The sequence below is a fragment of the Acinetobacter sp. SwsAc2 genome (assembly GCF_013391465.1).
In the GTDB taxonomy this organism is placed as follows: Bacteria; Pseudomonadota; Gammaproteobacteria; order Pseudomonadales; family Moraxellaceae; genus Acinetobacter; species Acinetobacter johnsonii.
This window is the reverse complement of sequence record NZ_JACBEZ010000029.1, coordinates 1-42,302: the sequence shown is the minus strand read 5'-3', so window position 1 is coordinate 42,302 and position 42,302 is coordinate 1. Positions and strand designations below refer to the sequence as shown.

The 42,302-nt window shown below is 38.6% G+C and carries 49 protein-coding genes; 25 read left to right on the top strand and 24 right to left on the bottom strand.

Annotated features, from left to right (window positions below; all coding sequences use genetic code 11):
- The 4 genes from HYI04_RS12755 to HYI04_RS12740 all read left to right on the top strand — a co-directional run.
- On the top strand, positions 1-215 hold a 215-nt coding region (locus HYI04_RS12755; protein ID WP_005139060.1), incomplete at its 5' end, for a hypothetical protein.
- Between the two features lie 100 nt (positions 216-315).
- Positions 316-1,128, top strand: a complete 813-nt coding sequence (blaNDM, locus tag HYI04_RS12750) for an NDM family subclass B1 metallo-beta-lactamase (protein ID WP_178896225.1) — start codon at positions 316-318, stop codon at positions 1,126-1,128.
- 3 nt (positions 1,129-1,131) lie between these two features.
- The gene (gene ble, locus HYI04_RS12745) at positions 1,132-1,497 is read left to right on the top strand and encodes a bleomycin binding protein Ble-MBL (RefSeq protein WP_004201167.1); all 366 of its coding nucleotides are present in this window, start codon (positions 1,132-1,134) and stop codon (positions 1,495-1,497) included.
- 4 nt (positions 1,498-1,501) lie between these two features.
- Entirely contained in the window at positions 1,502-2,140 is a 639-nt protein-coding gene (locus HYI04_RS12740) for a phosphoribosylanthranilate isomerase (RefSeq protein ID WP_004201168.1), read from the top strand.
- A gap of 10 nt (positions 2,141-2,150) precedes the next feature.
- Here the strand turns inward: HYI04_RS12740 and HYI04_RS12735 are convergent, their stop codons facing one another.
- The 3 genes from HYI04_RS12735 to HYI04_RS12730 form a co-directional block, all read right to left on the bottom strand.
- Entirely contained in the window at positions 2,151-3,182 is a 1,032-nt protein-coding gene (locus tag HYI04_RS12735; protein ID WP_004201169.1) for a protein-disulfide reductase DsbD domain-containing protein, read from the bottom strand.
- Positions 3,183-3,186: 4 nt separating this feature from the next.
- Positions 3,187-3,264, bottom strand: coding sequence for a hypothetical protein (locus HYI04_RS17035; protein ID WP_233148753.1), 78 nt, complete (start codon positions 3,262-3,264; stop codon positions 3,187-3,189).
- A 390-nt stretch (positions 3,265-3,654) separates the two neighbouring features.
- Positions 3,655-4,302: a recombinase family protein gene (locus HYI04_RS12730; protein ID WP_004993315.1), complete on the bottom strand. Its 648-nt coding sequence runs from the start codon at positions 4,300-4,302 to the stop codon at positions 3,655-3,657.
- A 151-nt stretch (positions 4,303-4,453) separates the two neighbouring features.
- Here HYI04_RS12730 and HYI04_RS12725 point away from each other — a divergent pair, with 151 nt between their 5' ends.
- The 5 genes from HYI04_RS12725 (at position 4,454) to HYI04_RS12705 (ending at position 8,533) form a co-directional block, all read left to right on the top strand.
- A complete protein-coding gene (locus HYI04_RS12725; RefSeq protein ID WP_015056389.1) occupies positions 4,454-4,678 on the top strand; it encodes a hypothetical protein in 225 nt (74 codons plus the stop codon).
- Positions 4,679-4,861: 183 nt separating this feature from the next.
- The gene (locus tag HYI04_RS12720; protein WP_178896224.1) at positions 4,862-5,047 is read left to right on the top strand and encodes a hypothetical protein; all 186 of its coding nucleotides are present in this window, start codon (positions 4,862-4,864) and stop codon (positions 5,045-5,047) included.
- A 57-nt stretch (positions 5,048-5,104) separates the two neighbouring features.
- Positions 5,105-6,124: an IS21-like element ISAba8 family transposase gene (istA, locus tag HYI04_RS12715; RefSeq protein WP_178896223.1), complete on the top strand. Its 1,020-nt coding sequence runs from the start codon at positions 5,105-5,107 to the stop codon at positions 6,122-6,124.
- A complete protein-coding gene (gene istB, locus HYI04_RS12710) occupies positions 6,124-6,897 on the top strand; it encodes an IS21-like element ISAba8 family helper ATPase IstB (protein WP_070153121.1) in 774 nt (257 codons plus the stop codon). Before istA ends, istB begins: the two co-directional genes overlap by 1 nt.
- Before the next feature lie 82 nt (positions 6,898-6,979).
- A complete protein-coding gene (locus tag HYI04_RS12705) occupies positions 6,980-8,533 on the top strand; it encodes a zeta toxin family protein (protein WP_372239176.1) in 1,554 nt (517 codons plus the stop codon).
- Here the strand turns inward: HYI04_RS12705 and HYI04_RS12700 are convergent.
- The 18 genes from HYI04_RS12700 to HYI04_RS12615 form a co-directional block, all read right to left on the bottom strand.
- A complete protein-coding gene (locus tag HYI04_RS12700) occupies positions 8,530-9,012 on the bottom strand; it encodes a thermonuclease family protein (protein WP_015060706.1) in 483 nt (160 codons plus the stop codon). The two genes, HYI04_RS12705 and HYI04_RS12700, sit on opposite strands and share 4 nt — an antisense overlap.
- A gap of 199 nt (positions 9,013-9,211) precedes the next feature.
- Positions 9,212-9,673, bottom strand: a complete 462-nt coding sequence (locus HYI04_RS12695; protein ID WP_015060707.1) for a hypothetical protein — start codon at positions 9,671-9,673, stop codon at positions 9,212-9,214.
- 62 nt (positions 9,674-9,735) lie between these two features.
- A complete protein-coding gene (locus HYI04_RS12690) occupies positions 9,736-10,377 on the bottom strand; it encodes a type IV secretion system protein (protein ID WP_004999358.1) in 642 nt (213 codons plus the stop codon).
- On the bottom strand, positions 10,374-13,085 hold the full coding sequence (locus HYI04_RS12685) for a VirB4 (RefSeq protein ID WP_015060708.1): 2,712 nt from the start codon (positions 13,083-13,085) through the stop codon (positions 10,374-10,376). The genes HYI04_RS12690 and HYI04_RS12685 overlap by 4 nt, the downstream gene beginning before the upstream one ends.
- A gap of 11 nt (positions 13,086-13,096) precedes the next feature.
- On the bottom strand, positions 13,097-13,390 hold the full coding sequence (locus tag HYI04_RS12680) for a TrbC/VirB2 family protein (RefSeq protein ID WP_017480461.1): 294 nt from the start codon (positions 13,388-13,390) through the stop codon (positions 13,097-13,099).
- A gap of 10 nt (positions 13,391-13,400) precedes the next feature.
- Complete coding sequence (locus tag HYI04_RS12675) at positions 13,401-14,111, bottom strand: lytic transglycosylase domain-containing protein (RefSeq protein ID WP_017480462.1); 711 nt, start codon at positions 14,109-14,111, stop codon at positions 13,401-13,403.
- 44 nt (positions 14,112-14,155) lie between these two features.
- On the bottom strand, positions 14,156-14,356 hold the full coding sequence (locus HYI04_RS12670) for a hypothetical protein (RefSeq protein WP_004999346.1): 201 nt from the start codon (positions 14,354-14,356) through the stop codon (positions 14,156-14,158).
- Positions 14,357-14,374: 18 nt separating this feature from the next.
- Positions 14,375-15,892, bottom strand: coding sequence for a type IV secretion system DNA-binding domain-containing protein (locus HYI04_RS12665; RefSeq protein ID WP_015060710.1), 1,518 nt, complete (start codon positions 15,890-15,892; stop codon positions 14,375-14,377).
- Entirely contained in the window at positions 15,889-17,136 is a 1,248-nt protein-coding gene (locus tag HYI04_RS12660; RefSeq protein WP_017480463.1) for a lytic transglycosylase domain-containing protein, read from the bottom strand. The genes HYI04_RS12665 and HYI04_RS12660 overlap by 4 nt, the downstream gene beginning before the upstream one ends.
- 81 nt (positions 17,137-17,217) lie before the next feature.
- Positions 17,218-17,670: a hypothetical protein gene (locus HYI04_RS12655; RefSeq protein ID WP_004999340.1), complete on the bottom strand. Its 453-nt coding sequence runs from the start codon at positions 17,668-17,670 to the stop codon at positions 17,218-17,220.
- 3 nt (positions 17,671-17,673) lie between these two features.
- On the bottom strand, positions 17,674-18,003 hold the full coding sequence (locus tag HYI04_RS12650; RefSeq protein ID WP_004999338.1) for a hypothetical protein: 330 nt from the start codon (positions 18,001-18,003) through the stop codon (positions 17,674-17,676).
- Positions 17,972-19,009, bottom strand: a complete 1,038-nt coding sequence (gene virB11 / locus HYI04_RS12645) for a P-type DNA transfer ATPase VirB11 (RefSeq protein WP_015060713.1) — start codon at positions 19,007-19,009, stop codon at positions 17,972-17,974. Before virB11 ends, HYI04_RS12650 begins: the two co-directional genes overlap by 32 nt.
- Before the next feature lie 15 nt (positions 19,010-19,024).
- Positions 19,025-20,404, bottom strand: a complete 1,380-nt coding sequence (locus HYI04_RS12640) for a TrbI/VirB10 family protein (protein WP_005000433.1) — start codon at positions 20,402-20,404, stop codon at positions 19,025-19,027.
- Position 20,405: 1 nt separating this feature from the next.
- Positions 20,406-21,143, bottom strand: a complete 738-nt coding sequence (locus tag HYI04_RS12635) for a TrbG/VirB9 family P-type conjugative transfer protein (protein WP_005000435.1) — start codon at positions 21,141-21,143, stop codon at positions 20,406-20,408.
- 14 nt (positions 21,144-21,157) lie between these two features.
- Positions 21,158-21,946: a VirB8/TrbF family protein gene (locus HYI04_RS12630; RefSeq protein ID WP_005000436.1), complete on the bottom strand. Its 789-nt coding sequence runs from the start codon at positions 21,944-21,946 to the stop codon at positions 21,158-21,160.
- Entirely contained in the window at positions 21,946-23,031 is a 1,086-nt protein-coding gene (locus tag HYI04_RS12625) for a type IV secretion system protein (protein WP_005000437.1), read from the bottom strand. The genes HYI04_RS12630 and HYI04_RS12625 overlap by 1 nt, the downstream gene beginning before the upstream one ends.
- 7 nt (positions 23,032-23,038) lie before the next feature.
- Positions 23,039-23,458 (bottom strand): hypothetical protein, encoded by a 420-nt coding sequence (locus tag HYI04_RS12620; RefSeq protein ID WP_005000439.1) that lies wholly within the window; start codon positions 23,456-23,458, stop codon positions 23,039-23,041.
- Entirely contained in the window at positions 23,445-23,816 is a 372-nt protein-coding gene (locus HYI04_RS12615) for a hypothetical protein (protein WP_005000442.1), read from the bottom strand. Before HYI04_RS12615 ends, HYI04_RS12620 begins: the two co-directional genes overlap by 14 nt.
- Positions 23,817-25,437: 1,621 nt before the next feature.
- Between HYI04_RS12615 and HYI04_RS12610 the strand changes: the two genes are divergently transcribed.
- The 3 genes from HYI04_RS12610 to HYI04_RS12600 are packed head-to-tail and all read left to right on the top strand — an operon-like array spanning position 25,438 to position 26,784.
- The gene (locus HYI04_RS12610; protein WP_005000443.1) at positions 25,438-25,677 is read left to right on the top strand and encodes a hypothetical protein; all 240 of its coding nucleotides are present in this window, start codon (positions 25,438-25,440) and stop codon (positions 25,675-25,677) included.
- 16 nt (positions 25,678-25,693) lie between these two features.
- Complete coding sequence (gene parA / locus HYI04_RS12605; protein ID WP_005000446.1) at positions 25,694-26,383, top strand: ParA family partition ATPase; 690 nt, start codon at positions 25,694-25,696, stop codon at positions 26,381-26,383.
- Positions 26,380-26,784 (top strand): hypothetical protein, encoded by a 405-nt coding sequence (locus HYI04_RS12600; RefSeq protein ID WP_005000449.1) that lies wholly within the window; start codon positions 26,380-26,382, stop codon positions 26,782-26,784. Before parA ends, HYI04_RS12600 begins: the two co-directional genes overlap by 4 nt.
- Positions 26,785-27,424: 640 nt before the next feature.
- Here HYI04_RS12600 and HYI04_RS12595 read toward each other — a convergent pair.
- Positions 27,425-28,453 carry a hypothetical protein gene (locus HYI04_RS12595; RefSeq protein ID WP_005000195.1) on the bottom strand — a complete coding sequence of 343 codons (1,029 nt, stop codon included), beginning with the start codon at positions 28,451-28,453 and terminating at the stop codon, positions 27,425-27,427.
- 387 nt (positions 28,454-28,840) lie between these two features.
- Here HYI04_RS12595 and HYI04_RS12590 point away from each other — a divergent pair, with 387 nt between their 5' ends.
- The 8 genes from HYI04_RS12590 (at position 28,841) to HYI04_RS12555 (ending at position 33,534) form a co-directional block, all read left to right on the top strand.
- Positions 28,841-29,146: a hypothetical protein gene (locus HYI04_RS12590; protein ID WP_005000193.1), complete on the top strand. Its 306-nt coding sequence runs from the start codon at positions 28,841-28,843 to the stop codon at positions 29,144-29,146.
- A 225-nt stretch (positions 29,147-29,371) separates the two neighbouring features.
- Positions 29,372-29,767, top strand: a complete 396-nt coding sequence (locus HYI04_RS12585) for a hypothetical protein (protein ID WP_005000189.1) — start codon at positions 29,372-29,374, stop codon at positions 29,765-29,767.
- A gap of 310 nt (positions 29,768-30,077) precedes the next feature.
- Positions 30,078-30,671: a hypothetical protein gene (locus tag HYI04_RS12580; protein WP_017480466.1), complete on the top strand. Its 594-nt coding sequence runs from the start codon at positions 30,078-30,080 to the stop codon at positions 30,669-30,671.
- A gap of 230 nt (positions 30,672-30,901) precedes the next feature.
- Entirely contained in the window at positions 30,902-31,375 is a 474-nt protein-coding gene (locus tag HYI04_RS12575; protein WP_015060716.1) for a hypothetical protein, read from the top strand.
- 233 nt (positions 31,376-31,608) lie between these two features.
- On the top strand, positions 31,609-32,436 hold the full coding sequence (locus HYI04_RS12570) for a DUF3560 domain-containing protein (RefSeq protein WP_015060717.1): 828 nt from the start codon (positions 31,609-31,611) through the stop codon (positions 32,434-32,436).
- 61 nt (positions 32,437-32,497) lie between these two features.
- Complete coding sequence (locus HYI04_RS12565) at positions 32,498-32,734, top strand: hypothetical protein (protein WP_015060718.1); 237 nt, start codon at positions 32,498-32,500, stop codon at positions 32,732-32,734.
- Positions 32,735-32,894: 160 nt separating this feature from the next.
- Entirely contained in the window at positions 32,895-33,317 is a 423-nt protein-coding gene (locus HYI04_RS12560) for a hypothetical protein (protein WP_015060719.1), read from the top strand.
- Positions 33,304-33,534 (top strand): hypothetical protein, encoded by a 231-nt coding sequence (locus HYI04_RS12555; protein ID WP_017480467.1) that lies wholly within the window; start codon positions 33,304-33,306, stop codon positions 33,532-33,534. The genes HYI04_RS12560 and HYI04_RS12555 overlap by 14 nt, the downstream gene beginning before the upstream one ends.
- Positions 33,535-33,757: 223 nt before the next feature.
- Here the strand turns inward: HYI04_RS12555 and HYI04_RS12550 are convergent, their stop codons facing one another.
- Positions 33,758-34,294 (bottom strand): conjugal transfer protein TraD, encoded by a 537-nt coding sequence (locus HYI04_RS12550; protein ID WP_015060720.1) that lies wholly within the window; start codon positions 34,292-34,294, stop codon positions 33,758-33,760.
- Positions 34,295-34,825: 531 nt separating this feature from the next.
- Between HYI04_RS12550 and HYI04_RS12545 the strand changes: the two genes are divergently transcribed.
- From HYI04_RS12545 to HYI04_RS12535, 3 genes are read left to right on the top strand one after another with little or no spacing between them, the layout of a single operon-like run.
- A complete protein-coding gene (locus HYI04_RS12545) occupies positions 34,826-37,738 on the top strand; it encodes an AAA family ATPase (protein WP_017480453.1) in 2,913 nt (970 codons plus the stop codon).
- 14 nt (positions 37,739-37,752) lie between these two features.
- Entirely contained in the window at positions 37,753-38,997 is a 1,245-nt protein-coding gene (locus tag HYI04_RS12540; protein ID WP_015060702.1) for a DUF1173 family protein, read from the top strand.
- A gap of 10 nt (positions 38,998-39,007) precedes the next feature.
- Complete coding sequence (locus tag HYI04_RS12535) at positions 39,008-39,460, top strand: hypothetical protein (RefSeq protein WP_004993232.1); 453 nt, start codon at positions 39,008-39,010, stop codon at positions 39,458-39,460.
- 61 nt (positions 39,461-39,521) lie between these two features.
- On the opposite strand, the gene HYI04_RS12530 is transcribed toward HYI04_RS12535, so the two are convergent.
- Complete coding sequence (locus HYI04_RS12530) at positions 39,522-40,004, bottom strand: hypothetical protein (RefSeq protein ID WP_019768104.1); 483 nt, start codon at positions 40,002-40,004, stop codon at positions 39,522-39,524.
- A gap of 62 nt (positions 40,005-40,066) precedes the next feature.
- Here HYI04_RS12530 and HYI04_RS12525 point away from each other — a divergent pair.
- Positions 40,067-41,199 (top strand): IS3-like element ISAba14 family transposase gene (locus HYI04_RS12525; RefSeq protein WP_223155595.1). Its coding sequence is split into 2 segments (ribosomal slippage): positions 40,067-40,319 and positions 40,319-41,199, totalling 1,134 coding nucleotides; the frame shifts between segments, so codons are not numbered across the junction.
- A gap of 105 nt (positions 41,200-41,304) precedes the next feature.
- Positions 41,305-42,084, top strand: a complete 780-nt coding sequence (locus HYI04_RS12520; protein ID WP_014386410.1) for an APH(3')-VI family aminoglycoside O-phosphotransferase — start codon at positions 41,305-41,307, stop codon at positions 42,082-42,084.
- The last annotated feature ends 218 nt before the right edge of the window (positions 42,085-42,302 follow it).

The window sequence follows — 42,302 nt, the reverse complement described above, 5'->3', positions numbered from 1 at the left end:
AAAAAGGCACATGCGAAAATATGAATGGTTTAATTAGGCAATATTTACCTAAAGGGATTGATTTAAATCAGGCAGATCAGCATTATTTAAATCAAGTTGCCATGTCACTGAATACTCGTCCTAGAAAGGCGTTAGATTGGCTTACACCATTAGAGAAATTTGCTCAGCTTGTTGATTATCATATGGCTTTTGAAACTGTCGCACCTCATGTTTGAATTCGCCCCATATTTTTGCTACAGTGAACCAAATTAAGATCATCTATTTACTAGGCCTCGCATTTGCGGGGTTTTTAATGCTGAATAAAAGGAAAACTTGATGGAATTGCCCAATATTATGCACCCGGTCGCGAAGCTGAGCACCGCATTAGCCGCTGCATTGATGCTGAGCGGGTGCATGCCCGGTGAAATCCGCCCGACGATTGGCCAGCAAATGGAAACTGGCGACCAACGGTTTGGCGATCTGGTTTTCCGCCAGCTCGCACCGAATGTCTGGCAGCACACTTCCTATCTCGACATGCCGGGTTACGGGGTAGTCGCTTCCAACGGTTTGATCGTCAGGGATGGCGGCCGCGTGCTGGTGGTCGATACCGCCTGGACCGATGACCAGACCGCCCAGATCCTCAACTGGATCAAGCAGGAGATCAACCTGCCGGTCGCGCTGGCGGTGGTGACTCACGCGCATCAGGACAAGATGGGCGGTATGGACGCGCTGCATGCGGCGGGGATTGCGACTTATGCCAATGCGTTGTCGAACCAGCTTGCCCCGCAAGAGGGGATGGTTGCGGCGCAACACAGCCTGACTTTCGCCGCCAATGGCTGGGTCGAACCAGCAACCGCGCCCAACTTTGGCCCGCTCAAGGTATTTTACCCCGGCCCCGGCCACACCAGTGACAATATCACCGTTGGGATCGACGGCACCGACATCGCTTTTGGTGGCTGCCTGATCAAGGACAGCAAGGCCAAGTCGCTCGGCAATCTCGGTGATGCCGACACTGAGCACTACGCCGCGTCAGCGCGCGCGTTTGGTGCGGCGTTCCCCAAGGCCAGCATGATCGTGATGAGCCATTCCGCCCCCGATAGCCGCGCCGCAATCACTCATACGGCCCGCATGGCCGACAAGCTGCGCTGAGCCATGGCTGACCACGTCACCCCCAATCTGCCATCGCGCGATTTCGATGTGACAGAGGCGTTTTATGCGAAGCTGGGCTTTGCGACGAGTTGGAAGGATCGCGGCTGGATGATCCTGCAGCGCGGCGGTTTGCAGCTCGAATTCTTCCCCTATCCTGACCTCGACCCAGCTACGAGCTCGTTCGGCTGTTGCCTGCGGTTGGATGATCTCGATGCCATGGTGGCATTGGTGAACGCGGCGGGAGCCGAGGAAAAAAGCACCGGCTGGCCGCGCTTCAAAGCTCCGCAACTGGAGGCGAGCGGCCTGAGGATCGGCTACCTGATCGATCCCGACTGCACGCTGGTGCGGCTGATCCAGAACCCCGACTGACCGCATGCCCGCGAAAATCAAGATTTGCGGGATCAGCACACCCGAGGCGCTCGATGCGACCATCGCGGCGCGGGCGGACTATGCCGGGTTGGTGTTCTATCCAGCGTCGCCCCGTGCGGTTACGTCGAATGTCGCGGGCGCTTTGACATCGCGCGCAGCTGGCCAGATCGCCATGGTCGGTTTGTTCGTCGATGCGGATGATGCTGTCATCGCCGACGCACTGGTGGCAGCCAAGCTGAACGCGCTGCAGCTGCACGGTTCGGAATCGCCCGAACGCGTGGCCCAGTTGCGCGCGCGGTTTGGCAAGCCGGTGTGGAAGGCGCTGCCCGTCGCCAGCGCCAGCGATGTCGCACGCGCCGCAGCCTATGCCGGGGCGGCGGACTTGATCTTGTTCGACGCCAAGACCCCCAAAGGCGCGCTGCCCGGCGGCATGGGGTTGGCGTTCGACTGGTCGCTGCTGGCCGGATATCGCGGTGCCTTGCCGTGGGGGCTGGCAGGCGGGCTAAATCCGACGAATGTTGCCGAGGCGATTGCGCGCACCGGAGCGCCGCTGGTCGATACCTCCAGCGGCGTCGAAAGCGCGCCGGGCGTCAAGGATACCGACAAGATTACCAATTTCGCCTTTGCGGTGCGCTTGGCCTAAATCGCGTCGATCAATAGGCGTCGTTCAGCGCAAAGATCGGCTTGCGGGTGCGCCACTGCCCTCGGGTGAAGTCGGGAAAATCTAACGTGCGATTGCCCTCAGCAATCGATTGTTCCGACAGAGGCGTGATCGCGCTCCAGGCCAGCGCGTCGTAAATGTCGATTGGCATCGGGGCCTTGGCCTTCAGCGCCTCGACAAAAGCGTGGATCACGAACCAGTCCATCCCGCCATGCCCGGCCCCTGCCGCCAGATCGGCGTAGCGTTTCCATAGCGGGTGATCGTATTTCGCAAACCAGCCCTCGGCAGGCTCCCAGCGGTGCGGCTGTGGGCTCTTGCCCTCCAGATAGATCGACTTGTTGACGTCCATCCACAGCCCCTCGGTGCCTTGCACCCGAAAGCCGAGAGAATAGGGGCGCGGCAGCGAGGTGTCGTGGCACAGCATGATCGTTTCACCATTAGTGCAGCCGATCATGGTGTTGACCACATCACCCAGTGCGAATTTCACCTCGGCGTTGGGATGATCGGCAGAGCCGTTCTTGACGACATAATCATGCAGCCCGCGCGCCTTACAGCCGAAGCCGCCAGCGCCCGCTTCGCCCGGCAACGCGACCTTCAGGGTGCGGGTCTGCGGCGGGTAGCACACGCCGGCATCGGCGCAGCCCTGGTACTTCACGGTCAGGGTGGTCGCGCTCGCGCCGGCCGCGGGCGTGCCGGTGAGGGTGCCGAGCAATTCCTTGCGGTAGGTTTCGACGTCGCCGAAGAATTCGTCGCGGTAGGCCTTGCCCTTCGGCAGCGCCATGGTCGCGCCGGTGAAGGCGGCATCGGCCTTGACCGAGGTGCGGTGCCGGTACAGGTAATAGCCGTCGGCGATCCGCCAGCGCACCTCGATGCGGTCCGGCGCGGTGGCCTGCGCGGACAGGACGAAGACCTCGTCGACCGGCGGCAGTTCGAAGTCCTGGGCGACGGCCGAGGTCGCGGGCAGCGCAAGCAGCAGGGCGAGCCCGGCCAGCCAGCGGCGCAGGCGGATCGTGGATGCGGTCATTGGCTCAGTTTACCGGTCGGCTCTCGGCGGCCAGCCATTGCAGGTATTCGGGCAGGCCGGACGCGGCTTCGACCGCGAGCAGCTCCGGGAGTTCGTAGGGATATAGTATTTTATTAAATTCTTATGGGAAATGACGAATGTTAAATTATCTTAAGAGCTTTAATAATATCAATACTTATTTGATTTTATCGATAATTCTGCTGTTAATCATAATATCTCTAGATTATTTCTAAACTGAATGAATGTTTATAATGAGTGATTCATATTGCTATTGAAATCGCCTTCTCACTTTGAAAGAAGGCGAGGATGAGGGACTTTTATGTTGAATTATCATTTTAAAAATGCCTTATAAAAGAAGCTTAATGTGTTTTCTTATATAGGTTTAAACATAATTGTTGTATATCTTAAATCCAATTGATCTTAAAATTTTCCTTTATTTTTTGTTATGAGTGCGAGAAAATTGTCAAAAAGGTCAATCAGACTGGGCGTTAATTTGTTTTGCATACTTTTTCCTATATCGAATTAAAGTCATATAACTAACACCATAATCTTTAGCTATTTGAGTGAAAGGGTATGAATCGTCCTTATTTTTAAGGGTATGAATTAACTCTTTTAGTTTTTCTTCTGTAATCGCAGGCGATCTTCCCTTGTATTTACCTTTCTTTTTTTTAGCTAATTTAATTCCCTCTGCTTGATTCTCACTAATAATACCCCTTTCAAGTTCAGCTACAGCGCCTAATACATGGAGTTGAAACTTATCGAACTTGTCATCTGAATTGGGGGTAAAGTTCAGGTTATTTTTGACAATATGAACAGACACTCCTTTTTTATTTAGCTTTTGAACAATGGTTACAAGGTCAATCAAGCTACGTGCCAATCTAAAAACATCATGAGCGTACACAATGTCCCCACTACGGACATAATCGAACATTTCCTGAAGTGCAGGGCGTTTGGCAGTCTTTCCGCTAAAATGATCAATAAAAGTTTTATCTAGCTCAAAGGGTAGATCATGGAGCTGTCTTTCAGGGTTTTGGTCTTTAGTGGATACACGGATATACCCCACTCTTTGAAAGGGTGTGTTTTTAATTTGATCTTCAATATCTAAATTTTCTTTTTCCATAACCAGTATAACAAAATTAGATAACCTCAATGTTATATCACATTAGATTAACAAAACAACCCTATTGTTATAGGGTTTTTAGGGTGTATTATTATATAACAATAGGGTATACCCTATTGTTATATATCTTCAGGTATAAGGAAAAATAACGATGATTAATTTTAATGATCTAAGCGAATCTGAATTATTAAGGATTGCACAGACTGGCATATCAAACCGTATAGGATTGCGTACTTCAGGACATTTGCCTGAAGATGATAGACAGGCTCTTTCAATGGAGCTTCAGGGCTTGTACGAGCAAGATAGAGAACAGTTGATACAATCAATCAAGAAACATAGTGAAGCCTATAAAAGCGAGCAGAGTAATCAGGAATGAAAATTTTTTGCTGAAGCTAATTATAAGTCTAGTCGTGATTTATGGTTGCTTGGGCGTAGTGTTTGTTTCAGAGAACTTATCAGATAACACTGTAGGCATTATTGGATTTTGTGGACTGATATTACTACCTACAGTTTATAAGTTTGTTGGAACATTCTTTAAGGCACAATGAAAGGGTGATCAATGGACAACCAATACAAACTAAGTGACGAAGAACATAGCCTTGTATTTGAGAAAATTAAAGCTGATTTTCTGAATAACTCACTGTCTATAGTCAGCCCTAAAGTCGTCATTACTGGCGGTCAGCCTGCATCGGGTAAAGGCAAGTTGGCAAGAGATGTTAGCGGCAGTGTAAAAATGACCCCCTAATGGCATTTAAAAACTGACCCCCTTGGTTAATATAGCGGTCATTTTGGACTGCTCAACATGTTAACTTTGGAGCAAGCAGTGACAATCCAAATACTTCATCAACAAGGTAAATCTATTAAAGCCATTACTCGTGAACTGGGGGTGTCCAGAAATACCGTACGTAAATATTTACGGCAAAACACCACACCTCAGTATCAGCGTATACAGCCTAGAATAAGTATCCTTGACCCATATAAACCCTATTTACTCCAACGTGTAAACGCAGCTCATCCTGAATGGATTCCTGCTGTTGTGCTCTACCAGGAAATTTTAAGGTTGGGATATCCAGGAAAGATCAGGATATTGAGGGAATATCTTGCAACATTAAAACCAGTTGCTAAACCAGAACCGATCATTCGTTTTGAAACCCAACCTGGCCAACAAATGCAGGTGGATTTCACGACAATTCGACGCAACAACACGACTTTAAAAGCTTTTGTCGCAACATTAGGGTATTCCAGAGCGACTTTCGTGAAATTTTATGATCATGAACGTACCGATGCATGGATCGATGGTCTAGAAAATGCATTTCAGTTTTTTGCAGGAGTACCTCAGGAAATCCTGTTTGATAACGCTAAAACGATCATGATTGAACGGGATGCCTATCAGGAGGGGCAGCATAAATGGAATCCCAAACTGCTCGACTGCGCCAAGAAATACAGCTTTCGTCCTCGCGTATGTAAGCCCTACCGTGCACAGACCAAAGGCAAAGTTGAACGCTTTAATGGATACCTCAAATCAAGCTTTATTGTGCCATTGAAAGCAAGCCTGAAGACTTCGGGTTTACTGTTAGATGTTGATGTCGCCAATGCCCACATTGGCCGGTGGCTGCATGAAACCGCCAATCAGCGGATTCATGCCACCACGCAAGAAAAACCGGCTGTTCGACTGCAACAGGAGCAGCAAAAATTTACGCCATTACCGCAATCAGATACAGGTTCTAGCACTGTACCTGTTGCAGCAGCACAGCATGTCATGCCCTACGAGAGTTTGCAGCATCCCTTATCGGTATATGACCAGTTGCTAGGAGTTTCCTGATGAATCTGCAATACGACCGTATAGAGCAACTTTGCCAAAAGCTCAATCTGCCTGCCATCGCATCACAATGGTCACATCATGCACAACAAACATTAGGTCAAGATGGAAGTTATGCCGACTTTGTTGAAGCGATCTTGACGCATGAATATGCTGCCAGGCAACAGCGCAGTCAGCAGGTACTGATGAAACTCTCAGGCCTGCCTCAAGTCAAAACCCTGGAAGACTATGATTTTAATTATGCCCTAGGGGCCCCTAAATCACAGGTGATTGAACTGTTCAATCTGAGCTTTATTGCTAGAGCAGAAAATGTGGTGTTTCTCGGGGCTAGCGGTGTAGGGAAAACGCACTTATCTATGGCATTAGGCTATAAGGCCATCATGAACAATGTCAAAACCAAGTTTATTACCGCCGCCGATCTCATGCTGCAACTGAGTACAGCCTATCAGCAAGGTAAATTGAAAACCTATATGCAACGTGCGGTACTGGGACCAAAGTTACTGATTATCGATGAAATTGGTTATTTACCGTTTGGACGTGAAGAAGCGAATCTGTTCTTTAACGTGATTGCCAAGCGTTATGAAAAAGGCAGTACGATATTGACGAGTAACTTACCCTTTAGCCAGTGGTCCAAATCCTTTGCAGATGATGTCACGTTGACCGCTGCGATGTTAGATCGGTTATTGCATCACTGTCATGTGGTACAAATATCGGGTGAGAGTTATCGTTTGAAGGATAAAAAAAGAATTGGGATTCAGCCCCAGGTTGAAATTTAATACGAGATCAAAGGGGTCAATTTTACTTTGCCATTTGTAAGGTAAAAGGGGGCAATTTTAGAATGCCGTTGACAGAGATTCTATAGATCAGTTCAAAGATAAAGGCGGGAGTGTAATTATTGACCCCGATCAATTAAGAGCCTATCACCCCAAGTATAATGAACTGCAAAAATTGGATGATAAAACATCTTCAGGATTCACCCACCATGATGCTAAAAAGTGGAGTTTAGAATTAATTGAAGAAGCTATAAGCCATAAGAAAAATATTGTTCTTGACCAAACAAGTGCAGATTTTCAAACCTTAAAAAATACAGTTCAAAATTTCAGAGATAAAGGCTACAAAGACGTTGAATTAAAAATAATGGCTGTGCCTGAAATTACATCACGACAAGGTATATACCATCGTTATGAAATGGAAAAGGCGCTGTATGAAACTGGGCGTTTCGTCAATATTGATATTCATAGTGAAATTTATCACAAGCTAGAAAACACAATAGAACAGTTAAAAGATGAACCCATAGTAGACAAGCTAACCGTTTATGACCGTCACTATAACGCTATTGAACAAAAGGACTTTAAAGCTGAAAGGGAAAGACCATTTTCAGATCAGGAGCGCCAACAGCATGAATATAAATGGTTCAAAGTAATAGAAGCAATGCAAACACGCTTTGCCCCATATACAGAGGTTGAGATTGTAAAGGGGCTTCAGGAAAGTGACAGACTTAAATTGAATAATCAAAAACTGGTTAGTGAAGTGACCCAAGTTGATGAAAGTACAGGTGAGAAAATGGACGTAAAAATAGTCAGTAACTTAACTAGCAACTTACTTGTTGCCAAAGATGATTTTGAAAAACAAGATGGTTATTTATCTAAAAATATCAAAGTTGATGGCGAGGACAATTTAGTTATGTTCCGTCAAAATCGAGATCATCTTGAGTTAATCAATGTTACTAAAAATGAAATGATGCTCGATAAGCCGATCGGTAATCATGATTCAAAACAACCTGAATCTACGGCATTACAGGTTTATATGGAGGTTAAAGAAAAGTTAAATAACCTTGAAAATAAAATTTTAATGAAAGTAGATGAACAGCTATCAAATAAACCTAAAGCGCCTGAAGTGAAAGGAGATAGTAAGGCTGAAGTATCTCAATTTCAAAGCAAAGCCCCAGAGCTAGATAAACACCAAATCATTAAAGAAGTCCGAATACAGCTAAAGCAAGAGGGGAAATTGGGTGCTGATTTTGCTAAGTCAGCTAATGGGCTATCCGTTGCTCATGGTGACTATATCAAGCTCAATGAAGCATACAGTCAAAAAGATGGTTTATTTAAAACCACTAATTTACCTAAAGACGCTGAAATTAAAATCACAGGTCACACAACTAAAAAAGGTGAAACCTATGCAACAGGCGTTCATAACAATTCAAATGTAGAGTTAAAAATCAGAAGTGTTGAAGCCCGCTATGGTGATCAATATGTGAAACGCTATGAAACCAATCCTGAAGTAAAACAGGCTGTAGATCAGAGAGTGATAGCACAGCAAACAACATTTAAATCTTTATCTGCTTCAAGGGTACAGGAGTTAAGCCAGTCAAGCCCAAAGCAGGATAAGCCCACTTCAGGCATGAAATTTTAATATTTCTTTCGCCAGTCATAGGGGTTAATCGGGTTAGGACTTTTCCATAACCCGATTTTTTTTGATCGAGCATTATTCTCTAAATCTATGTATGTTCTATCAGGAAGATTGTAGCGATAAGCCCAAGCGTAGCCACTGGCGACCATTGCTTTATTCACATTTAATTTATTCAAGTACAGCTCACCAAGAAACCTACCATTGTTATCAGTTCCATGCTCTTTAACGAGTACCGTTTTGTTTAAGACCATAGACATTAAATATTGTTTCGATTGTTGACCATAAGGCTGTGTAGGCGAATTTTTAGCATTATTGGCAACTTCAGGGGCATCTATGAATGACAGTCTAACCCGCCATTTAGTGTTGTTTGGTTTTGTGATACTCACAGTATCACCGTCTAAAACGTAAGTGACTTTGCCGTAATAATCAGCGTGACAGTATGCTGAAAACAAAAAAAGGGTAATACAAAAAAGCTTATTCATTTTGGTTCACCATAAAACCGTTTTAGCACGTATGGACTTGCAACTTCATTGCTTGGTCCATACGTGCTAAAACTCTTACTGTGAAAAATCATATCCCGATGCTTGGTCAAAACTGCAAGTATGCAGTCTTAACCAGGCATCTACTTTATTGAATGATTTAAGTGGGTTATGAGTGCGAGGAAATTGTCAAAAAGGTCAATCAGTAGTTTGGATTCTTTTGGCGTAAAATCTTCAATTCTTCTTTGCTAATCGCTTCGTTATTAACGATCTTGCTTTCAATTGAGTTGATTTTATCGTTTGAATTTACAGCCTTGATATAGTCAAGATCGGCTTGACTAAGCTCAGGCATAATTTCACTGGCTTGATAAATCACTACAGGTTCTTTGACTGATTCAGATTGGATCTCTTTTACTACTTTTTTAGCTTCAGGCGCTTTTGAAGTTGTTTGTGTAGTTGTGACTGTATTAATTAAAGGGCTTTCAGGTACTTTAGAAACAGATACAGTTTTTCCGTCTTTTTTAACCTCTATTTCGCCTTTTTTAGTGGTCAGTGATGTATGACTAGCCTCTATAGCAACTGGCGTTTCTGTGCCATTCTGTGCTGTTTCAGCGTATGTATTGAAAGCGATTAAGGCTAATACAGGGATTATGATTTTTTTCATAGATAATCCTAAAATTTAGACAAAAAAAAGCTAACAACCTGAATTGTTAGCTTGTGATGAAATTAGTTACCAAACCACGATTTAAAGCTTTGCGTACTGGTCACACCGCTTGAAGCATTGTTAGATGCAAGGTTAGTTTGAACAGCCGACAATTTAGCACCAATCGAGTTGATATAACCTTGTTCAATAGCAATGGCATTTGCTAAGTCTTGGGCTTCTTTAATATTGCGGGTCGAGTTAATTTTGTTCTTCAGTGTGGTTAAGTTTGCTACATGCTCATTTAAAGCATTATAGGAAGCATCACTGAAAGCAAAGCCAGTCTTAACCGTGTTGTAATTTCGCTTGTATTGATCATTGCCTAGCAATTGATTCATACCATCTGAACCAATGGTAGTAAGCACTTTGTCATAAGCCTTTTGAGCATTACCAAATGAGCCAGTCTTTTGATTGGCTACTACGTCTTGCCAAGAGCCTGAAACAACGTCTTGCACATTCTTAACGCCTGAAGTTCCGATACCAGTATTACCAGTCGTACTTTCATATTGTTTCTTCATGATCTCGTATTGCTGTTGCATTTGAACCAATTGCTTGACCATATTTGCAACGGCTGTCGGGTCGAATACAACGTCCCAAGCGTTTGCTGTGTTGGCAGTAAAGGCTAAAGCAAAAGCTACAGCCGACATTTTTATTTTATTCATTTTCATGATTTCACCCTTTCGTTAAATTCGTGTACCCACTGGGAGTAGGTCAAGTTTTCATCTTTACTCAATATTTCCTCAAGAATATTGTGTCTTAACTCATTGCCTGAAAGTATTGGGATAATTTCAGACATATTGCTTAAATCTAATTTGCTAATAACTGAATCATGCGAGTTTTTAATCATAAATTGGCGTAAATAAGGCGGTGTATTCACAACCCAATCAAATTCTGCTTGAGTACAGCCTAAGCCATTATTTTTCTCATTACCCATATATGTAGCGACATTCGCTTTATCATTCGGCAATAGAATTGATGTTTTAAACTGCCCGATCAGATCGTCATCTCTTGTAATGACTTCAGGCGTTGGCGTAACAAAGATCATCATACCGTTACGTCTACGGTACGTGGTTAGCATGATTTTAAGCCATGCTAAGTTAATCGGATTGCTGATATATCTTTGACCTTCTTCGACAACAACAATAAAGGGCTTGCCCTCAGACATGGATATATCAATTTGATGGAAGATATACATAGACATAGCGCCTAACACCACATCATTATCAATGACATTTTTCATTTCATAGCCGAAAATTCGAGCGCCATCAATTGAGAAATTGTCACTTTCATTGTCAAAAATATTGGCATAAACCCCATCATTAACCCATTTTGACATGCGTTCAGCCATGTTGTTATCTTCAGCCATACCAAACAAGCCAATAAAGTTTCTAAGCCGTCTAAGGTGCTTTTCATAGCTATAAACAGCATCTACAACGTCTTTGATCTTGTTTTCTTCAGCAGTGCTTAAAGGCTTTGGATTACCATTATCGTTGTAGTCTTGAGCCATAAAAGAAAATAGATTTCTTAGAAACAAACGGTTTTGTTCCGTGTCATCTAACTGCAATGGATTCCAACCAGTTTTAACCATTTCACTTAAAACAGTATGTCGCCCGCCCATGCTTTTAATCCAAACTGAAGCTGAATATTCAAAATCAAAATGAAAAATATAAGGCTTAAACTTATCTGAAGCAGTCAAAAGCGTATTAATTACAGTAGTCTTACCGCCACCAGTACCAGTCGTGATACGAGTATGACCTACATCATGTTCATGGAAATTGAAGTAGTAAGGCGTATTACTTGTCGTTTTAAGCTGAATGACATTCTCACCCCAATGGTTGCCATCTTTTTTGCCAGTAGAACTATTGTGCATACTGGCAAAGCCCGCAAAGTTAGTCGTGTTAATAGTTGCGGGTCTTTGGAGTAAGTGATAGTTGCCAATCAACATAGAGTAAAAAGTAGGTTCAGAAATTAAATCTTCTTTTTTAGGTATCATGTGATTGCGCTGAAATGCCCCGCTAGTTTTCTGCATTGCTTCTTTAAATTCAGATGGGGTCTTAGAGGTAACTAAAACATTTAATGAATAAATGCCGTTTAAGATACGCCCTGAAGCTAAGTCATCAATGGCAACATTAATCGCTTCAATTTGAGATTCTGACTTGTCTTGAGCATTTTTTAATTGGTTCTGACGAGTTGTACTCATGCTGATAGATTTACGTCTGTCCATCATCATGAAAGTTTGAGAAATAATTAAAGGATGATCAACTTTTAGAAATTCATCTAACATGGTGTGATCGCTACCCTCTGGATAGCTAGGAGTAGGCAAACTATAGATTGCCCCTGCCGTTAATTCACCGCTTGGGTGATAGAATTTAATAGTTCCATCAGGCGCAAAAACTCTACGTGTATAGCCTAAGTAGTTTCTGATTTCAGTTGGATGAAGTGGAATTTCTGCTTTTTCTAAGTTTAATAAATAACCGAGAAAATTCACTGTTTCAGAATACAAAACGCTATCTTTTGAATAAGTGCCTAGCTGTCTTGGGTTCGCATCTTGCAGATACTCTTTAAACATACTTACTGCATTATTTAATTCGGCAATCATTTGTTCTTCATTATCACTTCTGAAAAACAGATTTTTAAGACGAGTTAAAGGCGGGTCACTTGGGTTAGATTTTCGGACAAGCAACGACACATAAATATCATTTTGAAACATGCGTTCATTAGATAGTTTTTCATAATATTTTTGGTTAAAACTATCTGAAAATTCATTGCCATTTGCAGGCGGTATTTCGGTTTTAACTTCGTGACGATCATAATAAACGCTAACAACAAAACGAGAGCCAAGTTGTTTAAACATATCTGCACGATATTTTTTTAAAGTCTTTAATTGAGCATAGCTTTTAGTTTCATACGGAAAGCCAGTAATTTTTAAAACCGTAAAAATATCACCATTAACTAGCTTAATATCATGTTCATTGATTGGGCTTAGATAAGGTAAATTATTGATTTCCATTTGTTCAGCACCCGCTAATTTCTTTTGACTATATTCAATATTTTTATCGTCAGCTTTTGCGTGAGAATCAAAACTATAGCCACCAAAAACTTTAGTTCGCTGAAGTCTACGTTTGATCGAAAACCATAAATATTGAATCCCTCTATCTTCTTGGTAGGTCACTACAACCAACAATAAATAGATTATTCCCGATATTATTAATCCTAATTTTAGGTTGCCAATTAGTGCTAAAAAGCACGTAGCAAAACCACAAATTAGGAAAAAGTAAGTGAAAATATCTACAGGTATATTTGCCACCCTTGCAGTTCGGGCAAGACCCGCAAACAGCAAGTCTTTTTCTTCGTTTTTTTCAGTGGTTTTGCTCATGGCTCACCTATTTAGTTAAAGAAGAAATTACCAAGATCAGGGGCAACGAAAACAAGGATACCTGCAACGATTAAGCCGATACCCCAACGCTTAACTTTCTCACTACCACCGCCAAGCATTGTGATTGCCAAACAAATAACACCAGTCACGAAAGCGACTGCTGCGATAATGACTAATTCATCATTAAATTGGTTAAGCTTTTGAGCAAATTTTTGACCAAACGCAGCATTTGCCAATTGAGCATAAAAAACAGCAAATAAGACAATTGCGTATTGCTTAGGATTGAGTTTATTTAAAAGATTCATGATCTATTCCTTAAAATACTTGGACGTATTGCCCTTTGTTAAGAGTTTGAACAAACGATGCTTGTTGCACGTTTGGTTGATTGCTTGGTTGATTATTTACACGCAGGCGCACAGGTTCAGATTGTGCTGAATAGCTATTGTTTTCTGTACTTTGATTTTGACTTGCGGAGTATTGCGGGTACTGATTTTGTTGCCATGAAGCGAGAACTAGAATGTCACTTTTTCGACTGGCTTCAGTAGGGTTATTATTTGCAGTGTAAGTTTTAAATGAACCACCCCCATTTAGTGTTTGGTATTTACTGGATACAAGGCGTACATAGTTTTGTGTTTCACGGTAAGGGGGAATACCTCCAAACTTTTCAACTGCCCCATGCCCTGCATTGTATCCAGCAATCATTTTTGTAAGATCACCATTAAATCTTTTATTCAGGAAAGCGAGATAACGAGTACCCGCAATAATAGACTGTTCAGGTTCATATAATCGGCTAGGGTCTACACCCATTAAACGAGCTGTAGAGGGAATGACTTGCATCAAACCCCTAGCATCTTTATGTGATCGAGCATTTGGCTTAAAGGCGCTTTCTCTTGCCATAATTGCCGTTACTAAATTAGGGTCTAAACCATTGGCTACAGAATGTTTGTGAATAAGATCATCATAAGGTGACGCATATACAAACAGTGGCGTACTGCAAGCTAAACCGATTATAAGTTTTTTAAACATTGTCATTATTCCTTATAGAGTTATAACAGTATAACTCTACTAGCTTAATCAATAAATGGTCTATTTGAAAATTTATGTTTCTCTTTAAAGAACTGGTCTAAAGCGATAAGATAAATTAAGTTTTTGGTAAGTCTGCGGTTCTTAAATTCTTCAGGAACTTTTAATTCACCACGCTTATATCTCAAAAAGTGTTCGTCCATTTCTGCGAAAAATTCATCACTTACATAAAGTTGTTCACGTTTCATAACTTGTCCCTAAAATTTCTATACAGCCAAAAAAGAATCCGAAACTTTAGCATAGGTGCGGTATTTCATCGTTACTAAAGTTGGCGGGTAATGTCCTGAAAACTTCATATAAAAGTGCAGAGGTTTAAGACTGCTTATTTCTTCAGCTTTAACTACATTTTCTTTTTCTTTTACAAGTTCAGGTCTTGAATCTTTATTTGCAGATTTCATTTTCCTTAATACTTCAATTGCACCGAAAGCTTTTTCATATTCTTGGGGTGTATAAGTGTCTTGAGAGTTGACAGCACAGACACCAAAAGAAGAAAAACAACCACGTAGCGTAATAGAGAATTTTTCTCCATAGATCGTGATTAATTGAGCCAGACTTTGAATGCCTGCTAAAGCAATAAGTCTATGTTTACGTCCTTTAGTTAATACTGCTTCGAGATACGATAAACGGTTCAAAGAGCCGAGTTCATCTAGGCAGAATATAAAATCAGAATAGTTATCAAAGTCAGATAATAAAGAACTACAAATAACGTCAGTCGCACAGCTAACTAATGGTTGCAATGCAGTTAATTGATCTTCACGCCAAGTAATAAAAATATTGCCAGTACCATGCTTTAAATAATCCCTAAACGAAAAATCACCAATTTTAGAATGAGTGTGAGGGCTTAAATATGTAGTAACAATACTGCGTAAAGTACCGACTAATTCAGAGTTGCCAAGTAAGCTGTAAGCTTGAGTACCTACTAAAAACTCTTTGAGTTTATCGTCACTTGAAATTAATAAAATTTCTAAAAATTGTTGTGTCTGCTGTTCTCTAGTAAGTTCATCCATTTCTAAAACTTTGGTCATGGCAGACTTAACAATAGTACGAGCCATCGTATTAAAATTTTCGTGATTTGCGTCTGAAGATTTAGGAATGATTGTCATTGAATATGTTTCAATGTCATAAGAATTTTGTACTTCATTAATCACTGACCAATGGACTGATCGAGCATCGAAAGGGTTGAAAATAACATCACCTTTCTTAGCAAATAAACTTGCGTAAGTTCCGTTAGGGTCAACCACAATTAAGCGGGTTTTACTGCGAGAATCAGCAACACAAGAATCTAAAAAATCACTGATTGAAACTGACTTACCTTGACCAGTACCACCAGTTAAAAGGAAGTGTTTATATTTTAAATCTTTAGGAACAGGCATACCGCAAAAACGGATTTGGTAATCTTTTTCTTTGGTCATTCTTCTTAATTTGAATGGGCTTACTAATTGCAAGCCCCGAAGAACACGAACGTATCTTTCGCCCCCAAAAGGTGTTTTATTGTTTTGAAAATAAAACCAAGCCAAAGCACTACTAATAACCAAAGCCAACAGCAATATTAAAACGTATAAAGGCGTTTTAAACGTCAATGGAATTGCATAAAGAATAGCTTGGACTTTATGATCTTTTGGGATAATAAAAAACTTCGGTAAAAAAATAGCCCATGTTGTAATCACAGTGATTACAACAGCTAAAACAGCGTGACCGAAGATTTTTTGCGATTGATCATTCATTTTACTGTCCCCAAGAATTTTTGAACGGCTTGATGGGAAGCGACCTTATAAGAATCCATGCTTGACTGCATCATGAGCATGTTAGCTTTAAGCTTCGCTTGATTGGCTACCAACATACTGTTTTCAATAGCAAGGGCATTCGCCAAGTCTTTTGATTGCTTTAACGTATTGGTACTTACTTGAGCCAACGACTTTAGGTTTTGCATATTACAATTTACTTGTGTCCAAGCTACTTCAGCGTCTACATAAGCTGTGTTTACACGGCTTGCAGTTATGTTTTGAATCTGTGCCAATTCCTTGCTTGCATATACACCAGTATTGGTCGCAATTTGACGTTGCAATTCGTTGTAGGCGTTTTGCTCTTTAGGTGTATTGAAAATATTAGTCGGTTGAGCATCAAAGCCATTAGGCAATTCAAAGCCTGCAATTTGCATCACATTGGTAAGAAGTCCTAGCCCTGCAAGCCCTTTAGTCACACTGTCATATTGCCCTTTCAAGACTTGAATCTGCTTCATTAATTCTTGAACTTGTAGAACTGCATCGGCATTTTTTGTCGGGTCAAAAACTGTTTTACCTACGCCACCAGTTACAGGGGGAACAGGCGGTAGGTTGATAGGTGAATCAATATCAACTTGTTCTGCTTCAGGTAGCTTTACAGGCTTACATGCGCTTTGTGTTTCTAGCTTGGCTTGTATCTTCTTCTGATTACTGTTTTCTATGCCAGTCGTTGCAGGCTTGCCACCTGAAGTAGTCCCGCCTTTAATTACGTTGCCACCAAAATATGAACCAGTACCGCCATAATTTCTATAAAACTGGGCGATCTTAGGCACATAGTCTTGCGTTTCTTTAGGCATAACTTTTTTATTACCTTTCAGATACGAACGTAAATTACCCATACCCCAGTTATAGGCATAGAGTGCATGGGGCATGTTGCCGAATTGCTGATTTAATTGCTTCAGGTAACGAGTACCCGCATTAACATTTTGTGTGGGGTCATTGGGATTGGTAACGCCCAAAGAACGAGCCGTTGCGGGCATAAGTTGCATTAAACCTTGAGCGCCTACGCCTGACTTAGCAGTATTGTTATGCGAAGATTCTTTTTGAATTACTGCATGAATTAAAAGCGGGTCATATCCATATTTAGCTGAAGCTGAAGTCACAATATCGTTGTAAGGTAAATTTGAAGCAATAGTTGCCCCGCTTAAACCTACCAGTACCAGTAGCGATAGTTTTTTTAATTTCATTTTCATTATTCCTCTACCGCAACGAGGACAGTTTAACCAGGAACTACGTTACCTGTTTAAACTTGGCCCGTTGCTATTTCATCACTTAGCCACAGCCAAACGGTTAGCTAGATCAACTAAGGTTTTATAGTGTGAGCCTTGTTCACCCATTGATAACTCATAGCACCCGCCATTTGCTTGAACTCGCATGAAGTCGTGAGCTTGGCTTGTATTGTCAGAAATGGTCGGAGATACAAACAATGCTTTTGCGTTAGGGATGCTTACTGGCAATTCACCAAATAACCCCACTTCTTGCGGTACACAAGCAGGGTCAATGCTGTAATAAACTTTAAGATCGGCACATGCTTCGTTTTGGCAACTGGCATCACTTGAAAATTTATAAGTGACATAGTTCCCTTGATTGGGAGCTTCAGGCACATAAGTTAATTTATTGCTTTGAGCAAATGACTGAAGAACTTGGGTAAATGTCTGCGGTAACTGTGCTTCAGCAGACAAACTAATTAAGGCGCAAAGAGCAATAGTTGTTTTTTTCATGGCTTAGTCCTTTTTAAATTTGTATGCTTGGCTTGGGTTATCAACATCGGTCAGAGTAATAACACCGCCCTTTTGTTCCATTAAGAAAGCGTCTTGATTGTTATATTGAACAACCATTTTTTTATCTTTCTCTACAGCCGATAATGCAACATCACCCCATGAGTTTTTTAAGGTAACTTGAGTACCTTTATTGGCAACGATAAGCCCGCTACTCATGCCTTGTTCTTTCTCAAATGCTGTTTGATCAATACGATTGTATTGTCCGTCCAAGCCCTTAGATGAGCAGGCAACACTAGCTAAACTAAGCAACGCTAGAAAAATGTGTTTTTTCATTTTTGAAATCCTCATAAGCTTTAAAATAAATAGCTGAACAGCCATAACCGCCTGTTTCTGTTCTTCCAAGTTGAACAATAATGTCTACACTTTGTTTAACAAAAGATTTAACTTGGTCACTGGTTAATGTAGTGCCTGCCATAAGAACCATAAGCGTTAAACGCTCAATAGCATTAAGTGGGTCATTGGCATGTAATGTCGCAATTGAACCGCCATGCCCTGAAGAAATTAGGTTTAAATAAGTGAATGCTTCAGCACCTCGAATCTCACCCAGTAAAATGCGTTTTGGATACAAACGCAGGCAAGCTTCCATTAATGACTGTGCATCGACTTTAGCTTTACCCTGTCCACCTCTTGAATAATAAAGTTGCAACGTATTTTCATGCGGAGGGCGTAACTCCTTAGCATCTTCAATAGTGATTAGTCGTTCGCCCAGTGGTATGCAGTCATGAATAATGGAGTTAAAAAAAGTTGTTTTTCCTGAACCTGTACCCGCAGAAATAATGATATTTTTTTCATAACCCACCGCTTTACGAATGAACTCATGAAAGTTTCGGGCTTCGTATAAATCGAATAGCTCTTGATCTTTTGCAGTGATTTTTGCAAATGGTTCAACAGAATTTAAAACTTCCTCATAAGCTGAAAATGGCAGACTTAAAATACTTGGTTTACGAATAGATAAGCCGATCGACCCGCCAGTTACGGCAGGGTCACGGACAAATTGAATACGGAAAAATAAACCCTCATGTTGCGGTGATGCAATTTGAGCAGAAAGCAAAGGCTGTGCTTCTGAAATTGTTTGATTGGTTTCAGTTGCAATGCCTTCGGCTAATCGCTTCAAAAGCGCATAGGTAAGGTTAGGATTCTCTTTTTTAATCATGTCCCTTGTACCTTTCATAGCAATGAAATATTCCAAAGGCTTATTAACTGAAATTTCAGTAATTTGATCATTATCAAGATCATCACCAAAAGCTTTTTTCAAATCTTCAAGTACAAGGATTGACATAATTAAGCGCCTTTCTTATTGGTTTAAAATAGTTGAAAAGTCCAAGTCTTTAGCAACTAGAACTTTAATGCGTGTGCCGTGAGCGACTGTAATAGTCGGAGGAATTGACAAGTTACGTTGTAGAACACGGTCAGCTTGATTGCCGAATGAGTTTGCAACTTCAGTACGATAAGTCTGTGAAGCATTGTTTTGGTCGCTACTGCTAACACCTGCATTACTTACACCCGCACCAATAATGCTAAGTAAAGTAGCTGTTCCGAATATGCGCCCATAATGGTTGTTCACTTTACCGCCTAAGCCTGCGATACCAAGACTGTTAGTGCTTGGGCTATCGAGCATAATTTCTACGCCATTAGGTGTGATTGCACGATTCCAAACCGCCCCGATTTCTGCTTGTCCGTCATTAACAATTGATGAGTATTGACCGAATAAACGAGTACCCGCAGGCAGTAAACGATTACGTCCTTGTTCGCTATAAACATCATTAGTTACACGAGCAATAATGTTGCTTGGTAAATCGCTTTTAACAGCAGTTTCTAAAACTGCATCTACGATCTTGCCTTGTTGTATAAGCATTCTACGATCAGCGTTATAACTTGCATGAGCAATAGGCGCTTTTTGATTAGAAGTGCTTGAATCAAAACGACCACCCATAGAACCCGCAGTGCTATTTGCAATGCGTGGATTTACATTGCTTGCACCCGCTTGGTTGCCATTGGCATTAGATTGTTGTGAAGCTTGCATACCCATAAATAACGGTGCAAGTTCAGGCGGTATGCCTGCCATTGCACTAGCATCACCATTAGGGCTAACACCGCCACCTTTACCGCCATTCTCATTAACCATGATTCCAGACTTGTAGCGGGCGTTTAAAAGGGCTTGTTCTTTAGCCATAGCATCTTGTCTAGCCTGCTCTTGTTGCATTGCTAGTTGTTGTTGCTGTTCAGCTAATTGACGCTCCATTTCGAGCTGTTCAGGGCTTTTTTCAGTAGGGTTTACAGGGTCAGGGGTAGTCGCAGTTGGGATTGGTTGCGGATTTCCGAATCCGAATCTATCCATGCCATTAAAATTACTGCCGTCCATCCCTGTTACTGGTTTAGCAACAGCACTTTCTACACCGCTTTCTACACGGCTTTCTTTGTTCTTTTGCAATTTCAGATAAACGCCAAAAATTACCAAGCCAATAATGAGGGCTAGTAAGCCACCGAACTTAACCAATTTGCCTATGTCTATATTTTTAACAGACGTTTTAGGCTTATTCTCAAAAGCATCTTGACGTTCAAAATCATCTTTACCATGTTCTTTTTTTTCATCATGGAAAACATGATTTTCAGTGCTGAAGTTATCTTGGGTTTTAAAGTCATCGTTACCCAAATTTTTATTTTCATTTGTCATTTTATTTTCCTCCAATCACTTCAGGTTTACGGAGAATACAAACGTATTCTTTGCCAAGTCGCAGAGTGAAAGCATCGTTTACTTTCTCAATCACGATTACATCCCCCTCTTGTCTTGAGTTGGTAAGTTCTTCGTATCCCTCACCATTAACCGCATAAACTGCGGGACGAGGTGAATTTTTCGCAATACGAATAAATGTGAATTGGTCATCATCACTTACGCCAAGAACTTTAATAGATTTGCTTTTAGTGGCATCCATTCCCCATTTTTGGCTTGTCATAGGCAGTTCACCTAAAGCGGGACGAGGTGCATTTTGTTGTGCCAATAAACGATTAGTTCTATTGGCATCTGCATAGTTAAAGCGCAGTACATAAACTGGTTGTGAACTATTGAATAGATTGAAGTAATAATTTCGCTTATCAGTGATTACGGTTAAGTTTGTACGGTTCATGCCTGCTTGTGGTTTTTCCGCAGGCTTGATGAATAGACGATTACCTTGTGGGATTATTTGCCATCCAATCGTGTCACCTGAAGCAACAGTTTGGATAGTTTCATTTCCAAACTCGACAGTAGTTGAAATACCAAAAGTCGTTGATAGTTCAACAACGTGGCTTTCAGAATACGGAACAACTTTAATGCGGTTATCCGTTTTCAAACCAACAGGAATTTGACGAGCAAAAGTTGGCGCTGAAGCAATGCACGTTGCTGTAAGTAAAATGCTTATAAGGGTCTTTTTCATATCCGATTACCTTATTAATTATTAGAAGTCTGTGCCACAGGCTCAGAAGCAGTGCTTGCTTCAGGTTTAGGCAATGGTTGAGTAACTGGGTTTTGAGTAACTAACGCATCATTTGATGAGTTTTGCGTTAAGTTCCAGTTCTTAAACTTCACGCCAAATGGGTTAATCCAACGATCTTTTACGTTGAGATCGTCAAAGTTGTCAGTGATATAGTCAGCCGTCACTGTGTAGCTGTACTGGCGAATTTCAGCACCTTTAATAACGGTTGTTTTAAAGTTGGCTTGAACTTTATTGTTGCCAAGAAAGTTGACAGCAATAACTTTAGGAGTGATTGAGCCAGTTTCACCTAGTTGGTTGTAAGGTGAGTTTTGATTCATTCCGCTAACTTCATTTTCAAAGTCGGTACGATCTTGGCTATCTAAGAAAATAGAAGCTTTGCTGTACTGTGCAGAAAGTTGGTCTTTACCAACTTTGCCGTAATAGCCATAGCGATTGCTGATAGTGTCCCAAAAGTAGGAGGTCACTAATTTTTCAATAAGTTTAGGGTCAGTAGTTGAATCAAACTTTTCTACACTGGTCATAATTCCAGTTTCAGAATCAATTACAGCAATCATAGGAACTGGTTGTTTTAAAGGTGTTAATCCTTTAATTGCGATACCTTGAGCAACATTACCTATACCTAGAACGGTCGCCAAACCAAGAACCCAAATAGTGATTTTACCGTTACGATTTTCAGACTTTTTAGTATTGTCTTGAATCTCTTTAATTTGAGCGTCTAACTGCGCTTTTTCTTGTGGTGTCATTAGCGTTTACCTCCACGACCAAAACTTTTAACCATATTGGTGCCTGAACTGGTGATACTTGAAGTCGCACTGGTTGAAGCTTCAAAGCCACTGCCGACCAAAGAAATTGCAATTTTTGGAACAAGCCAAAACAGCCCAATAACAACGATCAAAACAATTACCATGATGAAAGCCCCAGTAAACGTACTGCCGTTTTCATTAAGGTTTTGAATGCCTGCGACAACTGAAGTAAGCACTAAGTCACAGCTCACAATCAGCAAAAGAAGAACAACAAGAGGGGTTAAAATTGCTTGTAGCCAGTTTGTGGCATATCTGCGAGTTGCAGGGAACATTGCACATGCAAGAAAAATCGGTGCAACTGCGATTAGAATGCCAATAATGACTTTACAGATAATCCAAATTAAGAAGAATAAACCGCAGACAATGCAGGCTAAACCAAAAATCAAGCTATAGATCAGGACAAAGAAGAAGCCCGAAACGACATTGGTAATACCTGTATCAATGTTATTAAAAGCTAATGCGATAGATTCAAAGATAATAGATACAAAAGACTGCAATGTTGTTTTTGAATCTGTACCTGTCATTTCAGTAATCAGGTTCGGTACATCATCGAGGAATACTTCAGCAACGTATGGAAAGAAAGCATCCCATGAAAATACGATTGACCAAATCAACAGCATAATAACGAAAGTGGCTATCACACCCTGAATTTCTACAGCCATGCCTAACATCATTTTAATAGCTTGGAACGAAATCCAAATAATGATAAAGCCTGCAAAAACTGGAATGATTGGAGCTGTGACTTTCTGATAGTAACCTTGCAAATTGTCTTTAATGTTTTTATCAACACCAGTAATCAGACTATCAACAACCTTGTCTAATTCAGACATACCATTTTTGGTAACTTCAGATACATTCTGCGATATTTGATTAGAGTTATACGCACCGTTAGAACCGCCAGTCGTCCCAGTAGGTGTACTGCCATTGCCTAAATCTTGTGGATTGGTAAAGTTATCGACCGCATAAGCCGAGCTAAAGCTAAAAAAACTAAACAGAAGCAAGAAAGCATAGATAATCTTTTTCATAGTGACCTCAGCGAATTACTGGAATTTCGGGCGGGTTTTTTGAAGTCTTTAAGAAAAAGTTTTGTGTATCTGATTTTCTTAATTTTCCGTCTGAATAGACAAAACAATCACTAGCCAAAGAGCCTTCATAGCAATATGTATCGTCTTTAACGAATGTTAAGACCCCGCTTGATTCACCAGTAAATTTAGGCAACTTTGCAGGGTTATATTGGTTCATGTTTTGGATTTGATAATTGACTTTCTTTACTGGGAAATTGCCCTGTTTATCAGCTTCAGAAATCACATAGTACGAATAAAAAAATTCAGATTTTGGAGTGTGTTCGGGAACCCATACGCCTGAAATGTCAGGCTTAGAAGTGAAACAGCCAGTTAGACCTAAAGCGACAACCGCAGAAGCTAGACCGAGTTTAATTTTATTGATTTCCATTTTGCTGTTCTCTCTCATAAGTTAGAACACCGCTTTCACTACCAAGCTTTAGCTTTCCATCTACAAGCTGAAAACAAGCATCGTTAGGCGCACAAAGCAAACCGTTATCAGGTTTAAACTTCATGTCTGTAAAAACGCCTTTAGCTAAAATAGTGACGGTGTAAACGTCTTTAGTTGTGCTTTTATCAATAATGATTCGATCATTGATAATTACGTCATTTGCTGATTGCGATTGTTGCCCTATTGGGTTCATCCAAACGCCTACATAGTCATCCCCTTTCACTTCAGGCGCTTTAGGCTCGTCAGAACAAGCCGTCAAAACTAAAGCCGTAGCGATCGGAAGTAATAGTTTTTTCATACGACATTACCCCCAGTTTTTACCGTTTTAGTTACTTGAGCGAATGGGTCAGAGATTTGATTTTCAGCGCTTGGGATTGGTTGATATACGCAAGCGCATGGTGATTTTTTTAATCCCTTTTGTGATGATGTATTTGTGGCACAGGCTGTAAGTGCTGTTAGGCTCAAAATGCCCATTGTGACGAAGATTTTTTTCATAGTTCTAGCCTTATCGGTTATAGAGTTATAACAGTATAACTCTATAAGTTTAAAAATAGAACAAGTTTACTAAAATCTAACCATTTCAACTGTTTTAAATGGTAAACAAAAAGATAACACTCTTATTATTAAGTATTCATATTCAATCACTTAATTGTAATTTTTTACTATTGAGTATAAAGGCTCGAAAGTTTATGCACGTATTGGGAATGCTTCAGCATACCCAATGCTAAGTAAAGCTTTGAGCAATCAACCGACTGTAGGTAAGGGCTACCGTTCCCGCAGGCACAGAGGGCGATAGTTAATTTATTTTGATTTTATGAATAATAATTAAGCGTGTGGTGATACCCTTTATTTAGGGTGATTTAGAGTTATAACTCTATGATATTTCAATAAATAGCAAAAAAAAGTTTTTGATTGTTATAGGGAAATTGTGAAATAGCGCACAAAGAAAAAGCCCCGATAGTCTTGCAACTATCGGGGCTATGTTCTATATTCTTCGGTACACAGTTATTTGATGCGGTAAACATCATCTAACGAAGATCATAAGGTTTGGCGACCGTTATGATTTCACCTGAAAGGCTTGTACCTGAACTCTATTATTGCATTTATATTAGATTTTGCAAGTCATACAATGAAAAAACTTCGTTAATTTAGTGTCTATTCGTGTATCAAATAAGCGCATTGTTTATTTGCCGAGCTTCGTCTACTCCTGTGTTTTATAAAACTTTATGTTTGTAAGTGCATTGCCTTAAATGGGTCAACAATGGCATAGAGTTTTAAAGACGGTTGGTGTAGCAGGAGGATACAAGTGACGGCAGTATCACCAACGCAAGAGTTAAGCACCTAGCCAGTGTAAAACGCCCGCTTGCTGATGAACGCACAATAGGCGGGGACGCAGGGAATACGCTAGGAACTGGCATAAATAAGACGTTGGGGAAACCCTCCTTGAGATTGCCGACCTAGTGAGTGAGCTAATGCGTGTGCAGGGGAGCTGTAAGGCTCTAAATACTCACTTGCTGTTATGCCCTTACATTGGCATACAGTGTCGATTGAAAGCGATGTCGGCTCCGACAGCAATGCTACAACGGCAATATTCAAGATAGCCATTTTAAGCAATTTTTTTTGCTTAGGCTATCTAGGGTGAATATTGCCGAAATCTGCTCAATCTCACCAACCGCAAGGCGGTTGAAGCGAAGCGAAAACGACTAAGGTTGTGAGGTTGAAGCAGATAAGCGCCTTATTGTAATAGCGCCTATTCCCAGTACATATATAAGTATTGCTTATATATAGTTTTACTTATAAAGACTTTAAATAACAAACTATTAGAACAATAGAGAACAATTACAAAAGTATCTAAAATACCCCTTGATTGTTTTGTGAGTACAAATTAATATATGTATAAATAGTTAGGGAATATACCTATGATTAAATCTACTAAAGGTAAGACAAGATCAACAATGATTGGTAATCAAAACAGTGTTAAAGAAGTTGTCAAAGAAGATAGATTTCAAACACGTATGAACCATGAAGATAAGTTGAAACTTATTAAATTCTGCAAAGATAACAATTTAAGCCAAACAGATTTTTTAATTAATTCAATGGTCGATAAAGGCATTCTTCCTGAAAGCAGACGATCAGTAAAAACAACAGACAATACTTAATTTAAAGGAAAAGAACATGAGCAATAACACTGAAAAATTATCTAAAGTAATAGCATTGGTTAATCAGAAAGGCGGTGTATCTAAAACAACGACTTCAATTAATTTAGCTATGGGCTTATCTCTACGTGGGTATGACGTACTGTTAGTTGATGGTGACCCGCAAGCTAGTTCACTTGACTGGGCTACTGTACGTGAAGAAGCAGATATTGATTTAGGCTTTACTGTTATTGGTGTACCAAAAACCAACTTAGCCAAAGAGATTGCTAAAATTAAATCAAAATATGACTTTGTAATCACTGACAGCGCAGGCAGACAGTCAGAATTAACACGCCTTGCTATTGTAGCTTGTGACGTTGCGATCGTTCCAAATACGACAAGTCCATTGGATGCTTGGGCTACTAAAGAAACCTTAAAATCAATCAATGAAATTAAGGGCTATCGTGATTTTTCAGCTTACTTTTTATTGAGTGGCGTAAACCCACAAACTAAGGTCTTTAATGAGGTTAAAGAGTGGTTAGCTGAAAGTTACCCTTTACCAATTTTGGACACTAAGATTGCGTTACGAACTGCTTTTTCACGTTCATTGGGCGAGGGCTTGTCTATCTATGAATATAAAGATGATCATGGGAAACAGGATAAGAAAGCAATTGCCGAAGTCGATGCTTTAATTGATGAAATTTTACAACGTGAGGGAATGACTGAATGAAAGCACCTAAAGGCAATGCTACTGTGACCAGTAGCAATGCCCATATTGCAAATGAAAAGGCTCACATTGTTAATTCTTTGAACTTTGACAAAATTCAAAAAATTAAGATCAATCCCGATCTATACAAAAAGATCGAGAAAGTAGCGGATAAAAGAAAAGTCGTACTAGCAGATATTGCTAGATCGGCTTTGGACTTCTATTTAAACAATCCAAGTGCGCCATACAGTGAAGAATTAAGTAAGGGTAATTCTAAGCAATTAATCTACACCATTAATCACTTGTATGATGTGAAGATAAACAGCTTTAAGGCTGTTCATGGTATCAACCGAAGTGACCAAATTAGACAGGCATTATCGGCTTGGCTTATCAATGAAAACTTATTAAAGCTTGATGAAAATTAAGGGCTTGATATGAACCTAAATGATCTAAAAAATAAGGTGATCATAAATAATGAAATTGATCAAAAAAACTTTGATTACCTAATTACACAGGTAGATCAGGTTGCAATTGAGTACGCTATAAATGAATTGGAGAGCCAAAATAAGCGACCCTATCTATCTAATATTTTTAAGTTGCTAGAAATACCGCCCCGCCAATAAGTGGGGCTTATTTGTCTTTGGAGGGACTGACATGCAGAAAATTATAATCAGGGTACTTATCATCACTGGCTTTTTAATGCCTGCAATTATTATGTTCTTTTTCCCTAGCTTAACTGGGACTAAGTTTTTTTGGTTAAGTATGCTTGTATTCTGTTTTCTAATTTTGCGAATACGTGGAATTTTGCTACTTTTGGGCATTACTTATGCCAGTCTATCTTCTATGTTTTCCCGCCATTAAAACCGCCCTACCCTATTAATTAAAACCGTTTTAGCACGTATGGACTTGCAATTTCATTGCTTGGTCCATACTTGGCCAAAACTCTTACTGTGAAAAATCATATTCCGATGCTTGGTCAAAACTGCAAGTATGCAGTCTTGACCAGGCATCTACTTTATTGAATGATTTAAGTGGGTTATGAGTGCGGGGGAAATGTCAAAAAGGTCAGTCCATATTTTTTATAGTACCGCCAACTAAAGTTATAGGTATCCATTTAAAATCGTATCGTTCATAACTACCTTTTGCCCCATACCAATACAAGTGATAGTGCGCCCGCCTTAAATGTGGTCTGCGGTGTACTTTTGATGATTGTTTAGAATATTCAGTTAATTGATCATTTACGGCTTTAATCTGCTTAGACATTTCCTTGCCTGCAATAAAAGGCTTGTACTTTTGGGCTTCAAATAATCTAGGCACACGCTTTACGGTCTGAACGCCTACCCTTTCCTTATGGTTGTCAGGAAGCAATGGGACATAATCAGGCTTAGATAAACTGAACCAAAGCAAAATATTGATAAGTTGCTTTTGTAGGGATTGGTATTGATCTATTTCATTTTCATCTAATATTGAACGGTCATCATGAAATTCATCTATGAAATCTGATAAACAATCTTCTATAGCTTTTTCTTCATTGACTAATAAGACGATTGTTCGAGTTAAACCAGTATCAAGAAAAATCGTAGATACTAAAACTTTTTGATAGCAAAGTTCAGTTAAGGTAAATATCACTCCATAAATTTTAGATTGCTGAAAGTGCAAATCAAAATTATCAGTTTGAACGTAAATGCACAGCTCAGGAACATTGATCAAAAAGTTTGGCAAATTGCCCTCAAATTTACTTTTTGTTAGTTCAGTTGCTACCTCATTTTCAAATCTATAAATATTCTTTGTCAGCATCCAAGAACCGAGCGTGACCAGTTCACCAGTAGGACAAGGCAAATTATTGATTAGATGATCGGGAATTGCATCACCAACATTTAAACCTTTCTGCCAGTCTGGAGCATAGCAGTCTAAGCCTGCATATATCCAATCATCCCAAGTGACCAAAGAACTAATTTTTTTATCATCGTTTTTATACTTGATAGCCTTTGATTCAATCTTATTAAAGATACCCTTAAAACTTGCTTTCAAGTGTTGGCAACGTGCAGTAACGACCTTTAAAGGTATTGCAAATTCATTAGATAAGTTCGCCATGAAGCCCTGCCCTGCTTTTAATTAAGTAATTCTATAACACTATATCTAGTGCGGATCTCATACCTACTAGCCACTATATATAGTGTTTCTACTATCGCCCTCTATGCCTGCGAGAACGGTAGCCCTTGCCTACAGTCGGTTGATTGCTCAAAGCTTTACTTAGCATTGGGTATGCTGAAGCATTCCCAATACGTGCGTAAACTTTCGAGCTAATATTATACCTAAGTTGTATTGTACTCACAAATCATATTATGCGTATTAATGTTAATTAGTATAGCAGTAATAATAATTTCAAAAGTTTACATATATTGTTTTGTACTCACAAATCATTATATGTATAATGTATTTATTAAGTCGATTGGCGACTTAAATAATAGGTGATTAATTATGAACAATATTTTCACAAAGTTGGATACTAAAAAAATAGTTATTGAACTACTAAATGCTTTTGAAAAAGCAAACTTCGATTACTACTCAAGAGCCTATCTTGAAAGTCCAAAAGGTACATTTTGCGTGTCCTTTGGAAACTGTCAAATGCAAGATGCAAACATTATTACTATCTACATAGATAAAGCACCACATGAGTTTTATTTCACCCATGAACATTCCAATATTGCTGAAGCACATCACGAAGCAATTAATCTATTTAAACAAATTTTAGACTTTTACTTTACCTATCTAAAGCAAACATAAGTAAGCCCCGCAAGGGGCTTTTTTAATGCCTGCGGGCTTGGTTCAGATCGGGAGTGACCAAAACCACAGGAAAGGGAAACAACCCACTACAGCGAAAAATAAGAGCAATCAGGGCGCATAACGCTATTACATTAATTTACCTATATTGTTTTGTACTCACAAATCAATATAGGTATAATATATTTGTCAGGTCGATTGGCGATCTAATAAAAAAGGCTTTGAGTTATGACCAGTAAAGAACAACTTTCGTTAGAGTTGCCTATAGTTGAAACAGCTCAATCATACAAAGATATGAAAGGGCTATATAGCGTTGATATTTCCCATATATACCGCTTTTATATTCTCCTTAATTGGTATGGGGTACTAGAAAAAAGCAAAGTGATTAAAGCGGGCAGTGATGCAATTTTTGAATGTGATAATGAAATGATTGCAGATGAAATTTTAAATTGCATTCCGAGCTGTAAAAAAAGAAAGGTTTATCGAGTACCAAATTTTAACCCTATTTATTTTTCAGGAATAGATAAGCCATCGGTAAACCGTTGGAAGTTTTCAGTAGAAAGAAAACTAGGCTATGAAAAATCAATTTACTTTAGATCAGTTGCAAGCCGTTGGGATTATTAACCCCCTGCCCTAGTCGCAACCCTGCGGGATTGCTTTGTAAGTCCCGCTTAGGGGCAAAGGGGAGTAGTTGCGGTTCTGCGGTCAGCTCGACAAAATCACAGATTTTGTCGGCTTCGCTTGAACCTTGCAACGGTAATCAGGGAGGGAAGAATTTTTATATTTCTTCAGTTCGCAAAGTAGACACTTTGCTCTATTGATACCGCCTAGAGTTTTACACTTGTTTACATATATTGTTTTGTACTCACAAATCAATTTAGGTATAATGTATTTATCAGGTCGATTGGCGACCTCATACAAAAGGTACTCGAAAATGAAAAATTTTACTCAAAATGAAAAAGGTCAAATGTTCTATGAGGGCAGTTTGGTTTTAACTGCTAAAGACGGTTCGGTTTTTTTTGTATCAACTGAAATGCTTGTATGTAAGGCGTATCGAGCAAAAGCAAAAAAACCATTTATCAATACTCACTACAGAACAATTGAGCGTTTAAAACAAGCCGTTGGGGAAAGTATCCAATCATGTAATGCAAGATATGAGCAAAAATTACAGAACAAAGAAAAAACCGCAGAGCGTTTAAAAAAATTCCGTGAAGAACTACAGGTAGGCGATATTTTATCTACATGCTGGGGCTATGAACAAACCAACGTAGAATTTTATCAAGTGGTATCTAAGAAAGGCGCATTTTGTGAAGTTCGGGAAATTGCTAAACGCTCACATGATACGGCTTTTATGCAAAGTGAAGTATCACCAAAGCAAAACGAATTTATTGGAGAACCAATTAAAAAGAAAATTTTAGACGGCTATATCATGATCACAAGCTATATCAGAGCGACACCGCACGAATACGAAACACTAGCAACAGGCACAAAGGTTTATAAGCGCAGTTATGTTTCATCATACGCATAATTAAAAGAAGCCCCGCAAGGGGCTTTTTTAATGCCTGCGGGCTTGGTTCAGATCGGGAGTGACCAAAACCACAGGAAAGAGAAACAACCCGCTACAGCGCAAATCTGAAGCATTCAAGACACACAATAATAATTACACTTGTTTACATATATTGTTTTGTACTCACAAATCAATTTAGGTATAATGTATTTATCAGGTCGATTGGCGACCTCATACAAAGGAATTAAAAAATGACTGATTTAGTTTTGTTGACTGATGAAGAAATCGCAGACATGAGCTATGACAGCTTTAATAAAACCGACCTAGTTGCTATGCAGTCAATGCAAGAAAGCGAATTTCCACGCTATACAGTTGCAATGGCTCATACAATTTATGTATGGGAAAATATCTTATATCAAGAAGCAAGCCGATTATGTGAAAGCTATGACGGGGGAGTATGGGAAACTAAAAACGGCTTTTGGACTTTGCAATCTGATTCAATTTTTTATATGGAAAATGGATGGGACGAAGCGTTTAACCTGAATGCCCTAGAATTTTCAATTGTGGTAAATTTATTTGCATTGTCTAAAATTGCAATGATGACATACAGCTCAAAACCTGCAATCAATCGCAGAGCCGTTTTTTTTAGTGATTACATAAAAGACGTTATACATAAAAATAGGAATGTTTTAGATACTACAGCAATTTATAAATTGATTTATTAAAAGAAAAGAAGCCCCGCAAGGGGCTTTTTTAATGCCTGCGGGCTTGGTTCAGATCGGGAGTGACCAAAACCACAGGAAAGAGAAACAACCCGCTACAGCGCAAATCTGAAGCATTCAAGACACACAATAAAAATTACACTTGTTTACATATATTGTTTTGTACTAACAAATCAATTTAGGTATAATGTTTTTATTAAGTCGATTGGCGACTTAAATTAAAAAGGTATTGAATTATGAACGACCAAAATAACAATGATGCAATCAAAGCAGAACGCTTAAACCGTTATGAAGAACGCCAACAAAACCGCTTAGATCGTTATGAAGCTTTAGCTGATAAAGCAACAGTAAAAAGCACAGTATTGGCGACACGTTCAAATCAAATGGTTGAATGTATACCGTTTGGACAGCCAGTTTTAGTTGGTCATCATAGTGAAAAACGAGATAGAAACTTTCGTTCTAAAATTCACTCTATTATGGGTAAATCAGTTCAGGAAATGAAGAAAGCCGAATACTATCAAAATAAAGCTGATAGCGTAGGCAAGGGCGGTATTTCAAGTGACGACCCTAATGCAATAGAAAAACTTAAAAGCAAGCTTGAGAAGTTACAGCAGGCGCAAGAGTTAATGAAAAAGGCTAACAAGTTAATTAAAAAATTTCCCGAACACAATGCACGTTTAGAGGGATTAATTGAACTTGGATTCTCTGAAGAAAAAGCTATAGACGTATTAAATCCTAAATATGGCTCAATTGGTTTTGCAAGCTATTCACTTCAGAATAATAATGCTGAAATTAACCGCTTGAAAAAGCGTATTGCAGAATTGCAAACACTTGAAAATAGAACTTCAAATGAAGTTGAGAACGATCTTTATAAATATACAGAATGCAAAATAGAAAACCGTTGCATGTTTATATTTGATGGTAAACCTACGGAAGAAATACGCCAAATTTTAAAAAGTAATGGTTTTAAATGGTCGCCAAGTCGGGGCGCTTGGGTACGCCAGTTAAATGCAAATGGGATATACGCATCTAAACGAGTAATAAGCCTTATAGATCAAATATAATAAAGTAAGCCCTGCGGGGCTTTCTTTACTAATCAATGAAGCAATTTAAGGAAAGGTTAAAATGATTGAAAAATTATCTTTTGTTGGGCTAAAGGTGATCGAGTGTTTTAAAGATGCTGGGTTAGATCAAGTTTACATTGATGATAAAATAGAGGAGTTTTCTACATTAAATAATTATGCATCATTACACAAAGCGCTAAGAATACTTGATGATAAAAACATGCACAGACTAGCCCAAAAACTAGGTGTACATATTGAAGATTTAGAATCAACATTACTGGTTTTAAATCAAATATAGAAACCAAAAAAGTGGTGATAAAGTCGCCCGCAATTTTTTTGCGGGTGATATTCCAATGAAGCAAAAAAATTGCGGTTCATTGCGAATCAAATTTATGGATATGCAAAAAAGCATAGTCTTAACAGGTAAGAGCTAACATAAAGTTATTGAGGTCACTAATATGAATAATGCACAGTTCAAAATAGAATGCTTTAAGAATGGCTTATACAGTCGGGAACAGGTTATAGATTTTTATAATGTAGTCTATGAAGAAAATACAAAGTTCAATAAGCGTGATGCTCAATTATGGATGAATGGCAAAACTTCATATATCTATACAATAGATCAAACAGCTATAGATATGATCAATATGTTAAATAAAATTAGAGCCGAACTAATTGCAGAAGAAAGCGAAAGAATCCAAAAAGGCAAACCAAGATACACTAAGCTTTTTAAATCTGAAGTTGATTTATGGGCGGTACACAATGAACTTTTGAATCTACCATTAAACTTTTATCACTCAATATTGTTAGAGTTGAAAGTAACTGAATTAGATTACTATGAGAACATAGAGCAAATGGAAAATTTTAATGAAAAACACTAAGTATAAATCTAAAATTCTGATGATAATTATTTATACACTTGTAGGAATGTTGGCAGGGTATAACATTGGGAATTTTATAAGTAGCCACTGGTACAATGATCTTGGACAACCAAATCAAGATTTTTACGAAATGATTAAAATATTTTTTAATCTAGCTACAACTTTGCTATTTGGTACTGCCTGCTTATATATTTTTAAAGATGATATTAAAAACTAAACTCTAGGCGGTATCAATAGAGCAAAGTGTCTACTTTGCGAACTGAAGAAATATAAAAATTCTTCCCTCCCTGATTACCGTTGCAAGGTTCAAGCGAAGCCGACAAAATCTGTGATTTTGTCGAGCTGACCGCAGAACCGCAACTACTCCCCTTTGCCCCTAAGCGGGACTTACAAAGCAATCCCGCAGGGTTGCGACAAAATATAAGATATTTCAATTTTAGTCATTCAGCAGTAACACTTCCTGAATTATCAACTAAAGTGCTTTTTGATTTTTTTGCTTGTTCACGATCATTAATAAATTTGTCACCTGAAGCTTTCAAACTATCAAAATAACTTGGGTTATTTTTTGCATTTTCAATAGCACTTAAAAGCATCCCAGTGATAATGCCTTTATCTTCAGATGGGAAGTCTACCATTTCAAAAAGAGCGCCAATTGTAATAAGCTTGTGTTCACGTTTTTTTCGATCTTTAGCTTGTGCAACTTGGACTTCTTTTTTTAAACCTGCAAGAAGTTTTTTTTCATCCTCCTTGATTTTTTCCAGTTCTAAACGAGCTTTATATTTTTTAAACTCATTTTTCATAATCCGTTCAAAAGAACTAATTTGCTGTTTCGTTGGCGTACCTGATTCAATGTTAGAAACTAAAGTTAAGATAATTTCTTCAGTTTGACTTTTGTTCTCAAGTTTTTTTAAACGATCAATTTCTTCAGTGACGAATTTTTTTTGATCTTCAGTAAATTTAAAATCCTCAATATTCATTTTCTTAATCCAAAAGTTATAAGGTGATCAAATAATATCACAATGAAAAATTAAAAAATCCCAAAAAAATACAAAGCAACAAAAAACTATAAGAGTTCGCAAAGGCAATAGCACTGTCAATATTTTTCAGACTGAACGGAAGCCATAGGCTCACGGCTCATCTGAAAACATATTGATCAGCAAAAATCAAAAAAACACACTAATCCTAAAGGGGGTGTAAACGAAGTGTCTACCCCCGATGACCCACTGGCGAAGTGTAGGGATTCATAAGGGAATTATTCCCTTATGTGGGGCTTGGGGTGAAACCCCATATCTATATAAAAATAAATTACAAAAAAAGCCAAAAATCAGCCCCAAAAACCGCTTTTAAAATCAATGCCTTGCATTGCTTCAAAATCGGACAAATGCAAGCATTTGTTTTGTCACTTGTAGCGAATATATAGAGAGGTTATCATGACTATAGCAGTAGGAATGCACGCTTCCGCGTTTCTCTCCGAGAAACAGAAAAAGCAAAAGCAAAAAAGGCATAAAATGGCGATCTATCACTTATCAGTTAAGACAGGCAGGCAATACGGTTCTACAGGAACTCGTGGCGCAAATCATTACGCCTACATTAACCGTGATGGAAAGTATAAAAGAGATGATTTAGAAAATATTAAATCTGGAAATTTACCGTCATGGGCTACTGATGCAAAACACTTTTGGAAGTCAGCAGATAAGAATGAGCGTATTAATGGGCGTGTTTATACTGAATTAGAAATTTCATTACCTAGAGAACTTAATAAAGAACAAAGAGAAGAATTAGTAGAGAAATTTGTTGAAAAAACTTTAGGTGAAAACTTCACTTATTCTTATGCAATTCATAGTCCTCTAGCTAGTGATGGTCAGCAAAACCCGCATGTTCACCTTATGTTTTCTGAAAGAAAATTAGACGGTATAGAGCGTGACGAAGTAAAGCATTTTAAGCGTTATAATCCAGTAAACCCTGAAAAGGGCGGTGCGGGTAAAGATCGTTATTTTTCTTCTAAAATGTTTGTGGTTGATACCCGCCTAGAATGGGCTAACCATGTAAATGATTTTTGTGAAAACTTAGGTATTGATGCACGTATTGATCATAGAAGTTTTAAAGAGCAAGGTATTGAATTGTCTAGCCAAAACTTTAGAGCTGATTACGTTAGCAGTCACAAATACCATATCAATGAAAATATTAAGCAAGTACGTCATCAAAATGGTGAAATAATAATTGAGCGCCCAAGCGAAGCAATTAAAGCATTAACTTCTAATCAATCTGTTTTTTCAGTGCGTGAGCTAGAGCGTTTTTTAATGGCTCATACAGATGGTGAAGAACAATATTTAAAAGCTTATGAATCGGTAATAACTTGCCCTGATATGGCTACTTTATATGGTAAAGATAAAGTCGTATTTTCTTCTAAAGAGCTTGTAGGTATTGAGGAATCAATCTCAACATTTATCTATAATGCTAATGAGGAAAGCCGTATTCAAAAACCATTTAATCTAGTTGAGAAATTACCTTTAAATGCGGTACGTGTTGCTGAAACAAGAACATTTAATAGTGAGCAAGAAAAAGCATTCTATACCTTAACTTCTACCGATCGGATTACATTGTTGAATGGTTCTGCGGGCACAGGTAAATCATACGTTCTAAGTGCCGTTTCTGAAGCCTATAAAGAATCTGATTATCAAGTATATGGAATCGCATTACAGGCAATTACAGCTAAGGCTATAGCGAATGATTGTGATATTCCAAGTAGTACAATTGCTTCTTTCTTGTCTAAGTATGATAGCGGTAATTTAGAAATAAATAATAAAACTGTATTGATCTTGGATGAAGCAGGCATGGTCGGTTCAAGAGATATGCAACGCTTGCTTATGCTTGTAGAAAAACACGATGCACAAATAAAATTAGTTGGTGATAGTTACCAGTTAAGTGCAGTAAGTGCGGGTCATGTATTTGCAAATATTCAAGAAAACTTAGATAAGAAAAATATTGCTTCACTAGAGGATATTCAACGTCAGAAACATGCCAAAGAATCTGACAAGATGATTCAAGCATCTAAATATCTTTCTAAGCATGAAGTAGGTAAAGCAATAGATATTTATAAATCTATTAATATGGTTAATGAATACGAATCTCATGATCTAGCTTTAGCTAAAACTGTTAAGTCATGGAGTGAAGATTCTAGCGAAAGTAAATTAATGCTTGCTCATTCAAATAGTGATGTGAATGAACTAAATCGAATGGCTAGAGCATTGCTTATCAAACAAGGTAAGCTTAATCCTGAAAGTGTTTCTGTGAAAAACTATCAAGGTGATTTAGATATTTCCATCGGTGAGAAAATTGTATTCAAACAAAATAATTCACAGATGAAAGTTAGTAATGGTGAACTGGCTAAAGTAATAGGTTTTGAAAAGGATAAATTCAATAATCCTAAAGCTATGATGGTTCAAATGGAAAGTGATAGCAGAATTGTTAGAGTTGATTTAAAGGAATATGACCAGTTCAAACATGGCTATGCAAATACTATTCACTCATCACAAGGTATGACTGTAGATAGTGCTTATATTGTAGCTAGTGAAAATATGAATGCTAATTTAACTTATGTTGCTTTAACTCGACATAAGCAAAATATTCAAATCAATTATAGTGCTTTAACTTTTGCAACTAATGAAAAAGAAACTGTTAAGACCCCTGACGGTAAAGTTTCTTATGACCATAATTACAAACCAGTAGAAAGAGAAGTAACGGCTTTTGAAAACTTCAAAAAGGTACTTGGACGTTCAGAAACTAAAGAGTTCTCTACAGACTTCACACTTGTAGAATCTAAAGATAATTTAATGAAGTCTTATTTAAATGATCATAGATTGCATTTAGAGAATAAGCGTGAATTGTTTGGAATAAATAGCAAGCTGTATTCATTGACCAGTGAAAATAAAACATTCACTAAAGAAGAAATCGTTTCTGAAGTTAGAGCAAGTTTGAAATCTAAAGCCTTACTTGGTGACGAGATCGTTAAGTTTAACGGCAATATGAATATAGCAAAAGGTGAGCTTGTAAAACTTACTAATGATCTTGAGATTAAAACAGGACTATTTAAAAAGGTAACTTTTGAAAAAGGTACTGAATTAAAAGTTATTGATGCTTATAAAGTTAAAGATAAGCCAGTAATGAAAGCACGAATTAAAAATGAAGAATACGAGATTCCTTTCAATAAATTGAATCTTGAATATTCAGATAAATACTTTAATGAGTTTAAAGACCAGTCAAAAGCTAGATTCGATTCACGGCATAAAACTGAAGTCTATACAGAGTTTAGAGAACAGCTTTTAAAGCAAAAAGCGAATGCACCAAAAGACAATTTGAATGCACCTAATCAGCGTATTAAAAACCCAAATACGCCTAATCGAAACACACCTAAATATTAAATGAGGGCGGTTTTATGAATAATTTTATACATAATGGAAAAATTGTTAGTCCTGATGATGAAGTATTAACACAGGCAATTTTGCAAGAGTGTTATCAAAAAGGGATTAGACCTATTTGCGCTTGTCTGCCACAAAAAAACATTGAAATGTATATCGCTAAAATTGGCGAAAACTTTGTTTTAAAGCGTATGCCTAACAGCGCAGATCAGCACGACTTTAGTTGCCTAAGCTATGAGCCACCTACTGAAATTTCAGGACTAGGCGAGGTTATTGGGGAAGCTATCAAGACAGATGAAACAGGGGCAAGTGTTTTAAAGTTTGAGTTCAGTTTGTCAAAAAGCAATGTATCCAAACAAGCGCCTACGCCAAGTGATACACCTAAAGATACTGTAAAAGCTGAAACAACAAAATTGACCTTAAAAGGGACGTTAGATTACTTGCTTGAAGAAGCTTTGTTAAACCGCCACCAACCGAACATGAAGCATAATTGGTTTCAATTTCGCAAGGCATTAAAAGTAGCTTTGAATGATAAAAAGAATAAAAAAGATGATTTAAGTGGATTGGTTTATATCCCTGAATATTACGACCAAACCAAACACAATGAGATTGAAGCCCGAAGAAAAGCAGAGTTGGCAGACCTGAAAGTTAAAGGCAATAAACGCCCATTAAAAATATTTATTGGTGTGATTAAGTCTATTGAAGATGCACGTTTTGATGGGGGCAGAATCATTCTAAAACATGCCCCAACCTTGCATTTATTTATGGATGCAAAAATGTATAGCCGAGTTAATAAACGCTTTGAAGCCGAGCTTGAGCAGGCGCATTATCAAGACGATGTAAACCTATTAGCAATTGGGACTTTTGGATTTGCGGATAGTGGTATCGCAAAGATTGAAGAAATTGCTCTAGTGCCTTTAAATCAAACTTGGCTACCATTTGAGAGCTTGGGTGAAAAAGAACTCTTAGACACGCTTACAATGCAGAATAGGTCATTCATTAAGTGCTTGCGATATAATCTAAGCCCTAAAAGTCCAATTGCAAACGTATTGCTTACAGACACCAACCCACCAACGGCATTTTACTTAATCAATGATCAGACTGAAGATTCTTATATTACTGAAGCAAAGGAATTGATTGCTTCAAGTGAGTTCACATCAATTCTGGTCAATGTCGATCGGGACGTTGTAGACATTCCACCACCTGAAAATAAACCGTTGTTAGGCTATAACAATCATACTGACACCGCAGTTAATAGTTAAGGATTCATATATGGATTACCAAGAACAGGAACAATTTAAAATTTTTGCGGGCTTTGTCGCTTTTCTGATAGCTGTTTTTTGCTTTCTAGTATGGAAAGGCTCAAGTGCCGTAGGTTTAGATTTTGCCACTGGAATGAAGTCTAGTGTTGGCTTAATTGCTTTGGTAGTGGCGCTGTACTTTGCTATCAAATGGGATATACCTAAAGCTATGCTTTACCCTACGGTAGCTGTTTTATTGGTTGTCTGCTTATTCCCTGCATTAAATTATTATGCGCTTGAAGCTTCAGAAAAATCATTTAATCAAACAACTAATTTTCTTGGTCAGCCAGTACAAGAATTTTCAGCGACCACAATTACCGTTATGTGGGGCATGTGGTATATGAAAGCGGTTTACATGCTTGTAGCGGGCTTAATTGGAGTTGTTCTACAAAGAATTAGGTATCCTGAAGAAAATTATTTTTAAGCGTACTAAGCAAAAAAAGCCAGTTCTATACTGGCTTTTTTATTTTTCTAAAAGGTTGTTTTTAGTCTAAGTTTCTTTTAATGATGATTTTGTATTTATTATGGTCACGCTTTCCACGTTGCCCTGAAAAATATATTCCTGAAGTAGATACATTGTCTGAATTAATCAAAACAAATGGTAAATTTTGTTTCGCTAGAGTGATATAAGCTTCAACACAATCTTTTAACTCATTGTTTTTTTGATCTTTTGGCAAGTCAGCTACGATAAAGCCAACATTAAGTTGATGCTTTTCAAATGTTTCAATAGCTTCACGTTGATCTGCGTCATAGTGAATTTTATTAATTAGTCTAGATATACAAATTGAAATAATTTCATAAACAAGAATTGCGAGTGCTAAAAACATCCCCGCAAAAACTGTAATTTCTTTGCTAAAAATTACACCTAAGTATTCACTTATAATGAATTTAATAAAAATAACTAAAGCTACAACGAAAATCAAAATTTTCAGTATGTTTAGAAGAGATGGATCCGTAAATTTGAACAACTCCTATAAGTGATATTCTGCTCCTCAAATGATGTTATAAACATCAATATATGGAGTATTTTATGGCACGTAGACCAAGAAGAAATCATTCAAATGATTTTAAAGCTAAGGTAGCACTTGCTGCGATTAAAGCAGAAAAAACACTTGCTGAATTGAGTGCTGAGTTTGATGTTCATCAAAACCAAATTATTGACTGGAAAAATCAATTGATCTCAGCTTCCTCGCAAGCTTTCGATCAATCAAAAGCTCCAACAGAACCACCCATCGATCTAAAAAAACTACATGCAAAAATCGGTGAGCAGGCATTAGAAATTGATTTTTTAGAAGGTGTGTTGAAGAAACTGGGCCGCTTCAACCACAAAAGTTAATCGACGACTCACTTCAGATTTCAGTATCTAAGCAAGCTAAGCTGCTGAAAGTCTCCCGTGGTTGTTATTACTATCGCCCAAAACCTGTGAGTGCATCAGATCTGAAGCTGATGCGATGTATTGATGAATTACATATGCAATATCCTTTTGCAGGCAGTCGTATGATGCGTGATTTGTTGAATCGTCAAGGACATCATATAGGACGACGTCATACACGTACTTTAATGAAGAAAATGGGTATTCAGGCGTTATATTGCAAACCAAATTTAAGCCAGGCTAATCAAGCTCACCGTAAATATCCATATCTGCTCAAAGGATTGGCTATTCAGCGCAGTAATCAAGTGTGGTCTACGGATATAACGTATATCCCTATGGCAAAAGGCTTTGTTTATTTATGTGCTGTGATTGATTGGCATAGCCGCAAGGTACTTGCGCATAGAGTATCGATTAGTATGGAGGTGGATTTTTGTATTTCGGCTTTAAATGAAGCGATTGAAAAATATGGTCGACCTGAAATATTTAATACAGACCAAGGCAGCCAGTTTACCAGTGATGCATTTATTGATGTATTGAAATCAAATGGCATTCAAATCAGTATGGATGGTAAAGGTCGATGGGTAGATAATGTGATGGTTGAACGATTATGGCGGAGCGTTAAATATGAAGAGGTGTATCTCAAAGCTTATAGCAGTGTCACAGATGCGAAAAAGCAATTAAGTGCATATTTTGAGTTTTATAATTTGAAACGACCTCATTCGAGTCTAGACAAAATGACACCAAATGAGTTTTACTATGATCAGCTACCCCAACAAAACAAGGTGGCTTAACTAGAGCGGAATATCACTTATAAATACGCTTTTAGTTGTTCAAACAAGTGGGACCACCTCTCTCGCATTTGCGGGGTTTTTAATGCTGAATAAAAGGAAAACTTGATGGAATTGCCCAATATTATTCAACAATTTATTGGAAACAGCGTTTTAGAGCCAAATAAAATTGGTCAGTCGCCATCGGATGTTTATTCTTTTAATCGAAATAATGAAACTTTTTTTCTTAAGCGATCTAGCACTTTATATACAGAGACCACATACAGTGTCTCTCGCGAAGCGAAAATGTTGAGTTGGCTCTCTGAGAAATTAAAGGTGCCTGAACTCATCATGACTTTTCAGGATGAGCAGTTTGAATTAATGATCACTAAAGCGATCAATGCAAAACCAATTTCAGCGCTTTTTTTAACAGACCAAGAATTGCTTGCTATCTATAAGGAGGCACTCAATCTGTTAAATTCAGTTGCTATTATTGATTGTCCATTTATTTCAAACATTGATCATCGGTTAAAAGAGTCAAAATTTTTTATTGATAACCAACTCCTTGACGATATAGATCAAGATGATTTTGACGCTGAATTATGGGGAGACCATAGAACTTACCTAAGTCTATGGAATGAGTTAACTGAGACTCGTGTTGAAGAAAGATTGGTTTTTTCTCATGGCGATATCACGGATAGTAATATTTTTATAGATAAATTCAATGAAATTTACTTTTTAGATCTTGGCCGTGCTGGGTTAGCTGATGAATTTGTAGATATATCCTTTGTTGAACGTTGCCTAAGAGAGGATGCCTCGGAGGAAACTGCTAAAATATTTTTAAAGCATTTAAAAAATGATAGACCTGACAAAAGGAATTATTTTTTAAAACTTGATGAATTGAATTGATTCTAAGCATTATCTAAAAATACTTAATTGTCTTTTAACGTCGCTAAATTTTAAATAAATAAGTGAAGAGTGTTAGTGGAGCCACTGATTTAAAGTTGGCAGAGTAAAACTTGAAGTGCGACATAAACCACCTAATTAATTTAAAGGGTTTATGGAGTATATAAAATTGTCATACCATCATCTTAACTTTGAAGATCGTACTGCATTAATGCTTGAGT

Excerpts from the sequence above, each read along its gene's own strand:
- blaNDM (WP_178896225.1), top strand. The coding sequence starts at position 316 with ATGGAATTGCCCAATATTATGCACCCGGTCGCGAAGCTGAGCACCGCA.
- ble (WP_004201167.1), top strand. The coding sequence starts at position 1,132 with ATGGCTGACCACGTCACCCCCAATCTGCCATCGCGCGATTTCGATGTG.
- HYI04_RS12740 (WP_004201168.1), top strand. The coding sequence starts at position 1,502 with ATGCCCGCGAAAATCAAGATTTGCGGGATCAGCACACCCGAGGCGCTC.
- HYI04_RS12735 (WP_004201169.1), bottom strand. The coding sequence starts at position 3,182 with ATGACCGCATCCACGATCCGCCTGCGCCGCTGGCTGGCCGGGCTCGCC.
- HYI04_RS12730 (WP_004993315.1), bottom strand. The coding sequence starts at position 4,302 with ATGGAAAAAGAAAATTTAGATATTGAAGATCAAATTAAAAACACACCC.
- HYI04_RS12725 (WP_015056389.1), top strand. The coding sequence starts at position 4,454 with ATGATTAATTTTAATGATCTAAGCGAATCTGAATTATTAAGGATTGCA.
- HYI04_RS12720 (WP_178896224.1), top strand. The coding sequence starts at position 4,862 with ATGGACAACCAATACAAACTAAGTGACGAAGAACATAGCCTTGTATTT.
- istA (WP_178896223.1), top strand. The coding sequence starts at position 5,105 with ATGTTAACTTTGGAGCAAGCAGTGACAATCCAAATACTTCATCAACAA.
- istB (WP_070153121.1), top strand. The coding sequence starts at position 6,124 with ATGAATCTGCAATACGACCGTATAGAGCAACTTTGCCAAAAGCTCAAT.
- HYI04_RS12700 (WP_015060706.1), bottom strand. The coding sequence starts at position 9,012 with ATGAATAAGCTTTTTTGTATTACCCTTTTTTTGTTTTCAGCATACTGT.
- HYI04_RS12695 (WP_015060707.1), bottom strand. The coding sequence starts at position 9,673 with ATGAAAAAAATCATAATCCCTGTATTAGCCTTAATCGCTTTCAATACA.
- HYI04_RS12690 (WP_004999358.1), bottom strand. The coding sequence starts at position 10,377 with ATGAAAATGAATAAAATAAAAATGTCGGCTGTAGCTTTTGCTTTAGCC.
- HYI04_RS12685 (WP_015060708.1), bottom strand. The coding sequence starts at position 13,085 with ATGAGCAAAACCACTGAAAAAAACGAAGAAAAAGACTTGCTGTTTGCG.
- HYI04_RS12680 (WP_017480461.1), bottom strand. The coding sequence starts at position 13,390 with ATGAATCTTTTAAATAAACTCAATCCTAAGCAATACGCAATTGTCTTA.
- HYI04_RS12675 (WP_017480462.1), bottom strand. The coding sequence starts at position 14,111 with ATGTTTAAAAAACTTATAATCGGTTTAGCTTGCAGTACGCCACTGTTT.
- HYI04_RS12670 (WP_004999346.1), bottom strand. The coding sequence starts at position 14,356 with ATGAAACGTGAACAACTTTATGTAAGTGATGAATTTTTCGCAGAAATG.
- HYI04_RS12665 (WP_015060710.1), bottom strand. The coding sequence starts at position 15,892 with ATGAATGATCAATCGCAAAAAATCTTCGGTCACGCTGTTTTAGCTGTT.
- HYI04_RS12660 (WP_017480463.1), bottom strand. The coding sequence starts at position 17,136 with ATGAAATTAAAAAAACTATCGCTACTGGTACTGGTAGGTTTAAGCGGG.
- HYI04_RS12655 (WP_004999340.1), bottom strand. The coding sequence starts at position 17,670 with ATGAAAAAAACAACTATTGCTCTTTGCGCCTTAATTAGTTTGTCTGCT.
- HYI04_RS12650 (WP_004999338.1), bottom strand. The coding sequence starts at position 18,003 with ATGAAAAAACACATTTTTCTAGCGTTGCTTAGTTTAGCTAGTGTTGCC.
- virB11 (WP_015060713.1), bottom strand. The coding sequence starts at position 19,009 with ATGTCAATCCTTGTACTTGAAGATTTGAAAAAAGCTTTTGGTGATGAT.
- HYI04_RS12640 (WP_005000433.1), bottom strand. The coding sequence starts at position 20,404 with ATGACAAATGAAAATAAAAATTTGGGTAACGATGACTTTAAAACCCAA.
- HYI04_RS12635 (WP_005000435.1), bottom strand. The coding sequence starts at position 21,143 with ATGAAAAAGACCCTTATAAGCATTTTACTTACAGCAACGTGCATTGCT.
- HYI04_RS12630 (WP_005000436.1), bottom strand. The coding sequence starts at position 21,946 with ATGACACCACAAGAAAAAGCGCAGTTAGACGCTCAAATTAAAGAGATT.
- HYI04_RS12625 (WP_005000437.1), bottom strand. The coding sequence starts at position 23,031 with ATGAAAAAGATTATCTATGCTTTCTTGCTTCTGTTTAGTTTTTTTAGC.
- HYI04_RS12620 (WP_005000439.1), bottom strand. The coding sequence starts at position 23,458 with ATGGAAATCAATAAAATTAAACTCGGTCTAGCTTCTGCGGTTGTCGCT.
- HYI04_RS12615 (WP_005000442.1), bottom strand. The coding sequence starts at position 23,816 with ATGAAAAAACTATTACTTCCGATCGCTACGGCTTTAGTTTTGACGGCT.
- HYI04_RS12610 (WP_005000443.1), top strand. The coding sequence starts at position 25,438 with ATGATTAAATCTACTAAAGGTAAGACAAGATCAACAATGATTGGTAAT.
- parA (WP_005000446.1), top strand. The coding sequence starts at position 25,694 with ATGAGCAATAACACTGAAAAATTATCTAAAGTAATAGCATTGGTTAAT.
- HYI04_RS12600 (WP_005000449.1), top strand. The coding sequence starts at position 26,380 with ATGAAAGCACCTAAAGGCAATGCTACTGTGACCAGTAGCAATGCCCAT.
- HYI04_RS12595 (WP_005000195.1), bottom strand. The coding sequence starts at position 28,453 with ATGGCGAACTTATCTAATGAATTTGCAATACCTTTAAAGGTCGTTACT.
- HYI04_RS12590 (WP_005000193.1), top strand. The coding sequence starts at position 28,841 with ATGAACAATATTTTCACAAAGTTGGATACTAAAAAAATAGTTATTGAA.
- HYI04_RS12585 (WP_005000189.1), top strand. The coding sequence starts at position 29,372 with ATGACCAGTAAAGAACAACTTTCGTTAGAGTTGCCTATAGTTGAAACA.
- HYI04_RS12580 (WP_017480466.1), top strand. The coding sequence starts at position 30,078 with ATGAAAAATTTTACTCAAAATGAAAAAGGTCAAATGTTCTATGAGGGC.
- HYI04_RS12575 (WP_015060716.1), top strand. The coding sequence starts at position 30,902 with ATGACTGATTTAGTTTTGTTGACTGATGAAGAAATCGCAGACATGAGC.
- HYI04_RS12570 (WP_015060717.1), top strand. The coding sequence starts at position 31,609 with ATGAACGACCAAAATAACAATGATGCAATCAAAGCAGAACGCTTAAAC.
- HYI04_RS12565 (WP_015060718.1), top strand. The coding sequence starts at position 32,498 with ATGATTGAAAAATTATCTTTTGTTGGGCTAAAGGTGATCGAGTGTTTT.
- HYI04_RS12560 (WP_015060719.1), top strand. The coding sequence starts at position 32,895 with ATGAATAATGCACAGTTCAAAATAGAATGCTTTAAGAATGGCTTATAC.
- HYI04_RS12555 (WP_017480467.1), top strand. The coding sequence starts at position 33,304 with ATGAAAAACACTAAGTATAAATCTAAAATTCTGATGATAATTATTTAT.
- HYI04_RS12550 (WP_015060720.1), bottom strand. The coding sequence starts at position 34,294 with ATGAATATTGAGGATTTTAAATTTACTGAAGATCAAAAAAAATTCGTC.
- HYI04_RS12545 (WP_017480453.1), top strand. The coding sequence starts at position 34,826 with ATGGCGATCTATCACTTATCAGTTAAGACAGGCAGGCAATACGGTTCT.
- HYI04_RS12540 (WP_015060702.1), top strand. The coding sequence starts at position 37,753 with ATGAATAATTTTATACATAATGGAAAAATTGTTAGTCCTGATGATGAA.
- HYI04_RS12535 (WP_004993232.1), top strand. The coding sequence starts at position 39,008 with ATGGATTACCAAGAACAGGAACAATTTAAAATTTTTGCGGGCTTTGTC.
- HYI04_RS12520 (WP_014386410.1), top strand. The coding sequence starts at position 41,305 with ATGGAATTGCCCAATATTATTCAACAATTTATTGGAAACAGCGTTTTA.